We start from the raw sequence: 57671 nt of genomic DNA on the forward strand, positions 1-57671 counted from the left end.
AAGGATCAATTCGAGGCCTTTTGTCCTCTGAGAATTCAATGCGCCTGCCACCAACGGTTATTGCGCCTTCAAACTGGTCCAAACCAGTTCTAGGCAATATTCCGGCCAGGATTGCACCTAACGTAGATTTTCCTGACCCTGAACCACCGCTAATAACTGTGACGGTCCCAGGACTAATGTTCAGCTTGATGTCTTGGAGAACGTCGACCTCAGCATGCGCATACCTGAAGTACTTAAGATCAATGTCGAGGCCTAACCCCGTTTTCAAGTTTCCAATGCTCAATTCACTGGTCATGCGAAATCCATCCAGCTTGGAACAAGCAGCAGAGCTGGCAATAGCAACACGCAAAGCACTGAAACATGGCGGATCCGACGTTGCCCATTGGAGTCTGGGACTTCCCGCAAACGAGTCATCCTCTTGCCGGCAGGGAAGCCCCGGGCGGCCAAATGCGGTGCCCGATTAGCCGTTTCTTCCATAGACGAAAGCACCAGGGGAACGGCCTGCAGACGAACCTTTTGGAACCAACCTCGTAGCCCACTACGGAACTTCACCTGTCGCAGCATCTGCGCTTCGTTGATGACTCGCTGCCGCTCAGCAAGCTGGGGAAGCAGAAAGAGTGTCGCTGCCACCAGATATCCAAGTTGCGCAGGTGCTTTCGATAGGTCAATCGCCGCTACCAATTGATGGCGGTCAATGACCAAGGCGCACAGCAGCCCAACCACGACTAGCACAGCCGTGCGCAGGCCCAGCTCTGCGGCTGTTTGCAAGCCAGCTTGTGTTAGCCCGAAGCTCCCGTTGGAGGCAAGCCCGTGGATCATCAGCTGCGAGGCAAAAGTTGGCAGTACGATCGCGCTCGATAGGCCAACAAGTTTTACGCTCTTGCCAACGATCCAGGCCACAATCAACGCGCAGGCAATCACCGTGCAGCTAAGCCACCAGAGCCCAGCAGCCGTAGTAGTGGTCACCACGGCAGCAGCCACCGCCAGAACTGTGAATGGATGAAGCCGTTGAAACCGGTTCATGCCCTTAGCCTCGTTCTCCGCCCCGCCGTCCAAGTACCCGGTAGCGACGCACGAACTCATAGCTCTGGGACATCCTGTTGGGAAGGGCATAAACGAGCAACGCAGCAATGAGGAAAACGATTGCCTTGTCCCCCGGGTCGGAGAGCAATGCTTGCTTGGTGACCGCTGACAACAATGAGTCGCCCATGGAACGGAATACCGTCACAAGAGCACCGGTGCCCACACCCGAGGTCCCGCCGAAGACAAATGCCGCCACAGGCGCAGAGATCGCCCCTACGAGAACACCGGAGACAAGACCCGCAATAGGAGCCAGATATACACGTCGAACAGCACCGAAACGAGCCGCCGTGCCTGCAAGGAAGCCAATGAGCGCCGCTCCTGCCGCGAACGGAAGTACCGTCGGGGCAAACAGAGACCAGATCAAGGTTCCCAGGACTCCTGTTGCCGCACCGGCGCGACGCCCGGCCAGGAATCCGACCAGCACCGTGCCGATCGAGTCCAGATACAGGGGCACCATCACCGAGCCCACAAACTGCCCCAAGAGGATATTCAACGCGAGCGCCACAGGAATCAAAGTCAATGTCGATACAGGCAAGTCCCGAAGGACAGCCGCCAGGAGCAGCAAGGCAGAAAGCAGGTACGCGGCAAACGTTGCCAGAGCCACGCCCTGGCCCAGCCCACCGGTGAGATCTGTCGGTTGGGTTATCACGAGGACTGTATAGGTCGTAACGAGCAGGAGTGTGCCTGCAATAGCCAAGAGGTTACGACGGAGCTTGCTGCCGGTCGATTCGTCGGCAAGGAGCAAATTGGGTGACATGGTGAAGAAAATCCTCAGATGCAGTGCATGGATCGCGTCCCGCAGATACTGCTGGACGCCCGATTACCGGACCTATGTCACCTTGGCCCGGTTCATGAGTTTAGCCCACGAAGTGTCTTCTCGAAGATTCTCTTTACATTCGGCCGGCCAATGCAGCCAGCTTCTCGCGCAACTCGTCGAACCCCCGTGCCGGATTATTTTCCGTGACCACCTTCGCGTTTGCGGGTTTTCCCCACAGTCCGCGGAAGTCAGCGACCGTTGTTCCAAAAAGTAACGTGGACTCGGTTTCCACATCCACCGTCGCAAGCTTGGTTTGATACTCCAACGTGCCTGCGGCAACACCTGCTGCGAAGTAATCGTGAACGTGGGCGATGTAGCCTTGGTCGTAGTTTCTATGGAACTCAAAATAGAATCGCAAAGCATCGGAGACATACCGGAGCAACGGGTTTTCCGCTTTACTCCGGGTACCCTCTGGATCTGTTTCCCGAACATGTTCTTCGTCAAGCTCGGCGCTCATGGCCAAGTCGTTGACGAATCCCGGTCGCATCTCAAATCGCTCGGTTGTTTCCAATGCACACACAATCGGCAGCTGTTCTTCGGGAAGCCCCGCCTCCGCGGCTGCGGTGTAGGCTGCAAAGACTTCCTTCGCGGCATGCGGGTCCACATGCGTATTCCATTCGGCGGTTGGGGTTGTATTTCCTTGGTAGTAGAACGCCCCACCCATGATCACGACCTTGCGTAGCAACCATGGCAAGCGAGGTTCTCGACGCAGCGCCAAGGCGAAATTGGTCAATGGTGCGCACAACAGCACCGTGAGTTCGCCAGGGTTCGCCCGGGCAGCATCGATCCAGAAGTCCACGGCGTCTCGGTCTTCGCCCTCCCCCACTCCGGCGTCTGGCAACGTCGCATAACCGACGCCCTGGAGCCCATGGGTCTCCTCCGTGGTGACTAGCGGAATTTCCAAAGGCTTCCGCGCTCCGATCAGCACCGGCACTTCCGGTTTGCCACAGAGGGTCAGCAGTGCACGGTTGTTGGCAGCGACTTGGTCAGCGTTCACATTGCCCGGGGTGCTGGTGACCGCAACAATGTCCACGTGGTCACAGGCGCAAAGGTACGCCAGTGCCAACGCATCATCGATTCCTGTGTCATTGTCGATTAACAGGCGGATCTTTTCCAAAGCGTCGCTCCTCATGTTTGTTGGCCTACCCCAGGTCCACTGTGTAATGCACCATTGATGCAGCGGCAATCACAGATCATCCCGTTAACGAAATGCTAGCGTTCTGCGACTCGATAGATACTTCTCGTCAATGAAAAGTTGGGTGGTCATTTCCATACCGTGAAGCAATCCCCTTTGGTTTCTTCATCTTTAGGCCAGAAGGTGGACGCGAGCCAAGAAAGGGCGCGCAGATGCCTGCCGCGGTGGAACAAGTCCACCTACGCACGAATATCAAGCGGACCACGCTCGTTTCCTACGGCGAAGCTACCGGCGAATATATCCGCCAAGTAACTCCAGCGCTGCCGCGTTGGTCCGAGACTTGATACTTGATATCAGCAGTTTGTGTACTCGGGCTTCAATGGCCAGTGCATGCACTCCGGGCATCACGTTGTTTAGGTTTTCGTCGATACCCAGCGGTTCAGGTTCGCCGTAACTACAAACGGCACTTCTCTTCCGCGAGAGTTTCCCCAATGGTTCATTGGCTGGGATGCCCGGCTGAAAGGCAGGTTGTCCGGGATGGAGGATAGTTCGACTTTCAAAGATTCGGAACTTGTACTCACAGGAAGCGATCCGACCATCTTTGAACGCCAAAACTCGCAATCAAATAACTTTTTTTCCTAATATCTCACTTATCGTGAATTCAGCTACCAGAAACACCTTAATTCATGAATCTCGCTTTTCAAGATAATTTTCGAGAAATATCGATTTCCTAATCCATTATGCGGCTGCCAACCCCAACCTAACCCACGTGACAACATCCCGATAACTCACTAATTCCTAATTTGACTTGCGAATATGCACCAAGACTCAACCCGCCTCACCCTGTAGGGCGCCCGACAAAAGCGCCAGCGAGACTGGCAGCCTTGAATTTAGAATTAATCATTTACCCGGGCGCAAGTAGAGGGTAATCTATGTCACACTGAGCCTGCATCCCGCAGCTTCATCCAGTTTTTATGATCATTCTCGATAGCAGAGGAATGTGGGTAGAGTGGATAATTTTAATACGAATAGAGATTTGCCAGTGGAGGATTTGCAGATTGCCGATTGGTCGGATCTCGGCCAACAATTGTGGTCCTACCTGACCGGGCGTGGTGCAGCTGTGAACTACACACTTGTGGACATGATGGTTGAAGTGCCGAGGGACATCGGTCCAGATGCACCCCGGGCTACATGGAAGTTCAACGGCACCCTGAGGGTCACTACGAGCGATGACCACTCACTGGGTTCAGATCAGTACCGCGAGTGAACGGGTAGCCTGATGCGCTTCGACATTGACCTGAATTTCACGGTCGACCAGCCACTCGTGGGCACTGATGACTCGGAACAAGTACATGGAACTATCACGGCCGAAGGCCGGATCATCCATATCAAAGCCGATTCAGACTCAATATTCCGAGTCTCTAGAGGTGCCAGCCGCCCTGCACTAGACCAGCTTGCGCATCGCCTCAAGAGCTCTGGAATCCAGATTGTGATCGATGGGCCGAAGGGGAATATCGTCACGCTCGGTGATATCAAGCCCAATTTGACCGGTCGCATCGCGATGAAATCGAACGCCGTACGGATTGGTTCGTTGAAAAACGTCAAAGGGCTGCTGCAGAAGGATAGAAGGAATGAAAGTCTGGGCATTCCGAGCACCCTGTTTCCGTTGTTCCCCACCTTCCAGAGGAACCAGCGCATGCGGCCTACCACCACGCATTATGCCGATCGTGGCGGCAGGCCGAGGCTCATCTTCGTCAAGGACAGCGAGTCGTGGGATGGGAAGGCGCCAAAAGTGCTTAACCTCGTTGACGACGTCTTGGTTATTGGCAGTGCCCAGGATAGCGGACTGATATTAGAAGGCCTGGAACCTGTCCATGCACGAATCGTCAGGGACGACCTCGACGAATACGTCCTCCAAGCAGTCCATAGGGTTGGGGGAAGCGCAGGGTTGAATGCTGGTCAAGAGTACGTCCTGCGAAGCGGCGCGAGAATCGAGCTTGGAGGCTGGCGGCTGGTTTTCTACCGGGAAGAGTACGCCGATCACGGACGGCCTTATGGCGGGCGCAATGGCGGAGAACTGGCCTATCAGAGGCCTCAAGTGAATCCGCGTACCGGCATTATCGAGCGCGACTCCACCGATTAGTCCGTTTAGTCCGTCGCTGGCTGCCGCAGATTCTGCGTGGTGTACGGGAATCAGAATGGCCCCGGAAGTCAGTCCTCGGCCAACCCGATGGATTTTGAATGCGCGAATGGAAACCGCGGCGGCCTGCACAGGAGCGCCACTGCGGTACTTCAGAGAAGTGATCCATCCATGAAGCGTTGAATGCCTGAACGCCGGGCCCGGAATCCGCAAACGGGAACGGCGGGAATGGCGTTCGACTCTCTCCGCGCTAGCTAGCTATTGGCGGCAACCGAACCACTGGTCAAGGTGTCTTCAATGAACGGTTCCCCACGAATGCCAAGGTACTGGAGTGGAAGTTTCGGAAGGCCAAGTCGGGAGGCAAGCCTTCAGGTAGTCAACGAGTTGATGTCTGGCACGCCTAGCGGAGACTTGGTGTCCCCACGAAGTCCCCTAGCCCCCAGCACTCGATCAAACCTGCAATGCACCCTGATGGGCACAGCACACAGTCATCGGCTCACCCTCGGTATTCAAGCTCCGTGCTTCGATCAACAGGCGCTAAGGTCCTGCACCGGCACCCTGCGTAGGGTGGGCTTTGCCAGCATCGGCTTAGGACAGGCCGACCGCGTTTCCGTTCTCGTCCACGTCCATGTGCATCGCGGCGGGCACCTTAGGCAGGCCGGGCATGGTCATGATCGCACCGGTGATAGCCACGATGAACCCAGCTCCGGTCTTCGGAATGAGGTCGCGCACCAGCAGCGTGAAGCCCTCGGGCGCGCCCAGCAGCGTTGGGTCATCCGAGAAGGAGTACTGCGTCTTGGCCATGCACACAGGCAGGTTGTCCCAGCCGTTGGCATGGATCTGTTCCAGCACCCGCTTCGCAGCGGGAGTGTAGTCCACTTCCGCCCCTCCGTAGATCTCCTTCACCACGGTGAGGATCTTCTCCTCCACCGGCTTCTCCAGCTCATACAGCGGGGCGAAGTCGCTCGGTGCTTCGATGGCGCGCAGCACCGCCGCGGCCAGGTCCCCGGCTCCGGCGCCGCCTTGGCCCCAGACATCCGCCACGGCACATTCAATGTTGTTTTCCGCGGCCCACTCGGTGACCACGGCCAGCTCGTCCACGGTGTCGTCGGTGAACTTGTTGACGGCGATGACCGGATGGATCCCGAACTTCCTGACGTTGGAGGCGTGCCGGGCCAGGTTCACCATGCCGTCGCGCACTGCCTGCACGTTCTCGCCCTTGAGCTGGTCCTTGGCTACTCCCCCGTGCATTTTCAAGGCGCGGATGGTCGCCACGATCACCACGGCGGATGGCTCGCACCCGGCGTAGCGGGCCTTGATGTCCATGAATTTCTCTGCGCCCAGGTCCGCGCCGAACCCTGCTTCGGTGACCACGACGTCCGCCAGCGAGCGGGCGGTGTTGGTGGCGATGGCCGAGTTGCAGCCGTGGGCGATATTGGCGAACGGGCCGCCGTGGATGAACGCCGGGGTGCCGCCGATAGTCTGCACCAGGTTCGGCTTGATGGCGTCCTTGAGCAGCATGGTCATGGCGCCGGCCGCGCCCAGGTCGTCCACGGTCACCGGCTTCTTCTCATAGGTGTACCCGATGGTCATGCGTCCCAGCCGGGTGCGCAGGTCTTCCAGCCCGGTGGCCAGGCAGAATACCGCCATGACCTCCGAGGCCACGGTGATCTCGAATCCTGCCTCGCGCGGAACGCCCTCGGTCGGGCCGCCCAGGCCGATCACGATATTGCGCAGGGCGCGGTCGTTCATGTCGATGACGCGCTTGAAGGTGATCCGCCGCGGGTCGATCCCCAGGGCATTGCCGCGGTGCAGGTGGTTGTCGATCAGTGCCATCAGCAGGTTGTTGGCGCTGGTGATCGCATGGAAGTCGCCGGTGAAGTGCATGTTGATCTCGTCCATCGGCAGCACCTGCGAATACCCGCCGCCGGTGGCCCCGCCCTTCATGCCGAAGATCGGCCCCAGGGAAGGTTCGCGCAGTGCAATGAGCGTCTTGGCTCCGGCGGCGGACAACGCATCACCCAAGCCCACCACGACGGTGGATTTCCCTTCGCCGGCGGGAGTCGGGGAAATTCCGCTGACCAGCACCACCTTGCCGAGCTCGGTGTTGCGGGCAGGAAGATGCGACGGGTCGATCTTGGCCTTGTACTTGCCATAGGACTCGACTGCTTCTTCCGGGATCCCCGCGGCTTCGGCGATCTGCGAAATTGGCTTGAGCACCGCGCGTGAGGCAATCGCGAGATCGCTCATATCGATTTCTGTCGTCCCTGACATCGTGTCCAGCCTGTCTGTCATCCAATATTCCGGCAGCCGGGGAAAGCCAATCCTGCCGGGTTTCCTCGATTATTCTTCAAGCTATCATCCCTACGGCAGTAGGTGCTGTCACGGCGTGATGGCGGGTTTCCGATTGGCGCCTCCATGCGGCGGATGCGGTGGCCTCTGGGCATCGCGGGTAAGCTCATCCACGAATCGTTCAACAATGAAAGGACACCATCATGCGGCTGTCGAACACCACAAGGAAAAAGGCAGGACATCGCGCCGCATGAAACTGTCTATCCTCGACCAAGTTCCACTCACCGAGCATGCGCCCACCCGCTCTGCCGCGCTATCCAGCGGCCTGGCCTTGGCTCACGATGCAGACAGGCTGGGATACCACCGCATCTGGTTTGCCGAACACCACAACTCCCGATCATTTGCCAGTGCCGCGCCGGAAATGATGACTGCGCTGGCCCTTGAACGCACCAGCAGGATCAGGGTCGGCACCGGAGCAATCCTCCTGCCGTACTACCCGGCACAGAAGGTCTCCGAAACGATGGGGCTTCTTTCTGAAGTTCATCCGGGCAGGGTGGATACCGGTCTGGGACGCGCCGCGCTGAATGATCCGAACTACGCCGCGAAAATCGCATCCCTCGTGCAAGAATTCGGCGCGAACCACCCGCAGCCAGAGGGCGAACCGGTGGGCGGCATCTGGGTGCTGGGCGCCGGAGGTTCCTCCGCGCCGCTGCCGGGAACACTGGGCGCCGGGTACGTCCATGGCCACTTCCTGCGTCCTGTCGGAGGGGAAGCGGCAACCAGCGCCTACCGGGAAGCGGCCGCGCAGTCCGGGCATACGCCACACACCGTCTTGGCGGTCCGCTTCGTCACTGCCGGCACCGAGGAGCGAGCCCATGAACTGGCCGACGCCCTGCTGCTCTGGCGTGTACGCAAGGATTTCGGGCACGACGGCCCGATCCCCTCAACGGCAGCTGCCGCGAGCTACCAGTGGAGCGCCCAGGAACGGGCCCGTGCCCAAGAACGCAGCCAGGCACTGATTGTCGGAACCCCTGCCACGGTGCGCGCTCAGCTCCTGGCCTTGGCCGAATCCCACGAGGCCGATGAGCTGATGCTCAATACGCTGGTCAATGATCCCGAGGACCGCCTGAATGCCTACCAGCTGATTGCGGACTGTCTCATCGGCTGACCGGCCCCAGGGCGTCACTCCGCATGGCGGTGCGCACGAGGCACGGGGTGGATTAGGCGCCGCAACGGCGCTTCGAGCGCCCGAGCCGCCCCCCTGCTTTCCCGGTTCCCGGAAAGTGGGCATCCACTGGATGGAAGACATGGCTTCCCGTGACGGGGCCCCGGTGGCAATATGAGCCCCATGACCAAGCTGCAGCCTTTGGCCAACCACTATGGCCACGACGTCGGTAATTTCATTCCGCCCAAGGAAACCGACGTCTTTGAACAGTTTCCCCTGCTGGCCCGGTTGTGGGAGAAAGCCAAAACCTATCTTTCGGTGCGCAGCAATGACGCCCACACACTTTATTCGCTGTCACTCGCCCAGTCGCTGCTCAAGCATCATCCGCAGGCGGATCCGCTGGTGGTGCTGCCGGCAATCCTGCTCCACGACATTGGCTGGTCACAGGTGGATCCGCAGCTGGTCTTGTCCGCCATCGCCCCGGGAGCCGGCAACAAGGAACTGGTGCTGCAGCATGAAAAGTCCGGCGCGGAACTTGCCGCAGAACTGCTGCACGACGAAGGATTCGATGCCGAACGCAGCGAGCGCATCGTGTTCATTATCGACGGGCATGACTCGCGCAAGGAATCAACCAGTCTGGAGGATTCCTTGGTGAAGGATGCCGACAAGCTCTGGAGGCTGACCCCGCACGGTGTGGACACCGTGATGGACTGGTTCGGCCTCACCCGTTCCGAAGCTTTCCAACTGGTCGAGTCCCGGGTGAGCGATCATCTCTTCACGGATGCCGCGCGATTCATGGCCAGCGCCTTCGCGGCAGTGGAAAGCGCCAATCTCTTTGAGCAGAGACTGGCGCTTTCCGACTGACCTTCGGCAGCTATTTGGAAAATGCCGGGGTTGTGGCCGCGCATTCCACGCGTTCGCCGGGAGCCGAGGTTTCAGCAGCGATCTCCTTGACGCCGTCAAGCAGGATGCGGCAGGTGGCCGTGGCCTCTTTTCCCGGCATGGCGGAAATGGCCGCGTCCTTCTGCGCAGTCACGATGCTTTCAAGGCTCCAGACTGCGTTCTCCTTGGCATCAAGCGTCGTTTCCCCGGAGGGCAAGGTCAGTTCCGTACCGGCTTCACCGCGCTTTTCCGATTCAAGGTACTTGATATCGGTGATCCTGCTGGCGTCGCCTCCGGAGACCATAATTTCATAGGTCACCGCCCAGGAGTCCGAGGTCGCCTTGTCGAAATCCTCAACGGCGCCGCACCCGGCGGTTCCCAGGGCCAGCGCCATGGCGGCTCCGCCCAGAGCCAGTTTCTTGGCGAAAGATCCACGGATGGCGGTTGGTGGTACAGGCATTCTTCGTGCTCCTCGGGCGGTGATGTCAGTGCGGTCGATGCGGTGCGGACGTTTCCAGCCTACTGATCGCCCGCGTTCTTTGGTTCGCCCGAACGGGGTAGATCCGGACTGCTCCATCTCCACCCTGAGTCGTAGGCCTCGGTGCGCGGTGCACGGCCATTCCCGCCGGTGGACCGGCCATTGCAGAATCTAGTTCTGGCCGATAATGACCACGTTGCCCTTGAAGCTGAAGGCTCGAAGGGCCTGGATCGCTCCCAGCACCATGAGCGAAATGCCGAGGATGAGCCACAGGATGGAAGCAAAGGTAAACGGTCCGAAGAGCACCAACACACCGGCAATCACGCAAAGCACTGCATAGCCGCCGCTGACCAGCCGGTTTGGCGATCGGCTCAAGGTTGTCAGCGCCACCACCCCTTCGGCCACCCAGACGATGCCGATCATGATGGCGACGAAACTTGCCAGCAGCACCGTGCTGTTGTCCAAATCGGTGAAGGCCAGGATGCCCGCGGCCAGGAACATGGCACCCAATACACAGTTCAGAATGCGTTTCGGGGTGCTCTGGGTCCGCGAAAAAATTCCGATCCCCAGGTAGATTACGCCTGAGACCAGTGCGTAGAGCGCAACAATTGCGGTGATAATCGATGCGGTTTTCATGGGCGCAATCAGGATCAGGAGGCCCAAAACCAAGGCGACAATGCCGCTGATTCCGAAGGCGACCCTCACTCCGTTGCTGAAGGAATTTACCTGCGTAGTGATCTTCTGCTTGTTCATGCCGAATGCTCCAATGCTTGGCGTTTGGCTACTCTACGGTCTTGCGACCAGCTATGAATTCAGACGATGTCCGATAGTTATGGACCGGTCAGCGGCGATGGCGCCGGATGTTGTTTGGAATGGCCATGATTCCCGAACAATCAACCACCTGAATCCAAGAAAAATTCGGACGTGGAATTCAATCGGCTTTCCCGAATTCAGGTTCAACCTTTTCGATGACCATGAAAAACATTACATGACCAGAATTTTCTCCTCAGCCCGCGTTCGAATTTGGCGGATTTGTTAAGCGGCCAGGAAAATGCTTCCTCACACGCGCTTTGTGGATTCGTGTTTCATTTCCCCGGTTCGCGACTCAAGCCATTCCCACCTGCAGGTCTGGAATTCGCGGCTGGCACTGGGCCGCCGCGCCGCCGGTGGTCACGCAGCGCTCCCCGCCGCATTCATTTGATCCGCTGGCAACCAAGAGTGCCATGGCCTGCCCAGCAATCCTGCTGCATGCTGCGCAGACCGAATTCCGGGATGTCGCGTCCGCGACAGGACAGGTATTCTGAGTTGTCGCCGTCGGGTTGACCCGACCCCGATTCACTACCATTGCCTCGGAGGATCCATGGCCGGAGGAAGCTCACAACCAGGACGCAGCGTCACGTCCAAGATCTTGGCGATTCTCTCCGCCTTCGAAACCACACGCAGGTCCTTGAACCTGACCGAAATCTCCAAGTCGGCAGATCTTCCGCTGTCCACCACGCACCGCCTGGTCGGCGAGCTGGTCGACGCAGGGATCCTCAGCCGCACCGGCAACGGCGGCGTCCAGCTGGGCCTGCGGCTGTGGGCCATCGCCCAGAACACCGGCCGGCAACTGCGCGATACCGCGCGCCCTTTCGTCCAGGACCTGTTCTCCCTGACCGGGGAAACCAGCCAGCTGGCCATCCGCGACGGAAACATGGCGCTGTACATCGACCGCGTCTACGGCAGCAAGAGGGTTGCCCGGGTCTCCCGGGTCGGCGGGCGTCTGCCGCTGCACGCCACCGCGGTGGGCAAGGCCATCCTGGCGTTTTCCGAGGACTGGGTCATGGACGCCTACCTCGCCCAGCCGCTGGAACCCATGACCGCGCACACCCGGAGCAACCCCGTGCAGCTGCGCAACGAACTGAACCGCGCCAAGCACAACGGCTACGCGATCACCCGCGAAGAGGTGCGGCTGGGAACCTGTTCAATCGCCGTTCCGGTCTACCACACCGGCCGGTTGGGCTGCTCCATCGGGTTGGTCATTCCCACCTCGCACGCCGCGAACATGGAGCGCCACCTGCCCGTGCTCTATGGAATCTCCAAACGAATTGAGGCCGCCACCTCGCATATTCCGCTGGAGACGCTGCTGGGCATCATTTCCGGGCCTGACATGAACGTGCCCGAAAGCGAGGGCTGAGCAGGCCAAAAAACTAGGCTTCCACTGAGTGGAAGGGATTGCTTCCCTTCCGACTGTGCCATGGACAACACTGGGTGTCGATCAATGTTGCACGGGTCACACCGTGACTCGTCGACTTCCCCAAGGAGCAGATTCCATGACCAGCACCCCAGCCGTCTCCGGCGGATGCCCAATGGGTTTCGGAGCGCAAGCCCCGGCAGACCACCACGGGTACGAGCCGTTCGCAATGGAGAACCCCTTCCCCGCCTACGCACGGATGCGCAGCGAACAGCCGGTGATGTTCGACGAACGCACCGGACTGTATGTCATCACCCGCTATGACGACGTGAAGTCGGTCTTCGAAAACTGGGAGACCTTCTCCTCGGAAAACGCCCAGGCCCCGGTGCGCAAGCGCGGCCCGCAGGCCACGCAGATCATGACCGAGGGCGGATTCACCACCTACTCGGGCCTGTCGGCCCGACGCCCGCCGGAGCACACCCGCATCCGGGCCGTGGCGCAGAAGGCCTTCACCCCGCGCCGTTTCAAGGCCCTGGAGCCGATGATCAGGCAGAACGTCAAGGACTCCATCTCCGCGATGCTCGCCAACGGCACCAACCACTCGGACATCGTGGCGGACCTGGCCTACGCGCTGCCGACCATCACCATCCTCACCCTGATCGGCGAGGACGTGGGCATGGTGGACACCTACAAACGCTGGAGCGACTCCCGCGCTGCCATGACCTGGGGAGACCTCAGCGACGAGGAGCAGATCCCCCACGCGCACAACCTGGTCGAGTACTGGAACCGCTGCCAGGCCCAGGTGGCCCAGGCCCACGCCGCCGGCGGCGACAGCCTCACCGCGGACCTGGTCCAGGCCCAGAAGGACGGCGCTGACATCACCGACCACGAGATCGCTTCGCTGCTCTACTCGCTGCTCTTCGCAGGCCATGAAACCACCACCACGCTGATCTCCAACTGCGTGCGCGTGCTGCTGGAGCACCGCGAAGCCTGGGAAACCGTCGTGGCGGATCCCAAGCAGATCCCCAAGGCCATCGACGAGGTGCTGCGCTACTCGGGCTCCATCGTGGGATGGCGCCGCAAGGCACTGGCGGACACCGAGGTGGGCGGCGTGCAGATCCCGCAGGGTGCGGAACTGCTGCTGCTCATGGGCTCGGCCAACCGCGACGAATCCCGCTTCGAGAACGGCGAGGACTTCGACATCACCCGGCCCAACGCCCGCGACCACCTGTCCTTCGGCTTCGGCATCCACTACTGCCTGGGCAACATGCTGGCCAAGCTCCAGGCCAAGATCGCGCTGGAGGAACTGGCCGCCGCGCTGCCGAACCTTGAACTGGTCGACGGCGGTGCCATCACCTTCCGGAAGAACCTGTCCTTCCGCGTTCCCGACTTCGTCAACGTCGAGCTGAATGCCGACTCCACTTCCCGATCTGAGGCTTAACGATGAGCAACAACGACTTCATTGAATTCTTCGACGGCGGCAAGGAACCCACCTTGGACAGCCTGGGCGGCAAGGGCGCCTCGCTGGTCACCATGACCGCCGCCGGCATGCCGGTCCCTCCCGGATTCGTGGTGAACACCGCCGCCTTCCGCGCCTTCATGGGCACCGGGCTGGAAGACAGCATCAAAGCCCAGCTGGACGGCCTGGACCCGGAGGACATCGCCGCGGTGGACGCCGCCAGCGCCGCCATCCGCGAGCTGATCACTTCCCGCCCGGTTCCCGCCGACCTGCGCGAGGTCACCCGGGCCGCGTACGACGCCTTGCAGGCCCGCTTCGATTCCGAGGCCCCGCTGGCCGTGCGCTCCTCCGCCACCGCCGAGGACCTGCCCGATGCTTCCTTCGCCGGACAGCAGGACACCTACCTGTGGCTGACCGGGTTCGATTCGGTCGGCGAGCACATCCGCGCATGCTGGGCCTCGCTGTACACCAGCCGCGCCATCCTCTACCGGCTGAAGAACAACATCCCGGATGACGGGCTGTGCATGGCCGTGGTAGTGCAGAAGATGGTCAACGCCAAGACCGCCGGCGTGGCCATGACCCTGGATCCCACCAATGGCGACCGCTCCAAGATCACCGTGGACGCCTCCTGGGGCGTGGGCGAGATGGTGGTCTCCGGAACCGTCACGCCGGACAACATCCAGCTGGACAAGGTCACCCTCGCGGTGATCACCGAGCACATCGGCGACAAGCATGCCGAAATGATCCCCGACCCGGCCACCAACACCCTAGTGGAAAAGGATGTCCCGGAAGAGCGCCGTACGGTGCGCTGCCTGAGCAACGACGAGCTGTCCGCCGTGGCCCAGCTGGCCAAGCGGGCGGAGAAGCATTACAAGTCCCCGCAGGACATCGAGTGGGCCATCGACGCCGACCTGCCGGATGGGGAGAACCTGCTGCTGCTCCAGGCCCGCCCGGAAACCGTGCACTCCTCCAAGCCCGCGGCGCCCAAGGCCTCCGCCGGAGGCTACGCCTCCTCGCTGGGATTCGGCGGCGTCTCCTCGATCACCGCCTCCCTGTCGAAGATCGTCAGCTGACCCACGTATCCACGCTGTTTCCACGCTCCACCCCACACCTCGGCCACTCGCAAAGTGCCGAACCTTCTGAGAAAGGGTGCACGACCATGACAATGAAGTCCTTCCCCAAGCCATCCGACCTGCCGGTGCCCGCCGGCGCCGAAGGATGGGAAGAGATCTACCCCTACTACCTGGTGTTCCAGGACGCACTGAAGGAGCAGGAAGACGCCAAGTTCTGGTTCTGCGATTCGCAGCACTGGCCCACCGTCTTCAAGCCCTTCGAAACCATCGGCGGCGAATTCGCCGTGAAGTGCCTGGGCCAGTACAACGCCCGGCACCTGATGATCCCCAACGCCAACGGCATCGACTTCCGCATCCACCTGGGCTACCTGTACATGTCGCCCATCCCGGTCCCGGAAGAGCAGATCGCCGCCCGCGTGCCGGACTTCGAGGCGCGCATCGGCCACTACTTCGCCAACTGGGAGACCAAGCTGGCCAACTGGCATGTGAAGGTCAAGGGCACCATTGCGGAGATGGAGACGCTGTCCTTCGCACCGCTGCCCGAGAAGGTCCCCTTCGAGGACATCGAGAACGGCGTGGGCAAGGACGGCTCGGAAGTCCTGCTGGAAAACTACGACCGGCTGATCCAGCTGGCCTACCAGAACTGGCAGTACCACTTCGAGTTCCTGAACCTGGGCTACATCGCCTACCTGGACTTCTTCAACTTCTGCAAGGAAGTTTTCCCGAACATCCCGGACCAGTCCATCGCCACCATGGTGCAGGGCGTGGACATGGAGCTCTTCCGCCCGGACGACGAGCTCAAGGCGCTGGCGCTGCTGGCCGTGGAACTGGAGCTGGACGAGCACTTCGCCAACACCGACGACCCGGCCGCCACCCTGGCATCCATCGCCGCGGCCGCCGGCGGCGAGCGCTGGATGGCCCAGTGGGAGCAGGCCCAGGACCCGTGGTTCAACTTCACCATCGGCAACGGCTTCTACTCGCATGACAAGTACTGGAACGTGCACCAGGAGATTCCGCTGGGCTTCATCGCGGACTACATCCGCCGGGCCCGCGGCGGGGCGCAGATCCTGCGCCCCACGCAGAAGCTCATCGCGGAGAAGGAACGCATCGTGGAAGAGTACCGCGAGCTGCTGGATCCGGAGGTCGCCGAGGTCTTCGACGCCAAGCGCACGCTGGCGGCCACCGCCTACCCGTACGTGGAGAACCACAACTTCTACATCGAGCACTGGACCATGGGCGTCTTCTGGCGCAAGGTCCGCGAGCTCGGGCGCATGCTCAGCGACGCCGGGCTCTTCGCCGAGGCCGAGGACATGCTCTACCTGAACCGCAACGAGGTCCGCGACGTGCTCTTCGACCTGGTCACCAGCTGGGGCGTCGGCTCCGGCACCCCGATCGGCGCGGTGGTGCTCCCGGAGAAGATCGCCCACCGCAAGGGCATCGTGGACGCGCTGAAAACCGCCCGCCCGGCCCCGGCGCTGAACACCCCGCCCCAGTCGATCACCGAACCATTCACCCGCATGCTCTGGGGCATCACCACCGAACAAGTGCAACAGTGGCTGGGCGCGGACGAGACCCAGGACGGCAGCACGCTCAAGGGCATGGCGGCCTCCCCCGGCCAGGTCGAGGGCCCGGCCCGCGTCATCATGCACGCGGACGAGCTCACCCAGGTGCAGCCCGGCGAAATCCTGGTGGCTCCGGTCACCGCGCCGAGCTGGGGCCCGATCTTCGGCAAGATCAAGGCCACCGTCACGGATATCGGCGGCATGATGTCCCACGCGGCCATCGTCTGCCGCGAATACGACCTGCCGGCGGTCACCGGCACCGGCAGCGCCTCCACCACCATCAAGACCGGAGACCTGCTGCGGGTTGACGGCACCAAGGGCACCGTGGAAATCCTGGGCGCCGAGCCGGCCCTGACCGGGCCGGGAGCCCACAGCCACTCGCACGCCTGATCCCCGGGCGCCGCAGACCGGTTCCGGAGGTTCCCCCAAGCTTCCGGAACCGCAAGGGTGCCGGCCGGTTCCTTTCCCCCGATCCCCGGCCGGCACCCGCAACACCACAGTTCTCCACCACTTGAAAGGCACATTCCATGAACAGCTCTCCTACGGTGCTCATCACCGGCGCCGCCGGCGGCCTGGGACGGGCCTTCGCCCTGGGCTTCGCGGCCCGCGGCTACGCCATCGCCGCCGCTGACATCGACGCGGCCGGCACGCAGGAAACGGTCCGCCTGGTGCGCCAGGCCGGAGCCGAGGCGGCGGCCTTCACGGTGGATGTCACCGACACCGCATCCACCGACGCGCTGGCCAAGGACGCGGCGGAGTTCGCCGGCGGCAGCATCGCGGTGCTGATCAACAACGCCGCCATCTACGCCACCGTCACCCGCACCCCGTTCGAGGAGATCAACCCGGACGAGTGGGACAAGGTCATGAATGTGAATCTCAAGGGCCCGTGGATGGTTTCCCGCGCCCTCTCCCCCTTTCTTGGAGCGGGCTCCCGGGTCATCAACCTGGCCAGCGCCACCGTCTACTCCGGCTCCGAGCAGTGGGCCCACTACGTGGCTTCCAAGGGCGGGGTCATTGCGCTGACCCGCGTCATGGCCAAGGAGCTGGGACGCCGGGAAATCACCGTGAACACCATCGCCCCGGGCTTCACGTTGACCGAGGCCAGCCTGGGGCTCATGGAGAACGCCTCCAGCTACGGGGTGGACCGCGGGGCGCTCAAGCGCGCCAGCCAGCCGGAGGACATCGTGGGCGCCGCGCTGTTCCTGGCCGGCGAGGACTCCTCGTTCATCACCGGTCAGACGCTCGTCGTCGACGGCGGACGCCAGTTCATCTAACCCAGCTTTACGCCTAACCGTTCAGGAGGAACCATCATGGCGACTATCAACTTCACCGACTTCGAAGGCCAGACCCGCACCGTGGACGCCGCCGCCGGCGACTCCGTCATGGAAACGGCGGTCCGCAACGGCGTGGCCGGGATCGTGGGCGAATGCGGCGGCTCCCTGTCCTGCGCCACCTGCCACGTGTTCGTGGCCCCGGAAGACTTCGAGTCGCTGGATCCGATGGGCGAGATGGAAGACGAGATGCTCTACGGCACCGCCGTGGACCGCGAGGAGAATTCCCGCCTTTCCTGCCAAATCAAGATGTGCGAGGGCCAGACCCTCAACGTCGCCACCCCGGAAACCCAGGTCTAGCCATGAACACCGCAACACTCCCCTCCACCGGCGGCGCCCCGGCCCCCGCGGCGGGCACCGCCACCGGGCTGCTGATCATCGGCGCCTCGCAGTCCGGGGTCCAGCTGGCCATCTCGCTGCGCGCCCTGGGCTACACCGGGCACATCACGCTGCTCGGGGACGAGGACCACCGCCCCTACCAGCGCCCGGCGCTGTCCAAGGAATTCCTGCAAGACAAGGTGGGCAGCGAATCGCTGATCTTCCGCTCCAACGACTACTGGATCGAGCACAACGTCACCCTGGTCAAGGGCGAACGCATCGAAGACATCGACTCCAACCCGGACGGCTCCGGTGTGGCCACCGGCCGCAGCGGGGCGCGGTACCCCTACACCCGGCTGGCGCTGACCGTCGGCGCCCGGCCGCGCGTGTTCGAGGTCCCGGGCAGCGAACTGGACGGCGTGGTCTACCTGCGCAACGCCGACGATGCGCTGAAGCTCAAGGAGCTGGCCCCGGCCGCCACCGACGTGGTGGTCATCGGCGGCGGGTTCATCGGATTGGAGGCGGCCAGCTCCCTGCAGGCCATGGGCAAAAAGGTCACCGTCATCGAATACGGCCCGCGCCTGGTGGGCCGCGCCGTCGGCGAGGACACCAGCGCCTACTTCCTTGAGCAGCACCGCGCCCGCGGCCTGGACATCCACCTGAATGCCAGGGTCTCGCGCATCGCAGGAGACGGCGCGGTCCGCGCGGTCCACCTGGAATCCGGGGAAATCATCCCCGCGCAGATCGTGCTGGTGGGCATCGGGGTCATCCCCAACACCCAGCTCGGCGAGCAGCTGGGACTTGAGGTCGACAACGGCATCGTGGTCGACGAGGCGGCCATCGCCTCCGACGGGCACACCCTGGTGGTCGGGGACGTGGCGAACATGCCCAACCCGGTCCCCGGCGCCCCGGACGGCGAGCGCATCCGGCTGGAATCCGTGAACAACGCGGTGGAGCACGCCAAGGTCGCCGCCTACGCCCTGATGGGCCAGCGCGAAGCCTATGCCGGCATCCCGTGGTTCTGGTCCAACCAGGCTGACATGAAGCTGCAGATCGCGGGCCTGTCCATGGGCTTCGATTCAACGGTCAAGCGCGAGGTCCCGGAGAAGGGCAAGTTCACCGTGCTGTACTACCGCGGCGGGCAGGTCATCGCCGCGGACTGCGTGAACGCGCCGCTGGACTTCATGGCAGTGAAGCAGGCCCTGGCCGCCGGGAAGAACATCGACCCGGCCGCGGCCGCCGACCCCGGCACCATGCTCAAGACGCTGATTGCCTGACACTTGTTTTCCCCACAACGCCGATTTCCCACGACTTGATAGGCCTGAGGACACCATGACAACCCTGAACGACGCCCGGCCGCTGCCGGCCACGGGCCCCATCAACACCGGCCCCATTGCCCTGGACAACCACGCGGACGGCCAGCTGGAGGCCCTGTGGGCGGCGGTGGTCCCCGAGACCCGCGCCCGCGGCAACGACATCCACCTGCCCATCTCCCTGTCCTTCGCCCGCCGGCTGTGCGACGCGCACCCGGAAGCGGACCGCACCCTGGTGCTGGTCGCCACGCTGCTGCACGACACCGGCTGGGCGCATGTGGACCAGGAGAAGATCATCTCCGACGGCTTCCGCGGCGAGTGGCGCACCGCGGATATCCGCTACGAGCACGAACGCGAGGGCTGCCTGGTGGCCCGCCGCGTGCTGCCCGCCCTGGGCTACGACGAGCAGTTCATCGACGAGGTCTGCACGATCATCGACGGGCACGACACCCGCCCGAACGCCTACACCCTGGAGGACGCGCTGATGCGCGACGCGGACCGGCTGTGGCGTTTCGACCACGCCGGCATCGCGCTGGCCTCGGGCTGGTTCGGGCAGGATCCGGCCGCCTACACCGACCGGCTGGAAACCGAGATCATTCCCGAGCTGATCACGCAGGCAGCGGTGGACATGGCCACCGCAGACCTGGCCCGCTCCCGGGCCCTGCTGCGCACGGCGGTGCTGCGATGAGCACGCGGGCAGGCGCCGCGGCCCGGCGCGAGGAACTGGTGCTGCCCTACCGCCATGTGGACACGCACTTCATCGGCGGCGGGTGGACGCGATCGCGGGGCACCGGCCGCATCGAGGTCACCGACCCGGCCACCGGCGCCGTGTGGGGTTCGGTCCCCTCCGGCGACGCACAGGACGTGGACGCCGCGGTCCGCGCCGCCCACCACGCGCTGCATTCGGCGCCGTGGAAGGGAACTTCCCCTTCCGAGCGGGCCGAGCTGCTGCTGCGCATCGCCGCGGAAATCGAGCTTCGGGCCGCCGAACTGTCGCTGACCAATACGCTGGAGAACGGCTCGCCGGTCTCCGAAACCGGCGGGGCCGCGGCGAATGCCGCGGGCATCTTCCGGTACTTCGCCTCGCTGACCCCGCTGCTGGAGAGGGAGGACCTCCGTCCGTTCCCCAATGGGGCCGGAGAGTCGCTGGTGCGCCGCGACCCGGTGGGCGTCTGCGCGCTGATCGCCCCGTGGAACTTCCCGATCAACCTGATGGTCATCAAGCTGGCCCCGGCATTGCTGGCGGGCTGCACCGTGGTCATGAAGCCTGCCTCCCCCACCCCGCTGTCCTTCCGCATCATCATGGATGCACTGGACACCGCCGGGGTCCCTGCGGGCGTGGCCAACCTGGTCACCGGTCCGGGGCGGCTGGGCGATGAGCTGGTGCGCCACCCGCTGGTCTCCAAGGTGGCATTCACCGGGTCCACCCCGGTGGGCCGCAAAATCGCCGCGGCCTGCGGCGAGCTGCTGCGCCCGGTCACCCTGGAACTGGGCGGCAAGTCCAGCGCGCTGGTGCTGCCGGATGCGGACCTGGGCCTGCTCGGTTCGAGGCTGATCCGTTCCTGCATGCGCAACACCGGGCAGACCTGCTACATCTCCACCCGCATCCTGGCACCGGCCGAACGCTATGACGAAGTGGTGGACGTGGTGGCCTCCACCATTGCCGAGGCCCCGCAGGGCGACCCGCTGGATCCTGCCACGGTCTTCGGCCCCTCGGCCAACCGCAGCCAGTACCAGACGGTGCTGGGCTACCTGGAAGCCGGCCATGCCGAAGGCGCCCGCGCGGTCACCGGCGGCGCCACGGCGCAGCTGGCCGGAGACCTGGCGGACGGGTTCTTCATCCAGCCCACGGTCTTCGCTGACGTCACCCCGGACATGGCGATCTCGCGCGAGGAAATCTTCGGTCCGGTCATCACGGTGCTGAAGTATTCTTCCGAGGACGAAGCAGTCTCCCTGGCCAACAACACCGAGTTCGGCTTGGGCGGCCTGGTGTTCGGCGCGGACGAGGAACATGCCCTGTCCGTGGCCGAGCGCATGGACACCGGCAGCGTCGGGGTGAACTTCTTCGCCTCCAACCATGCTGCGCCCTTCGGCGGGCGGCACGATTCGGGGCTCGGCACCGAGTACGGGCCGGAAGGCCTGGCCGCGTACCTGAGCTACAAGTCGATCCACCGGCAGGCGCGGTAGATCAGGCTGGTACATACTTGAAGGCGTTCATCCGGAGTTGTGGCCGGATGGACGCCTTCATCATTTTGCAATTGGGCACAGCATTGCTCAAGTGCCTAGGGTCGCTTCTTTTTAGAAGCGTATCTGCCGCGGAAGATCCATAGATTCATGAAGAAGCCTGGCTAACTGGATGCATTCAGGATTCACGCGATAGAAAAACACATGGCGAGGTGTCCAGACAATTTTTGTGTCGCTACGTACATGGAAGCGGCTGGTGTCCAAGAACTGGCTGCAACTTCCCATGTCTCCTTCCACGACGACGCTGACGGCCCTGATATTCAGGACCAGCGAGAACAACTTTCAGAACACCAATGAGCAACGCTGCGGTTCCTTCCCGGTCACTTCACCACGTACCGTTCAAATCATGTCAACGCACCAACGCCGTCCGTTCTGACACTGCAGCGGAGAATGAACAGCACCTAGCGGCAAGTGTCGATCCTGTTTCGGGAACTTCCAGGCCCACCTTGGCACTCAGGACCAGATTCTCGTCGGCGCGCGCCTCGGAAAGACCTCACTTGTCGCCTTCTGCCACGCCGAGGCAGGTGGGTCGGCACAGAGCTTCCGGCATCAGTGCGCGGAGGGATCCATGCTGTTCGACTACTCGCAAGGCTTCGCTTGCGCGCAGATATGTCGCGGAAGCCGCCAAGTCCTTGAGTAGTTCAAGTCAGGCCGACCATCCCCGACTAGATTTTGCGCCTCTTGGTCCTCCCACCGAGGTCAATTCAGAAGACAGAGTATTAGGAAATGTTTATTTCTGATTTCTCCAGAGAGACTAACAACTCATAACCAACTGAAAAAATGACGTCAATTGTCTATCCATAACAGAGCGTGACCTCAGTGGTCGAAGTGAGAAACGCGCCGTGCATTCAGAAGCTTGCGCCTTCTAATGTCAATCCTGATGATTCACACTTCTACAGCTTCTTGAAAGGGCACCATGACGACCGATTTGAACACGAAGGATTTGTTGCCGGGTACCGATTTTGGTTCACTTGCAGCGCGGTTCTCCCCGCTGTTTGAGTCAATTGGCCAGGACGTCCTGGAACGTGAACGCAACCATGTGTTGCCATACGACCAGGTCCGCTCCTTGCAGAAAGCCGGATTCACTTCACTTCGAGTCCCCCGCGAGTTCGGTGGAGGCGGAGTCGCTCTCGATGTGTTCCTCGAGCTTTTCTTGGAGCTGGCATCCTTGGATTCCAACGTGGCACATCTGCTTCGAGGCCACATCGTACAGGTGGAAAGCCTGCTGTTGCAGGAAGACGGGCCGCACCGATCCCGGTGGCTACACCGCATCGCCGACGGAGCTCTCATCGGCAATGCCGCGTCCGAGCGAAACACGCTAACCGAGATCACGACCGCGCTGAGCCGGACCGGAACGGATTTTACGGTGAGCGGGACAAAATACTACACCACCGGCAGCATCTACTCCGACTGGATTTCGTTGAGCGCTGCCCGTGACGGAGAGCGTTATGGAGTACTGGTCCGTGCGGATCATCCCGGGGTATCAATCCAGGATGACTGGGACGGATTCGGCCAGCAACTCACCGGTTCGGGATCATTGACGCTGCATCAGGTGCCGGTAGACCCCTCCGACATCATCGTCGTTGACCCCGCTGACCCGCATCTCGCTTTCCGCACGGCGTTGTTCCAGAGCATTCTTCTGCTGGTGGCCTCGGGAATTGCACAAAACGCTATCAATGACGCCGTCGCGTTCGTCAAGCCTCGCAAACGCACTTTTGCCGTGGCCGGAGAACGCATCCCGGCGAAGGAGGACCTGGTCCAGGTCGTCGTGGGCGAGGCGGCTGCCAAAGCCTACGCAGCGAAGTCCACGGCACTTCGTGTGGCCAGAGACCTGTCCGACTACGCCGCCAGCACCGGCCGGGCCGTCACTGGCGAGCAGCTGGTAGTGGATGCATTCAAGGCCCAGCAGGTGGTCTTGAAGCTGGCGCAGGAAACCGCCAGCGACATCTTTGAAGTCGGGGGAGCTTCAGCAACCAGCACCGATTTGCTGCTCGACCGGCACTGGCGCAATGCACGCACCGTTGCCAGCCATAATCCCGCCAAATATCGTGCCCGGCTGGTCGGCGAGCACCTGCTGACCGGAACCTTTGAACTCTATGCATCCCGCACCTAGCTATTTCCGAAAACACCGTCGACAAGGACACATCATGAGCTCCACTCAATCGCACCGTATTTCCGCCCGCTTCGCCGCCGTCTCGCTCTTGGCCATGGGTGCCCTGCTTTTCACCGCCTGCGGGGGAAAATCCCAGGCGGCGGATGCCGGCCTGCAAAGCGTCAGCATCGGCAGCGGAGAACTCTCACCAGTCAACGACGTGATCAGCGAGGTGGCCAAAGAAAAAGGAATCAAGATTACCTGGCAGCCCTTCTCCGACTGGACGTTGCCGAACCAGGCACTAGTCAATGCGGAGACCGACATCAATGCCTTCCAGCACCTGGCCTTCCTCTCCGCATTCAACTCCGCTCAGGGCACGGACCTCACACCAGTCGGTTCCACACAGGTCACCACGTGGGGACTGTACTCAAAGGAGCATGCCAACGTGAGCTCCCTGCCGGATGGCGCTACCCTCGCCATCCCCAACGATCCATCCAATGGCGCACGCGCGCTGTTCCTCCTTCAGGCCGCCGGCCTCATCGAGCTGGACGAAAACGTCGGCATTTATCCCACCGTGGATGACATCACCCACAACCAGAAGAACATTGTTTTCAGCCCGATCGTGGCCCAACAGCTGGTGAACGTCTACCCAGACGTTGACGGCATCGTGGTGGGCGCTGCCACCATCGACAAGGCCCTCTCAATCACCAAGGACCAGGCGCTGGCTCTGGACGACCCGAACTCGGACACATCGCTTCCATATGTGAATGTGGTGGCGGTTCGCGGCGAAGACAGGGATTCGGAAACCTACGCGAAGATCGCCGACTTGTGGCAGGACCAGCGGGTCAAGGACGCGATCGCCGAGGAAACCAAAGGCAACAGCATCACCGTGGACATCGACGTGGAAAAACTCAGGACTACGCTAGCCGAGCTGGAGGAACTGGCAGATGACATCGAGCAGTGATATTTTGACTCCCCCGCGCGTTGAGAACGCGGACGCCACGCAGGCCATCCGTTTCGAACAGGTCAGCAAGACTTTCGCCGGCCGGGACGGTGCCGTTCATGCCCTCATGGATGTAAATCTCAGCATCGAGAAGGGCGATATCTTCGGCGTTGTGGGGTATTCCGGAGCCGGCAAATCGACCCTCCTGCGCACCATCAACGGTCTGGAGCTGCCAACCAGCGGCAAGATCATTGTCAATGGGCAAGACATTGCCGCGTTGGGAGGCAAGGAGCTAAGCCGAATCCGGCAACGAATCGGAATGATCTTCCAGCAGTTCAACTTGTTGCTCTCCCGCAACGTGTTCCACAACGTGGCCTACCCCCTGAGACTGGCTGGAGCTTCCAAAGCCGAAACCAAGCAGCGAGTCACAGAGTTGCTCGAATTCGTGGGCCTCGCAGACAAGGCCAAGTCCTATCCGGAACAGCTTTCGGGCGGTCAGAAACAGCGGGTGGGCATCGCCCGGGCTCTGGCGAATCACCCGCAGGTCCTCATCTGCGATGAAGCCACCAGCGCCTTGGACCCGCAGACCACCGGCGAAGTACTCGCCTTGCTCCAGCGGGTCAACCAGAAATACGGCATCACGATCTTGCTGATCACCCACGAAATGGATGTCATCCGCAAGATCTGCAACAAGGTCGCGGTCATGGAAAACGGCCGGGTGGTCGAGCATGGAAGCGTCTACTCGGTGTTCTCCGATCCCCAGCAAGGGGTCTCACAGCGTTTTGTCTCGTCCGTGCTGGACCACCATCCGGGTGATGAAGCGATCGAGCACATCCGCAAGGTGCACCGCGGCCAGCTCGTGCAGCTCGAGGTCCACGACCGCGAGTCGTCAGATCCGTTCCTCTCCCGCATTGCCCGCACTCGCAATGTAGATTTCAACATCGTCTATGGCGGCATCAATGAACTGCAGTCCCGACTCTTCGGTTCCCTGACCGTGGAACTGCTCGGAAGCCGCCAAGACATCGACCTGGCACTCCACGATCTGCAGCAGATCACCACAGCACGAAAGGTGGCATGACGTGGGTACTACAGATTGGTCGAGCCTCTGGCCAAAGATTGGAGCCGCTTCGCTCCAAACCCTGCAGATGGTCACCGTCACCATGATTCTGGCGACCGTCTTTGGCCTGCTCATCGGGCTGGTGCTCTACAGCACCCGTCCGGGGCATATCCTGGCCAACCGATTCGTATTCGCCGCCTTGAACAGCCTGATCAACATCATCCGCCCCATCCCGTTCATCATCTTCATCGTGGCTATAGGCCCACTCACCCGCGCAGTCATCGGCACCACGATCGGCACCGAAGCCGCGATCTTCGCGCTGACGATCGTCGCGTCGTTGAGTATTGTCAGGATCGTCGAGAACAACCTGGTGGCAGTTGATCCGGGGGTGATCGAAGCCGGACGAGCGATGGGGGCTCGGCCATTGCGCATTCTGTTCACCATCGTCGTTCCGGAAGGACTGGGCGCCTTGATCCTGGGACTGACCTACATCGTGGTGGCGCTGATCGATGCCACCGCGGTGGCGGGAATCGTGGGCGGAGGCGGCCTAGGCGATCTAGCCATGGTCTACGGCTACCAACGCTTTGATTCCACGGTCATGTTCGTGATCATCATCTTCCTGATTGTCCTGGTGCAGCTGGCCCAATGGGGCGGCAATGCACTCTCACGCAAGATCCTTCGAAGGGGATAATTTCCATGAGCGCACTCCGCGCAACACTGCCGCAGGTCCAGCTTGGACATGGTCTGGTCGTCTCGTCCCAGGGCTTCGGGGCCATGGGGCTGAGCCACTCCTACGGCACTGCCGACGAAAAGCAATCCCTGCAGACCGTGAACCACGCCATCGACGCGGGCATCACCCTGCTTGATACGGCCAACGTCTACGGCGACGGGCACAACGAGCGGCTGCTCGCCAAGGTCCTCAAGCACCGCCGCGACGAAGTGGTCCTGGCGACCAAAACCGGCATCCTTCCGCACGCGGCACCCGGTGCGCCCAAGGCCCAGGGCGACCCGGCTCATATCCACCGCAGCATCGACGAAAGCCTGTCCCGGCTGGGCGTCGACGAAGTGGACTTGTACTACTATCATCGAGTCGATCCACGGGTTCCCATCGAAGAAACGGTCGGTGCCTTCTCCGAGCTGGTCCAGGCCGGGAAGATCAAGCATATCGGCCTGTCAGAAGTAACCAGCCAGGAACTGCAGCGCGCCCATCTGGTCCATCCGATCACTGCGGTGCAAAGCGAGTACTCCCTGTTCAGCCGAGACGTGGAAGACCAGTTGCTCCCCGCCGCCCGCCGCTTGGGTGTCGGATTCGTGGCCTACGCGCCGCTGGGACGCGGATTCATCAGCGGGCAAGTCCAGGATCCCCGGCAACTTGCCGAGGCCGATGCCCGACGCAATTTCCCGCGTTTTTCCCCTGGACATCTGGAAAAGAACCTCGACTTGCTGGCCACGATTACCGCGGTCGCGGCGTCCGAACGGCTCACCAATGCGCAGGTGGCGCTCGCCTGGCTGGCGTCACGAGGCCTGGAACTCGGCTTGGGCATCGTACCGATCCCCGGCACCCGCAGTGCCGCGAGAATCGATGAGAACCTTGCGGCGCTGGGCAATTCCCTGTCCAACGATTCCCTGGCCACCCTCGATACGCTGGCCGTCCGGGTCCACGGGGAACGTGCCGACGACGTCCATTTCATCGCCAAGGGCCGCGAAGCGCAGCAACTCGCGGAGGCCGGGTCATGAGTGCCGGAAAGAAACAACTGGTCGTCAACCTCTTCGAGATGGCCTGCGTCAGCCATATTACTCACGGATTATGGGTGTTGGAGGGCAACAACCGCCACCGCACCGCAGAGCTGGAGTACTGGCTGGAACTGGCGCAGGTCGCTGAAGAAGCCGGGTTCGATGCGATCTTCCTGGCCGATGTCATCGGGGCCTACGACGACTTCCGCGGCGGTCCGGAAACAGCCATTAGGGAAGGATTGCAGATCCCTAACCTGGACCCGCTCAGCGTCATCCCAGCCATGGCCGCAGTGACACAGCATGTCGGTTTCGGCGCCACCTACTCCACCACGTACGAGCCGCCATTCGCTTTCGCCCGACGCGCTTCCACCTTGGACCACCTGACCAGCGGCCGCTTCGGATGGAATATCGTGACTTCCTATCTGTCCAACGCAGCCCGGAATTTCGGGTTGGACGAACAGATAGAACACGATACCCGATACCAAATGGCCGATGAGTACCTGCAGGTGTTGTACAAGCTGTGGGAAGGGTCCTGGGATGACGAGGCCGTTCTCAACGACCGGGCCAGGCGCATCTATTCGGATCCGGACAAGGTTCGGTACATCAACCATGTGGGAGAGCACTATTCGGTGGCTGGCCCCCATCTGGTTGCCCCGTCGCGGCAGCGCACCCCGGTGCTGTTCCAAGCCACCGGTTCACCGGCAGGTATCAAATTCGCGGGATCCCATGCTGAGGTGGTGTTCACCGGCGGGCGCAGTGCTGCAGATTTTCGGACCAATTCCGGACGGATCAAGGCGGCCGCAGCACAGCAGGGCCGCGGCCCCGAAACGGTGAAGTGCATTGTGCAGGCCGGCGTGATCGTGGGGCGGACCGAAGCAGAAGCGCAGCGCAAATGGGATGAATACCGTTCGCTGACTTCCATAGACGGCATTCTGGCCCACGGCGGATTTGCCATCGATCCCACCGCCTACCCTGCGGCCACGCCGGTCCACCAAATCCTGGCTAGTGAGGGAAAGCTGGATTCCCCCTTGGCTTCCAGTCTCGCCCCGGGGACCACCGCCGGGCAGCTGGTCGAACAGCTGCGCGCAGGACGGAATGAACGGTATTTCGTGGTCGGTACCCCGAAGGTGGTCTGCGACGAGATCGAGCGCTGGCTGGATGAGGACGGGATCGACGGCATCAATCTCCGCCAGTACCACTCATTCGATACGGCCAGGGACTTCGGTGAACTGGTGATTCCCGAATTGCGGCGGCGTGGCCGGCTCGACGAGGGGTACACCCCGGGGCACACCCTGCGCGAGCGCATTTTCGGATCCGGAAACGCCCGCCTTCCCCTGACCCATCCCGGCGCCCGATACCGGCAGGGAGCTTATCTCGATGGCCAGCCGGCCGGTCATGGTTTACTGGCGTAGCTGAACGGAAACATCCGCATCATCCCTGTGCATTGGCCGAAGGAACTGAGGAAACTTGTCCACCCCGTCTGCCTGCCCAGGACCGGATCGCGCGGAAAGCACCTACGGCTCATCGTCCGTGCAACATCTGGACCGTTGCCTGCGGCGCCGCCGGCCGAGTCAGCTCGATCAACGGATGGGAATCGTGTCTTGCCTCGCCAACAGATTCGTCCGAAAAACAGCCCGGCGATTGGCCAGTCCACCGGGGCTTGGAATTCCGCCGAGGAGTGCAACGATGCCGACACAGGACTGGTTTGTCCGAAACTGGAACCTGAGGAACCCGGGCGGTCAGCGGGAAAGTCGACGTCTGTGCATTCCCGCATGTCTTGTGCCTTTCCGCCTGCGCGGCTGGCCACTGACAAGTTGCGCTCCGTGGCAGGCGCGTTCAGGATCGACGTGATACAGCAGGAGGGGACCGATTCATGGTGAATCGGTCCCCTCCATATTCTCCGAAGGCCCGTGGTGCCTAGGAACCGGCCACCCGAGTTTCTTTGCGGACCTGCCCCACGAGCTCGGCCAGCATGTCCTCCAGGGTCACGATGCCGGTGACTTTGCCGGAGGCGGTGTCCTTCACCAGCGCAAGGTGGGCGCCGCTGCTCTGCATCTGCTGCAGGGCCGTGCGCACCGACTGCTGGGCGGTGAACTCCGGCAAGGCACGCACCGCATCCTGCTCCAGCACCTTGGAGCGTTCGGCGGCGCCGCGTCCCAGCACGTCCTTAATATGCACGTAGCCCACCGGGTTTCCGTCCTGAATCAGCGGGAAGCGGGAGAAGCCCTGCGCCGCGGCCTGTTCCACCTGGGCTACTGTGCTGCTGCGCGGCAGGGTGCGGACCTTGTCGAAGTCTATGGCCACCGAGTCGATGCTGTGCGCATCGAAGTTCAGCGCACCCATCAGCAGCTGCTCGTCATGGTCATCCAGCAGCCCGCCGGAGCGCGACTCCGCCACCATGTCCGCCACCTCGTCACGGGTGAATGCGCTGGCCACCTCGTTCTTCGGGGTTACGCCCAGCAGGCGCAGGAACAGGTTGCCCAGCGCGTTCATGGTCCACAACACCGGGCGCAGGATCTTCACCAGCACCACCATGCTCGGGCCTAGGATCAGCGCCATGCGCTCCGGTCCGGCCAGGGCCATGTTCTTCGGCACCATTTCAGCCAGCACCACGTGCAGGTAGGTCACCAGGATCAGGGCGATGGCATAGGACAGCGGATCGATCCACGACACCGGGATGCCCATGGCCTCGAACGGCCCGGCCACCGCGTACTTCACCAGGGGCTTGGTCACGTAGCCCAGCGCCAGGGAGCAGACGGTGATGCCCAGCTGCGCGCCGGCCATCACCAGGGAGACATTCTCGATGGCCCACAGCGTCATCTTGGCACTGCGGCTGCCCGCCTGCGCCTTGGGTTCGATGATGCTCCGGCGGGCGGAGATCAGCGCGAACTCGGCGCCGACAAAGTAGAAGTTGGCCGCCAGCAACAGCACGGTCACGATGATTCCGGTCAACTCGCTCATCGCTCCTGCTCCTGTTCGTCCAGCTCCACCGCGGTCAGTTCCACCGCGGCGATCCTCGAACCATCCATTTCAACCACCGTGAAGCTCAGTTCCTTTTCGGGCTGCCCCGGAAGGCCCGGGACCACCAGCGTCGCCTGGTCGCCGACTTCGCCGAGCTTGCCCAGCTGCAAAGTCACGAGGCCTGCCAGGGTTTCGTAGTCCGCGTCGCGCGGGATCTGGCAGCCGACTAGTTCGTTGGCTTCATCGGGGCGCAGGGCGGCATCCAGGATCCACGAGTTCTCGCCCAGCACAGTGACGGTGCCGTCTTCCGGGTCGTGCTCGTCGCGCACTTCGCCGACGATTTCCTCCACGAGGTCCTCAAGGGTCAGCAGTCCGGCGATATCGCCGGTCTCGTCGATCAGCACGGCCATCTGCAAATCCTGGCGGCGCAGCTGGTCCATGAGCTCGTCCAGTTCCACGGTGTCGGGAACCAGCGTGGCGTCCTCGGCCAGGGTGCCCACCGCGGCGGTCTTACGCTGCTCGTAGGGCACAGCCAGCAGGGTGCGGATGCGCACCAGGCCGTCGACCTGGCGGCCGTCGTCGCTGAGGATCGGGAATCGCGAGTGGCCGGTCTCGGCCGCGAGCTGGAGCACTTCCTGCACGGTCTGCTCGGCGGCGATGCTGACCATGCGCGAGCGCGGGGTCATGGCGTCGTGGCCGCGCCGGTTGCCGAAGGCCACGGTGCGGCGCATCAGCTCGGCGGTCTGCGAGGGCAGCACGCCTTTGCGGGCCGAGTGGCCCACCAGCGCCACCAGTTCCTCGGAAGAGCGGGTCGAGGCCAGTTCTTCCTGTGGCTCGATGCCGAAGCGGCGCACGATCCAGTTGGCGTTGCCGTTGAAGAACAGCAGCAACGGCTTGGTTACGGTGCTGAATCCTCGTTGGAAGCCCACCACGGCCTTGGCGGTGGCGAAGGGCTTGGCGATGGCCAGGTTCTTGGGCACCAGCTCGCCGAAAACCATGGTCAGGATGGTGGCCAGGACCAGGGCGATGGCCACGGACACCGAGCGCGCCAGCGTCGGATCCAGGCCCGCATCCTGCAGCGGGCCGACCACCAGGGCCGCGATGGCAGGCTCGGCCAGGAAGCCGATGCCCAGGTTAGTCAGGGTGATGCCCAGCTGCGCGCCGGACAGCTGCGTGGACAGGGTGCTCATGCCCTTCAGCACGCCGGCGGCCCTGCGGTCTCCGGCATCCGCGGCCTGCTTGACCTGGGTGCGGTTGACCGTGATCAGGGAGAATTCGGCCGCCACGAACAGTCCGCATCCCAGTATCAGGATGACGGCCAGCAGCAATGATATCCACTCCATTATTTACACCCCCTGCCGCAATGCGTCTGTACGGCATCCTTGCCGGGCAGAGGGTTAGGCCTGTGACATCTACTGTCGCCTGAAGCGTCCATCATTCCCTTCCGATCGGAACGTCTTCCTCCGATCCAAATATTTGAATATTAATTATGCTGGATGCCGTAAGCCGGAAAGGCCAGATTTGCAAGAGTTTGCCAGATCCCCTGCCGGCTCACAGCCAGCTCAAATCTGCGCTCTGCGCCGACTGGCCGTGACCTGGCAGAGTTTGCCCGATGGGTCCTGACTGGGGTTCAGGCCCGGTCCGCCGTCCCCGCCGCGGACCTCCCGCTGGCCAGGGCGCCCTGGATCGACGGCTGGGTGGTGTCCCCGGCCAGGGTGACCCCGGGCAGATTGGTTTGCAGCAGCTCTCGGCCCGGTGCCAGGGCCGGCAGGGCCTCCGGGATGTCGTGGCGCACCAGCAGCCGCCACTGGGGGCGCTTCTCGCCGAGCATTTCAGCCGCCTGCTCCAGCGCCGTGCTCTCGTCCAGCCCGTGTTCCCCGACGGCGGTGGCCTGCACCAGGTGCCAGCCGGCCGGAGCGTAGGACGGCGCGATATTGGAGATCACCGCCGCATGGGTGAGCAGCGCGCCGTCCCGCACGTCCAGATGCAGGAAGGGCAGCGTCGAGGGGCGGCGCGGCGCCGCAAACCACCAGGTGGTCAGCGAATTCATGGGCGGTTCAGGCTGCCCGGACAGCCGAGCGCTGTGCTGCGGCCCGGCGGCGATGATGACGTGCTCCGCTGCCAGTTCGCGTCCGGAGGCGCAAAGCACCCGCACCCGGCCGGGTCCGTCCACGGCAACGGACTCTACGGGAGTCGACAGCTGGATGTGCTCGTGCAGCGGTTCGGCCAGCTGGTGCGCAAGGGCCGCCATGCCCTGGGCTGGCAGTGAGGGCCTTCCGACGGCGAAATACCACGACAAGAGGCGGGCCAGCGTGGCTGGCGCCCGCAGCTGGGGATCGGCCACGACCCCGGAGAAGAACTTCTCGATCACCTCCCGGAAGGGGGCGGAGAACCCTGCCTGGTCGATGGATTGGCGCAGCGTGAGCGACGGGTTGCCGGCGATGCGGATCCACCGCAGGACCGCCGGGATATCCCGCGCTCCCACGGTTCCGCCGAGCAGCTGCGCGGCATGGGACGGGTGGCGGAAGGGATCGGCCAGCACTTCCAGCGAGGACTCCCCGCGCAGCGCCACCCCCTTGCCGAAGGGCTGCAGGTCCAGGTGGCGCAGCGACACGGCGCGCTTGGCGTCCGGATAGCTCGGGTTCAGCAGCTGGAACCCGCGGTCGCAACGGAATCCGTCAATGATCTCGGTGGCCACCCGGCCGCCAACCCGGTCTGCGGCTTCCAGCACGGTGACGTCGTGCCCTTGCCCGAGGGCCACCCCGGCTGCCCGCAACCCCGCAAGTCCTGCCCCGACAACTACCAGCTTCACGAGCTTCTCCCTTGTTATACGGTCCCTGGGACCAGCAGGTACGGGGCGCCAGCGGCCCCGCGGTTGCTCCAAGGGTAGCCACGGGGTTTTGCGCAGTCACCTCCTGCGCCACTCAACCCAGCCCGCGCCAAGAAACCTCAGGACAAAGGGAAACGCCCCGGCACTGTCAGGTGCCGGGGCGCAGTTCAGCTGGCCGTGCCTAGAGTTCGACGACCTCGAATTCCATCAGGTCCGCGCCGCTGGCGACCGGCTTCTTGCCGTCGTTGTGCGCATGGGCGGCGCCCGAACGCTTGTCGCGCCAGTTCTCGAAGTCTTCGCGGGTGGCCCACTGGGTGTAGACGAAGTAGCGGTCCTCGCCGTTCACCGGTCGAAGCAGCTGGAATCCTTCGAAGCCCGGTTCCTGGTCAACGGAATGCTTGCGGGCGGCGAAGCGCTTTTCCAGTTCCGGCCCGGCTTCGCCCGGAATCGACAGGGCATTAATGACAACAATCGACATGTCTCACCTTTCGTGACCCGGCAGAATCCGGGGATGAATGCTACATTTCCCAGCCTACGCCCGCGAACTCTTTTCCCGCCGCGCATGACGCAGCAACTGGCCTGCTCGCTCCGGCCTCACAGCTTCGCCACCGCCTCGAAGAGCAGTGTCCCGTAGGCGGCGCTGCCTTGGGGGCCGGGGTGGATTGCGTCCCGGGCAATATCGCCAACCCCCGGCGCGGCTCCGGCCCAGTCAACCAGGTGGGTTCTGGCGTCGGACTCGGCAACGGCGCGGAATTTTTTGTTGACGCTGCCGATCCACGGCCGCGGAGCATACGCCGTGACCAGCAGCAGTTCCCGCTTCGGCCCGAGGATTCGCCGGACTTCGTCCATGGTCCCCGCGGGCAGGTCCCCGTTGGTTCCGAGGCCCAGCACGACCACTGTGCGCAGCCTGCCAGCGTTCTCCAGCTCCCGCAACCGTGCCGGAGCGTCCCAGATCTGCGCGCCGACCGAAGCCTCGATGGAAATTCCCGGCAGCTTCTTCAACAGCTGCTGCGACGAGGCGAGCATGACCGAGTCCCCCAAGGCAGTGACATCGTTCCCGGTGAAGGTCTGTGGATCGCGATCGGAATTTCGGGCTTCCTGCTGCGGCGCAGTAGCGGCTGCCTCCGCTGGCCCGGCACCGCTCGCTTCAGGCGCCGGCGGGAGTTCCTGCTGTTCCGCCAAAACGTCCTGCGCCTGGGCCAGCTGCTGCTCCAACTCGCTGTGCGCCGGCGAGGCAAGGAGCACGGACACCGCGCACGCCGGAACCAGCACCAAGGCCAACAGCGGAAGCACCGCGGAAAAGCTTCCCGTCGCGCCATTCCACACCCGTTTGACCCGATCGGCGACGCGGTGGTGCCAGTCGGCAATGGCGGCTCTGAAACCGTGACGCAGAATCGGCTCCTCGACAAACCGCCAAGAGAATTCGGCAGCCAAAATCACCAGCGGAATGGTGCACAGCACCGCAGCGGTCGCCGCCTGGGGCGGGAATACCGTTGTGGCAAGCAACAGCAGCGGCCAGTGCCACAGGTACAGCCCGTAGCTCCGGCTGCCCCACCAGCGCAGGAATTTCAGGCTCAGCAGCGAGTGGACCAGGGTCCCGGGCATGTTCAGCGTGAGAACCAGCAGCGTTCCAAGTAGGCAGAAAAGCGCCATCCCTCCCCGGTAGGCCATGGCAGAAGTATCCGGAAGCAGGCGGAATCCGGCCAGCATGGCCACCAGCACCAGGACCTGGGACAGCTGGATCAATGTCCACTTCCGGCGTGGAACAGCGACAGCTGCGGACCCGCTGCGCTCGCCGAGGACGGCGCCCGCGGCTCCAAGCAGCAGGCCGAAGCCGTGCGTCCAGGTTCCGAAATACAGCACGCTTGAGTCCTTGGAGGGGTCGAACCCCCAGGCCATGCTCGCCGCGGAGGCCGCGGCCAGGACCAGGATTCCCCCGGCCAGGGCCCGGCGGCTGCGCAGCAGCCAAGCCAGCAGGGCCAGCACCAGCGGCCACAGCAGGTAGAACTGCTCCTCGACGGCAAGGGACCAGAAATGCTGGAAATACAACGGTTCCATCGAGGCGAAATAACTGCTGCCCTGGGCGATCTGCATCCAGTTGCTGGTGTAGGTCACGGCGCCCACCCACTGCCAGCGCAGCCCGGCCGGAAGCTGCCCCGCAGCCAGCAGGGCCAAGGCCGTGGAAACCACCAGCACCAGCATCATGGCCGGGAGCAGGCGCCGGGCCCGGCGGCTGAAAAAGCTGCGCAGGTCGGGGAATCGACCGCTTCGCGCACCCCGGCGCAGGCCGCTGGTGATGAGGTACCCGCTCAAGACGAAAAACAGGTCCACCCCGAGGAATCCCCCGGGCAAAACCCCGGGCCAGAAATGGTAAGCGAGCACGGCAAGCACCGCAATGCCGCGCAGGCCGTCCAGGGCAAGGTTGCGGGCCGGCGCCTGTGCGACGGGGTCGATTGCGCCCGCTGTTGAAGCTGCGAGGGAGACTGGTTGATTCACGGTTGCCATGTTTCCAACCCGCAACGACGGGCGGCTCCCGACCGCCTATCGGCATTCCATCGATTTTGTTACACAATCGACAGATTGAACGACGGCAGTTTCAGGCGTCGCGGCTGAAAGGTACGGGCATAATTGGCAATGCCGGTCCGCACGCAGCGGACTTCCAGCAGACCATCGAAAGGGATCCTCGTGGCCTTAAGGCGTGCACTCGGCATGCTCTGCGCACTGCTGCTGTGTCTTGGCGCCAGCGCGTGCAGCACGAACGAGCCGCTGCGGATCGAATCCCCGGCGGCCCCGACCACGCCTGCCGCGCAGTCCTCCATCCCCAGCACCAGTGAGTGGCAGGCCTGGGAACAGCCCTTCTCCCCCGCGCAAGTGCGGGAGGTCCTGCTGGCCACGGACCTGAGCGCCGTGGGCACCCAGGAGAACTCCGAAGCGGACATCCGCGAATACCTGACCGAGTGCGACAAATGCCTGATCGCTCTGCCCGGCTACGAAACGGCGGGCGAAAAGTTCCAGATCTATTCCGTGGGCACCGCCGGGGACTCCTACAGCTTCGCCTCCTTCGCCATCCGCGACGACCGGGGAAAACCGCAGGTCGCGCTCGCAGTCGGCGGCTCCGACGTGTACCTGAGCGCGGGCAAGGAAGGGAGCCTTGTCGCGCAGGAAGCGGTCTACAAACCCGACGACCCCATGTGCTGCCCCTCGGGCTGGTCGGTACGCATGTTCCGCTACCAGGACGGGCACTTTGTCCAGGGCGACTCCTTCTCCAGCCCCTTCGATCCGACCCAGGAGCAGGGGGCCGAGCAGTGAGGGCCCCGGGGATCCGCATCCTGATGATCGAGGACGACGCTGTCATCCGTGAGGCCACGGGCATCGGCCTTGAACGGCTGGGCTACCACGTCCTCGGCGCCGAGGACGGCCTGGAAGGACTGGAGCTCTTCCGGCGGCTGCAGCAGGAGGACCCGGTGGATGCTGTCCTCCTGGACGTGATGCTGCCGACGATGAATGGTACCCAGGTCTGCCGCCAGCTGCGCGGCTTCAGCGACGTACCGGTCATCATGCTCTCGGCGCGCGGCGACGGCCTGGACATGGTCACCGGGCTGGATGCCGGAGCGGATGACTATCTGGCCAAGCCCTTCGACCTGCAGGTGCTCGATGCCCGCCTGCGGGCGGTGCTGCGGCGCACCGCGATGCGGCCGTTTGACGACGGCCCTCGCGAAGACCCCGTGCGGGGACCGGAGCGGCTGGACATTGATCCGCACCGGCTCGTGGTGGCGCTGGACGAGCGTGAGATCCACCTGACTCCGACCGAGATGAAGATCTTGCTGATGCTCAGCGAGGACCCGGGGGTGGTCGTGTCACGCAGCGACATCCTCTCCGACGTCTGGGGTTACACCTGGGATGCCGACCACCGTGTCATCGACGTCCATGTGCAGCGGCTGCGCCGGAAGATCGGCGCGTCCCGCATCGAGACCGTTCGCGGTTTCGGCTACCGCCTGCAGGATGACCCGTCATGAGCCTGCGCTGGAAAATCACCGGGATGACCATCCTGTCGGTCCTGCTGACCCTGGTCGTCTCGGCTCTGCTGGTGCGCCAGATGATCACGATCACCGAGGAACAGCGATTGCGCGACGAAGCCACCAGTTCGCTGAAGCAGGCGGTGCGGATCCTGGACGAGACCGGCATCAGCATCCTGGGCGCCACGGTCAACGACCCGCAGCTGCCGGCCGAAGCCCGGGACGCCGCCGTGGCCGGCCACTACATCACGTACCGCGCGAAGCTGGAGGGCCAGGACGTCGTCTATGCGGCCGCACCGGTCAACCTGGGCACCCAGCCGGCGGTCCTGTCCCTGTCGGTGTCCTGGGCCAACAGCCAGCAGATGCGGCACAGCGTTGACACCGCCCTGATCTGGGCCGGCATCGCGACGCTGGTGCTGGTGTCGGCATTCGGCACGCTCATTGTTTCGCGTCTGGTGCTCAGGCTGTCCAAGGGTTCCCAGGCGGCGCGCGCCATCGCCTCCGGGCAGCGCCGGGTGCTGGTGGAAGACGCGATCGGCAAACCCTTCGGCGGCAAGGACGAGGTTGACCAGTTCGCCGAGGCCGTGGACGCCATGGCCCAGAAGCTGAATGCAAAAATCGCCGCCGAGCAGCGTTTCTCCGCCGATCTTGCCCATGAGCTGCGCACCCCGCTGACCGGGCTGGTCACCGCCGCCAGCCTGCTTCCCGAGTCGCGCCCCACGCAGCTTGTCCAGGACCGGGTCGCCAAGCTGCGCAGCCTCGTCGAGGACCTGCTGGAGGTCTCGCGGTTGGAGTCCCAGGTGGAATCGGCCCGGCTCTCCGAGCTGGAACTGGATTCCTGCGTCGCCGAAATCATCGGGCGGATCCGTGAACGGCGCCCCGAGCAGTGCGCAAACCTCGAGCTGCGGCTGCAGGCCGGCGGCAGCACGGTGCTGGTTGAGTCCAAGCGTCTTGAGCGCATCCTGGAAAACCTGATCAGCAACGCCTCGATCCATGGCACCGGGGCCATCGTCATCGGCACCCGCGGCAGGTCCATCAGCGTCCTCGACCACGGCACAGGTTTTCCGCAGGGCATCCTCGAAACCGGTCCGGAGCGTTTCGCATCCAAGGGCGGCGGCATCGGTTTGGGATTGACCATCGCCAGCGGACAGGCGCAGGCCATGGGCGCTGCGATGAAACTGTCCAACCACGGCGGCGCCCTGGTGGAGCTGGAGCTTCAGGCTCCCGCGTCAATGCCGGGGCCTTCACGCCCCGTGCGCGACGACTAGCGACCCGCCAGGCAACGACGGCATTCCCCGGAAGGTTCCGGGGAATGCCGTCGCCGATGTCGAATACGCCAGTGTCCAGCTAGCAGCGGCCGCACATCGCAACCGAAATGCCGCTGGCTCGATTGACAGCGGCATTTTTGGCATGCCACGGCGCTGGCTTGTCGGGTGGGCGTCCCGTCTCCAGCCAGGTACTAGTAGGCGCGGTCGAGCAGGCTGCGCACATCTCCCTGGAACCCGAGCTCTTTTCATATTTACTCCAAGAGCGCATATGCTTTTCCCGATCTCCACGGTGACCTGCGTGGCGGCCAGCTTCTACGCACTGCTCGCCAACTGCTTCTTCAGCCGGGCAGTTTCTGCTTGCTTCATGGTTAGCTTGCCCTTCTTGGGACCGGTCTTGCCGCTGTTGCTGACGGTGTTGTTGGTGCCAGGGAATCCAGCGTCGCGCAACCGGCGGCACACGACAATCTGCGGGGACTAGAAAACTTGGGCGCAGAACGACGGCTTGCACCGCTACATATTGCGTGCTGACCCCGCTGGGTCGCACCAATGAATTCCCTCCGCTCTACCGGAGCCTCTCGAAACGACTGGCGCGACCCTTCAAATCCTTATAACAATCAGATTACGAGGGGTTACATCTCCTTTAAGCTCCGCAATTCCTGAGAAGATTTGCCCTTTGCAGGATCAGTAGGGTTCACTCCCCCAACGATAGGCACAGTCTAAACTTAAAAGCCGGATTGACTAGATATTATATGGAGACATCTTTTTGCCTCCCCCGGTCTTTGAATGATCCGCGAAGAAGTTTTGACACCATGCTTTAACAGTTTGACATGTGCTTTTATTCATCGTTAGTGAAGCAACTATCCCTGTTACTTCTAATCTCCTAGGGTATAAATGACACCATATGCAGGCAGGATGAAAGGTAGCCGGCGTACATAGTGACTTGTTCCAAGCTGATGGGGATCACTCGGAAGACTCAAGAGCACAGTGGAGGTAGTACAAATGCCAGGACGTATCGCACGAACCAAGACCGCGGAACGCGTGAGCGAAATCCTCGGTTCTCGCGAGGGGCGCCGTCACCTAGCAGACCACGGCTGGGTACAGGGAATGCCGATCGTCATGGCTGTCCCCACGGAACCGATCAACGACGTCATGGGCCTGGTCTCCATGCACGGTCGCCCGGCACTAGTAGCCATGCTTGATAACCAGCTCGACGTGCTGAAATTCTTGTATATTTCCACCCCCAACTCCGCCCTGCGCGCAGTTGAGGTCGAGAGAGACTCGACTCAGATCCAAGACCTTTTCGACCGTGCCGAAAAGAACGGATTAGTCACCTTCCGAGCTAAATATTGGGACGCTAGCTCAGTGACCCACCCGGTTCCTGTGTTCGGCCCGTCCAGCGAGAGCATAACTTACGCCCATCGCTTCGGCGCGTAGCCTCGACCTGAGCGGTAAAGCAGCATGCGGCAGCTATGAGCACCCAAGGCATCAAGGCCAGTTATCGGTCATGCCTACAGTAACGGCCGGGCCGTTCTAGAAATCCCGGCCACTCGCTCTGTTTCCCCGTGATCCGCAAAGCAGTCCGGCAGCAAAGTTTCATTGGAACCGACCCAGAAGGGCCAACTCTCTCGGCCGTGCTTTAGCCCGCGTACCATCCTTGACCCCTGTTTGGCGGCAACCTCCGAATACCCTTCGTTGCCGTGCATTGCTGCCATTCTTGCTGGGCAGTCCAAGGATTCCCACCCAATGCCATGAGATGCACCGGGTTGGGCAACCATTGCACCTCGGCAACCCGTTGAGCCCAGAACGCGTCGCCACGGTGCCCGACCCCACTTCTCAATGCAGAAATCAGGGCTTGGACACGGACTCGAAGGGCTTCTAAAGCAATGGTGAGCCCGATGCACGGATAGCACGTACGCAAAGATGGATGCCCTTATGAGGGGTGCTGGTTATAAGTTCCCAGAATATTCGCCAGGTCTCCAACTTGTCGCCCCTACCCGCCGGTGACGGGGCCAGGGCAAGGGGTACAGATTTGCCCACCGTCACCCCAAGTACCTGCAGGCCGGTATCGATTGAGGGAATGAGTAAGCATAGCCCCTGCCTTCCTGCATTTCCCGAGGAAGACAGAAGCAGCAATTACCTAGGATGCCCTCGTGCAGCCCAGGTATTGCTTCTCATGCTTGGGAACCAGGCATCGAATCCTGATCCCGTGCCGGAGCAGAGTCCTTGCACTCCTCCGCTTCCGTGGAGCAAACTTCGTCCCCCTCGAACTCCTCAGTGCTGTGTTCATGCATCGACTTACGAAGCCCCTCGACCTCGTGGGCCCTGCCTGCCCAATATGCGGGGTCTAAACCGAAACCATTTTCCGCCTCCTCAGCCATCCTCTTGAAACCATCACGGTGGTCTTCCAATGCGTTATTGAGGTCTTCGAACTCGTCGTGGCTGACACTGACATTAAGATGCTTCCGAGGCATTCGAATCACCCTAACTTGCTTGAGAGGCTAACTACTTTCACAATGCTTCCAACTTACGCCCCCGCGCTGTGCGCGCCACCAGCCACAAGGTTTTCATCAGGAACTGAATACAAAACCCTCAGCTCTCGTCTGGGAATACTCTGGTACACAAGCTACAGAAATTCTCGCCGAGACCATGCCAAGCAAAACACTAGGGATTGAGCCAGCGAACGCGGCCATTAGGCCCGAGGAATCCTATGCGTTATCCGGCTGGATAGAAGGAATAGCGCCTTCTGCTAGCCCGGACGATTGAGTACCTTTTGGGGCGGGGGGTTCTGTCGGGCGATCAGCGATCTCGACACTGCGGATCATAGCTTCCAGAAATTTGGCCGCGGCAATACGCTCGCGTTCAGATAGCATGTTCACGGCGTCCATCATGCGCTCATGCATCTCATGCAGGGTTCCGCGCACCTCGGTGTCACTATATTGGGTCGGAATAATGCCAACGGACCGACGATCAGAAGGATGCACAATACGTTCCGCGTACCCATCCCTACATAACCTGTCGATCAGCACAGAGATTGACGCGTGTGAAATCCCCAGCTCCTCGGCGAAATCGCGTTGCCGGGGAATCACCCCTTTGCGATGCTCGGCGAGCAGGAAGCGCAATGCGGACATATCGGTCTCATTCATCCCCATTGAGTTGCGGGTTTGGGCCCTCATCTTTCGTTCTGCTTCGCGGAATCTGCGCATAAGATTCAACAGGTCCACAGCTCCTGGAACTGAGGTTCCCTTGTCGTACCAATACCCACTTGCCCTATAACTGCTCATGAGAACTCCTCCCGCTGGAGACAAACACGAGGCTCGTGATTCCCGGCTTCCCTTCGCCCTCTCGAATGAGGCTCAGCTTGCCTACCAGAAAAAATATAATGTAACGTAGCTAATAGTTAGCTTATCTACATATATTCTACTACGAAACAGCTACACAACCGGAGTGAAAGATGAAAGAGTCCTTAGCAGTTCCTGTAGAAACAGCCACGCACCAAGCGAAAGCGTGGAGGGCAAGGATGCAGAAAATCGCATCTTTTGGATCCCAGCAATGCCAGCGCAAAGACTCGGTGCATTCAGCAATTTGCACTATCACGGGATCTCCAGATGAGCTGGTCGTCAATGTGGCCTGCACTGCGAAAAGCGAAGAGCACGTTTCCGAGCTGATGCAGTACGTCAATGATGCTCTCCTGCCGCAGATGGAGAAGTTCCTTGGCATCCAATTCGAGGTGCGGAACTTGCAATTTGCCGTCGCTGGCCACGAGAGCTTGGCCGCAGCCCCCTCGCCGCTTGATGAGGTTGCACACCCGACAAATTGGCTGGATCATCCCTTCTCCACCCCCACGCTAACCCCCACTAGCGGCTTAGAAATCGCAACTGGCGAGTCCCCGACGGATTTAAACATGGCCTAAAACCCAGAACAGTCCGCCGTCCGACCAGAAGCGGCGGCACAAGGGAGGACCAGCCCCGAAGCTTAGTTAGCAAAGTTTTCCTATCACTACGTCATTATTTTCGTGAGCAGTGCAAGAAAGGGAAGTATCTTCAATGCCAGGTCGAATCGCCAGAACCAAGACCGCAGTCAGAGTCGCCGATTTTCTCGCCACCCGTGAGGGTAGAGCCCATCTATCAAAATATGGATGGGCTCCCGGAATGCCGATCGTCATGACCCAACCAGCCGAATCACTCACTGATGCGATGGGGATGGTTTCAATCCATGGACGCGCAGCACTGGTGGCAATGCTCGATTCGCAGACGGACGAGTTGCAGATGCTGCATGTCACCACCCCGCAACCTGCCCTCAAGATAGCGAAAGTATCCGTGGATGGACGCACCATGGGAGATTTTTTCGAAGACCTTTCATCCACGGGCATCACGGAATTCCGCGTTAAATTCTGGAAACACACGGCTGTCGCCCACCGCATCCCGTCCTGCACAATAATGCAATCTCAGAACACCACAGTTGCACGCTATCCTCTATCAACCCACCAACGTTGATCGACACCAGCCTGCGCAGTCAATAGCAGGTAATCACCTCATTAACCCGTTCTGGCTCATGACCTGTCCAGCCAACGGTCTCATTCATACCTTTGGTGAGCCAGAACCCGGTTATGCGCGGCTGAATTAGCGCACCGTTGCCGCATGCCGCTCTGTCCCGGGCTTGTGCGGACAAGATGAAGGCAGGTTCATCGACCCGGCCAGGCACCACCGATTGAGTCAATTTTTATGAATTCTTCGACCAGTTCGGTGGCGCCCGGCACGGGGTGCCAGCCGACAGCCACCGGCGGAGCAAGTGGTGGAAATTCAGTCCATGCGTTGGCGCCGCGGGCGAGCGGCAAGCTTCTCCCGCAACCCGTCATTTTCGGCTTCCAGTTCCAAGATAATGCCAATACCAGCCAAATTCACGCCCCGCTCGATGAGGTCAGAAATTTGCCTCAGCCGGGCTAGATCATCCGCACGGTACCTGCGAGTACCGCCGCTGGTCCGCGCGGGGGTGATCAAACCACGCAACTCGTAAAGCCTGACGGTTTGGACGCTTACCCCCACACTCTGCGCGGCGGTAGCAATGGAATGCGTTTTGATGGCAGCTTCTGGTTGTGCAGGATTTTTTGTCATTTTTTACCTTGAGTAGCTTGCATCTTCTCGGATCTCCATGCTATAAAATCTACATCGTTAGGTATAGATCTAACGGAAAGTGAATTGCACCATCATAGAGTGTCACACCAGAAAGGAATGAGTTCAGATGATGCAGACCGAGGTACTTCGCGATTTTGACCGCTTGGTACAGCGTGCTTTCAACACCCAGCTCAGCTCCGAGCCCGTCCACCGGATGCCGATGGAGGCATGGCGGGACGAGACCGGCTTCCATGCTGAGTTTGATCTTCCAGGGATCGAAGCCGACAAGATCGACATGGCCGTGGAAAAGAACATCCTGACCATTCGGGCGGAACGCGCCAAGCCCGAAGGCCGCCAGCATGTTACCGGTTCGGAAAGACTGTGGGGCCACTTCACCCGTGAGCTGGTGCTCGGGGAGCATCTGGATACCGAGAGCATCCAAGCCTCGTATGCCGATGGTGTGCTGAGATTGGATATCGCCGTGGCCGAAAGTGCCAAACCACGCCGGATTCAGGTGGCTGTCAACCGCGGCGGGAAAGACCCCAAGGAATTAACCAGCTAGTCAAGGATGCCCCTGCGGGGAATGCGCGGAGATGATGTGTCATGTCTGCCCTCATTGATCCGGTGTTCCAACCGTTGGTCATTGATGACGAGTTGCTTCTGGCCATATACGAGCTCGAGTTATCCACGGCACCACGTCAGGACCAGCCGCCGCGAGCGCATCTACGCACCGCGCTCGACGGTGTTCCGCGGCCCAGTCAGCGGTGTCCGGAAGGACAGAACGATAGCCGAGTAAGTGAAGGGTCGGTACGCAGCCTCGAACCTGCAAGGGTTTACTCCCGCTCGCCTCCGATAAACCGTGAGCCTTGATGGAGAACCTCAACAGAGTGGCTAACCGGGTGCGCCCGAACCGAAGACCGGGCGCACCCTCGGAAAGGATCTACTGAAGAAAGAAATTCCACGCAGCAGTTGATGGGGTGCGTCCGAACCGAAGATCGGATGCACCCCTGAGGGATCGGCAGAAGGGAGTTGGTACCATGCGTAAGTCATTGCTGAGCATTCAATTGGATGATGAGCAGGTCGATGAGCTCGTTGCTGCGCTCTGTGCGTACCGGGATCACTTCATTGAACTCATTGAGCTAAACGCTGAAGTAGTGGGCCCGCACGCCCGTGAGAACGATAAACAATGGCAGAGCAAGGTCCACCAGGTGCAAGAAATGATCGATCAGATTAATGAGTCGCTGTATGGGGCACCCGGTCGGGGCCCCCTCGGGTAACTGCCGCGATGCTTCCCCGTTCTCCGTCGTTTAACAAGGCGTTCGCTGCTTTCTCTATATAGACCGTCACTGCTGGCTATCGCCTCTTGGCCAATAGAGAAGTGGAAAGCGGGAAGGTCGAGGACGAGCTCTCCAAAACATTGAAACTAGGCTCTCGGTGTAGGCCCAGCCGCGAATCAAGTGAGATTTCCCATCGCTCATGGGAGACGTCGTACTGCCATGGCTCACCTTGTAGAGCGCACGCGCCCGCTCTTTGGAAGTCGTGCCCCATGTTCGAAAGCTGTGAATTATAGATCGTTCGCGCTACGGAGGATATTGGCGTTCTACGATGCGAAGTGCTTCAGATATCGGAGTAGTCGAAGGCTCGGCACTGGCGTTTTAGGGCAATGCGAGGTTACTGGGTCTCATCGACTCCGTCTAACCAAGAGGAAGAACGATGCTTCACCAAGAATTGCGTTCGCATACGGCTGAGGAACTTGGGAATCTTTTAACTTCATCGCATGCCCAGGCTCATTTACGGCGAAATGGCTGGGGTCCGGGAATGCCTGTAGTCATTGCTGCCCCATATGAAACGCTTGACACCGTCATGGGGCTAGTTTCCATCTATGATTCCGCGGTTCTCATTGGATGCTACGACCCGTATTTCGATGAACTGACGCTATGGCATGTTTCTGGCACGGGCACCGGGGATCACAACGCACGAGAAGGACAGTGCGTGGACCTTAAGCGGAATGAAGCTTTCACGTTCCGCGAGATGTGCCAGAAGGCCATGCATTGCTCCTCAGTGCGTTTCTCGCCTAAGGGCTGGGATCACGCGGTACGCATTCGGGAAATACCGTTGTTTGCACGCAGTGATCGTTTGACATGCAGCGAAGGAAAAGCTCTCCAGTTTGCCTAAAAGAGCTCCCTCTGATGCCAAAGGCATCATGCTTCAGGTGCTGCTTGGGCCGGCTGGTCGTTTGCTGGTATTCAAACGCACACATTGTTCGCTTGCGGCTTCAAGGCAACACCAATCCTCGAACGAAATGTGCTAGCTAGAGCTACAGCATCGATGCTGCGGCATGAAAGAGATCGGCCACAGGAGGTTCACCCAGCTAACCACTATCCCATGCGATGAGACCTACCACCTGCTTAATGGTGCGCACCGCCAATGGGAACCGAGAGCGTGGGAGGAAGATGCCTGTGAGCCTCAACTGGCTGGGCTGCTACGCGCAGAAGCTTCGAAGCGCCACATCGCCAGACCAGTTTCCCAACGGTCCTATCACACCAGTTCCAGGTGGTCGCCGTTACGTTCTTCGAGCCCTCGATGCCATCATTCAGGGCTTCGATCCCTTTTCTTTTCTGCCTATTTTTCGCATCACGTCGAGTCATTTCACAACGCACTCAGGCCAGCTGCCTGCACGCTCTCGGACTCCACGGTGTTCAGAATGCCCGGATGCAGCGGGGTCTCCTTTGAAGCATGAAATCCCGCCGAATCTGGAAAAGGTTGAATGACGGACTGTTCCGCCGCATCCTCCCATGCCGACCTCTGCCCCTTGCCCTTCCTATACGGCAAGGCAAACCGGCGCCGCGTCCCCGCCCATTGGCTGACGGAGACGCGGCGGCGGAATTCTCCGTAGCTACTACGCCAGCGTGAAGCGCAACGGCACCTTGCCCCAGCCGCGCAGCACGTTGTTGTGGGAGTACTCCACCGGACCGGCCAGCTCCACCGTGGCCACGCGCCGCAGCATGACTTCCAGCAGGCAGGCGGACTGCAGTCGGGCGGCATGCTGTCCCACGCACTGGTGCATGCCCATGCCGAAGGCCAGGTGGCCCGACGCGTCCCGGTTCAGGTCGAACTTCGTCGGGTTCTCCCAGCGTCGCGGATCATGGTTGGCGGATTGGAAGGACAGCAGCACGCGGCTGCCCTTCGGGATGATGAAGCCCTCGATCTCCACGTCGGTGGAGGCCACGCGGAAGATCTGCTGCACCGGCGAGACCACGCGCAGCGACTCGTCGAAGGCCACGCGCGCCAAGCCCGGGTTGGCTTTCAGCGATTCGTACTGCTCGGGGTTGGTGGCCAGCGCGTGCATCGCCCGGAGATGCCGTACACCGTGGTGTCCATGCCCGCTGAAAGCAGCGATCGGGTGAGCAGCGGGGCATGCTCGTGCAGGATGTCGCCGCGGTCGGCGGCGGCCCAGATGTCCGCGCCGAAGCCTTCGGGGGCCAGCGCGTCGCGCTGGCACTTCCCGGTGGCCCATTCGTTCAGCTCCTTGGCCTGGCCTGCGCCCTTCTCGAACAGCTCGTTGCGCGGGCCCAGGCTGTTGAAGATGTGGTCCGCATACGGCACCAGCTTTTCGCGTCCGGCAGGGTCGATGCCGGAGGCGTCCGGGAAGAAGTTCACCGGGAACACCGCGCCGATCTGCTGCACGCCGTCCACCAGCACCTCGCCGCCGGAGGGGACCCCGTCCAGCAGTTCGTCGAAGAGCGCTTCGGCGCGCAACATGCAGTTGTCCTTCATGGAGCGCAGCACACGGGCGGAGAGGATTTCCTGCAGCACCTCGCGCGGGGTGTCGTGCTCCGGCGGATCCATCTGCAGCAGGCCGCGGGCACGGTTCGGCGGCAGCAGCCCGACGCCCTCGCCACTGGTCAGTTCCTGCCAGTTGGAGACGGCTTGGGACATGTGTTCGTAGCGGCCGATGGCGTAGGCGCCGTACTTGCTCAGGTAGGCCACTGGGCCTGCCTCGCGCAGGGCCTCTTGGAAGGGCAGCGGGTTCTCCAGCGATTCCGGGGAGAACGGGTCTTGATCCAGCACCGGGATCTTGCCGCCGGCCACCGGGCACTTGGTCATTGCAGTCATGAGGGTGTTCTCCTAGAGGTCAAGGACCAGGCGGTCTGAAATTGCGCGGAATACGCAAACGAACATCCGGTCGTTCTTGGCGCGTTCGGCGTCGTTGAGCAGGGAGTCGCGGTGCTCCGGGGTGCCGCGCAGCACGCCGACCTCGCAGGTGCCGCAGACGCCCTCGTTGCAGGAGGAAAGCACCGGCACGCCGGCGTCGTTCAGCGCGCCGAGCACTGTCTGCTGCGTGCCGACGGTGACGACTTTGTTGGAAATCGCCAGCTTCAGCTCGAATGGTTCGGTGCGCACCGGCTCCGGCAGCTGCGCAGGGACGAAGCGCTCGAAACGCACGGTGCCCGCAGGCCAGGCCTCGGCCGCGCCGGCCACCGCGTTCAACAGCGGCTCCGGGCCGCAGCAGTACACGCGGCCATGCTCCGCTGGTTCGGCCAGGAAGGTGAGGTTCAGGTGCCCCATTTCGTCCTGCGGCCAGATGGTCACCTTGTCGCCGTAGGCTTCCGGCTCGGGCAGAAAGGCCATGGAAGCGCGGGAGCGTCCGCCGTAGTGCAGGTGCCAATCGATGCCCAGCTGCGCCGCCGCGGCGATCATGGTCATGATCGGGGTGATGCCGATGCCGCCGGCAATGAATTCGTAGCGCTTGGCCTGGGCCAGGGAGAAGTTGTTGCGCGGGGTGCCCACGGTGAGCATCTGGCCTTCGACCAGCTCGTCGTGGATGTAGTGCGAACCGCCCTTGGAATTGGGCTCGCGCAGCACCGCCACCTCATAGGAGGAGGCCTCCCAGCGGTCGCCGGGGTGGCGATCTTGATGGTCTGGATCTCGATGTGGGCTCCCTGCGTGTCGGTGGGCAGCACCAGTTCGATATGCGCGCCGGGGGTCCAGTCCGGAACCCGGAAGCCGTGACGCCTGCCGGCACCTTGGCTTCGCGGGCAGCACGCTGGCGCTTGAGCTCGTTGCGGGCCAGGGCGTTCTTGTGCACCCCGTCCGGTCCGTCGGCAAAGCGCAGGGTGCGCGACTAGGCGAAGCCCTCGGCCAGGAAGAAGTCCTGGGACAGTCCGCCGGCGCCATAGGTCTGGATGGCATTGTCGAAGATCCACTCCACGGCCGCCGGGGTGGCGATCTTGATGGTCTGGATCTCGGTGTGGGCTCCCTTGTCGCCCACGGTGTCCATCAGCCAAGCGGTCTTCAGCACCATCAGGCGCAGCATCTCCCCGCGCCATCAAGCGTCCCTCCGTGGTGCAGGACTATGTGGGTCCGACCCGCTTCTTCCTCTCCGAGGGAGCCGGGTTCGTCTCTGGGCAGACCCTGGTGGTCGACGGCGGTTCCATCCGCCGCTGATGCACCGCGCCGCGGGCGGCGGGTGCCGAGGATTCCTCGGCGCCCGCCGCCCGCCGTTAACACCTCATATGAGTGTGATATGACCGTGATAGCTATCGGGGCATCACTGTTAGCGTCCCGCTCATGGCAAAGTCAATAGCATGGCCCTTGATGAACCACAGCGAACAAATACGTCGGAGCAATCCGCTCCCGCGCCGGCAGGCAACGACGCCTCGCCGAAACCTTCCGTCATGACCCGGATCGGCGGCTTCCTGCCGGGTATCATCCTCTGCCTGGCCATGGGCGGCGTCGCCTTGGCCGCGGCACGGCTGCTGCCGGGCATGAGCCCGCTGCTGATCGCGATCCTGCTTGGCGCCCTGTGGCGCAACCTGGCGCCCGTCCCGGCGGTTTTCGGCCCCGGCGTGGCGTTCTCCGCGAAGAAGTTGCTGCGCACCGGCATCGTGCTGCTGGGCTTCCAGCTCTCGCTCGGCGCGATCCTGGCCCTGGGCCCGGGTGTGCTGGCCATCGTGGTGCTCTGCGTAGGCGTCACCTTCCTGGCCACCGTGTGGATCGGCGGACGCCTGGGCATCGAGCTGCCGCAGCGCCTGCTGATCGCCGCTGGGTTCTCCATCTGCGGCGCGGCCGCCGTGGCCGGCGCCGAAGGCGCCACCCGCGCCAAGCAGGACCAGGTGGCCACCGCCATCGGCCTGGTGGTGCTCTTCGGCACCCTGATGATTCCGCTGACCCCTGCGCTGGGCGCGCTGCTGGGCCTGAGCGAGACGAACATCGGCGTGCTGATCGGCGCCTCGACCCACGAGGTGGCCCAAGTGGTCGCCGCCGGCGGCGCCGTGGGTGCCACCGCACTCAGCGTCGCGGTCACCGTGAAGCTGGCCCGCGTGGTGATGCTCGCCCCGATCATGGCCGGACTGTCGCTCTACATGAGCCGCAAGCACAACGTCGAGGGCGGCAAGAAGCCGCCTCTGATTCCGCTGTTCGTGGCGCTGTTCCTGGTCGCCATGCTGATCCGAACCATGGGACTGCTGCCCGAGGCGTTCCTGCAGTTGGCCTCCACCGCCCAGACCATCCTGCTGGCCGCCGCCATGTTCGCCCTGGGCCTAGGCGTGCACCTGAAATCCATCGTGAAGTCCGGCGGGCGCTCGTTGCTGCTGGGGCTGCTGTCCACGCTGATCATCCTGGTTATCGCCGTGGCCGGCGCACTGCTCTACAGCCCGATGCCGTAGGCCAGCTGCCTCACGAAGGGGGAGAATCAGCGAATTCCGGCGGCCAGCAGATCTCGTCGCGTTCAAGCAATAGCTCCTCGCCCGGCTGTGTGGTCTGCTCCGGCGTCCAGTCGCGGCCGATCTCTGCCTGGGTGCGCGTCCAGTATTCCCGGTGCACCCGACGCCAGTACTCCAGCGACAGGTCTCCCTCGCCTTCGGCGGCGGCGAAGTCGGCGGGCACGTCGAAGAAGCTGGAGCGCTGCACCGAAACCACGCGCTGGATGATCCGGGGCTCTCCCCTGCCGTCGCAGACGATCCAATGGTCCCCTTCGCGGGGCTCACGTTCACCGTAGTGGGCGTACTCGTTCGCCAGCGAGGATGTCGCGCGCTTGGAGCCGTGCATGACCTCATGCAGCAGCTCATCGGCCAGCGCGGCGTTGTCCCCGTAGCATTCGACTACATGGTGCGGCGCGGCGCCGGGCTCAATGGAAGACGCGGCGAGGTACTCGCGCCACATGGCTTCGGCGGCTTCCAGGTTCAGTTCGGGCAAATCGCTCATACGCAGATCCTACTTGCGGCGTCCCATGTTGAACTCCTTGCGGAAGTCCGGCTGTGACGGCATGGTGAATCGGGCTTTCTGGTTGTCCCGGTCTATGAGCACGCGTACCTTAAGCACCGCGTCTCCAGTGCAGGACAACGATATGCGGCCGAATCCCCTACCGGATTGCTCGCAGTTCTTGCTTGCATTCGCCCAGCTGATCTCGGCGCGTTCGAATTCAAGCTCCAGCACGTACTGTTGCTCCGGGTTGCTTGGAATGACCGTGAACTCATAGATAGGCAGAACCCTTCCGCTGACCCGCTGCATGGAAATCTGCACTGGTTCAGCTGATTCCTCATCATCCGGTACTTCTGGTTCTTCCGATGGGTCGGATGTCGGCTCGTCGGTAGGCTCCGCCGACGGTATCTCAGTGGCTTCAGGAGAGGGTTCCGAAGTCGGCTCCACCGTGGGCTCCACAGTCGGTTCTACCGTCGGTTCCACAGTCGGTTCTACCTTCGGTTCCACAGTCGGCTCCACCGTGGGCTCAACCGTCGGTTCCACAGTCGGCTCCACCGTGGGCTCAACCGTCGGTTCCACAGTCGGCTCCACCGTGGGCTCAACCGTCGGTTCCACAGTCGGCTCCACCGTGGGCTCAACCGTCGGTTCCACAGTCGGCTCCACCGTGGGCTCAACCGTCGGTTCCACAGTCGGCTCCACCGTGGGCTCAACCGTCGGTTCCACAGTCGGCTCCACAGTCGGTTCTACCGTGGGCTCAACCGTCGGTTCCACAGTCGGCTCCACCGTGGGCTCAACCGTCGGTTCCACAGTCGGCTCCACCGTGGGCTCAACCGTCGGTTCCACAGTCGGCTCCACCGTGGGCTCAACCGTCGGTTCCACAGTGGGCGAGGAGGAAGGTTCGGTCGTCCAATCACCCACAGGCTGTGTTCCATCGGTTGTTGGCTGGGCGCTCGGTAACAGCATAGTAAAGGGTGCAGCTGTTGATGCCGCTTCCGATGGCACATTCAAGGACGCTGCAACGAGCAAGGGGACTTCCCTATGCTCGATGTCCAACACAAATTTGGAAAAAGACGGACGATCTCCAAACGCGTTCCGGGCATGACCCCCGCTGGGTGCAGTGAATGCTTGAGCACTCGGGATCGGACTTTGCGCCACGTCGTTAGCGGCCAGTGTAGCGTCTCGATCAGTATCGGAGACCCTGAGTGGTAGAAACCCGGCGGCCGATGCGGCGACTGCGACCGTTGCCAATCCGGCTCCAACGCTCACTCCAATAGCAGCGATACCGCCCCCGGTAATACCCGTTCCCAAACCCGTCGCTGCTGTCGCAGAGACCGCCGGCGTGGCTCCTGATCCAGCTGAAAGGGCAGCAACTGACCCTGCGGAAACGACAGTGCCGGACAATACGCCACCAGCAGCAGACAGTCCTAGGGCAGTCGTACCTCCAACAATCAACGGAAGAACGTACGCCCGCAGCTTTATTCCGATCTGGTTCAATTCACCATAAACTGCAGAACAGCCACTACAGCCAGCAAGGTGCGCCTTGGCAGCACGGTGATGGCGGTTGCTGGCGTTTCCTCGGATGATTGCCGGCAGTAGCTTTCGTACTTCCACACAACCGGAAGCCAGCTCAACTTGCTGGTTAAGATGTGCGGCTAAATAAGCCTCGCGCAAACCTTCACGTGCACGCACCGCAAGCGCGGAGACAGCGTTGGGCGTGAGCCCCAAGAGCGGCGCGATGTCCCTGGGACGCATGTCTTCGACTTCCATATGCCAAAGAACTGCCCGCCAACGTTCAGGCAATGATTTGAAGGCGCTTATTACAAAAGTTGCTTCAGCACGCTGCAGCACCTCATCGGCATACCGATCCCCCGGCTCAAACTCGCGAACATCATCGGTCACCACGTGTTTGGATGCAATTGCGTTCCGGGCAAAAGCCTCGCGAGAAACGACGGTGAGAAGATAGGCACGGAAGAACTCATCGGGCCCTGCACCACAGCGAAGGCACTCGAAGACCCTGAGGAATGACTCTGAAACAACATCTTCGGCCTCGGTAGGCGTATCGATATGGCGGTAGGCAACAGCCAAAGCCAACTGTTTATGGCGTCGGTACAGCTGTGCTTCCGACTCCCGATTTCCATTTCGAACACCAAGAATCAAGTCTGCATCGCTGACCTCGCCGAAGCGTTTGCCTGAATCGATCGTCATTGCGCCCCATTCGCCTCGTTTAACTCAATGCGACTTGCCGTCTGCTGGATTCCCTTCCGCGAACTTGGCTACCCTGCTTATCCCCAAACAAGTAGCGAAACCCAGCTTTGATGACTATACCGAGAAACCGACAAACGTACGAAACGTCCGTTTGAAAAGCGATTCGGTATTCAACATGAGCTACATAGAAATATGGCACCTCCGCCGGCCGTACGCATTGCATCCCCCATGTATCAATGCAAGTCGTTCGGCCGCCGCGGCGCTTCTAACCATTGCGAGTGGTTCGTGTAGGCGATGAAACGAGAACTGCTTGTTCAACCGCCTGTATTGGTTAAGAGTGCGACCGATCTAATTCATGACGCGATTACGCAAAATTTCTAGAAAGATTTTTCTGGACGAAAAGCAAAGAGCGCCGGATGAGCAGTCCCCACGAATGGTTTCTGCGCATCCGGCGCTCGATCAGCCGTTAGCCGTGATTAGCTGTGGCGACCACGGCTGCGGCGAGTGATCAGCACACCCGCTGCGGCCAGCAACAGACCGGCAATCAGGACAGCCAGCGCAGTGAAGCCCGTGCTTGCCAGATTGTCCTTTCCTTCGGCAGTTGGATCTTCAGAAGCATTCGGCTCCTGTGGATCCTCCGCCGAACCACTCGAATCGCCAGAGCCAGATGGCTCAGACGGAAGCGGCTCAGTCGGCTCAGACGGAAGCGGTGGCTCGATCGGAGTCCATGGCAACGGCTTCTGGAAACCGAAGTCCAAGGTTGGATCACGGTCCCCGTCCTTAGCTAGGCCCTCCGACTTAGCTTCCCAAGTCGACGAATCCTTATCACGATCGCCACGGTTCTCCGGAGTCGGCACGTAATCCTTCAGCGCGTCCTTCGAAGCTTCCTTATCGATCTTGACGGTGTACGACTCGCCATCCTTCAGAACCGGAAGGTTCTCGAAGGTGTACTTGCCGTTTTCATCGGTAGTGATTGGGCCGACAGGGTTGCCGTTCACATCAGTGACAGGCTCGCCATCCGGACCGACGATGATCAGCACGACACCCTTGATACCGTTTTCATCGTCATCCTGAATGCCATCCGCATCCTCGTCGAACCATACGTAGTCGCCCACGGAAACCTTCGGCTTCACGAAGCCGAAGTCCAGAGTGTCGTCGCGCTGGTTGTTCTCGGTCAGTCCTTCAGACTTGGCTTCCCAAGTTGAAGAGTCTTCGCTGCGGTCTCCCTCGTTTTCAAGGGTCGGAATGTACGGAGCCAGCGGCTCCTGCGAAGCCTCACGATCGATCTTGACGGTGTACGACTCGCCGTCCTTCAGAACCGGAAGGTTCTCGAAGTTGTACTTGCCGTTTTCATCGGTAGCAACAGGGCCAACCGGTTCACCATAGATATCGGTGACTGGCTTGCCGTCCGGACCAACAATGGTCAGAACGACATCCTTGATGCCGAGCTCGCCGTCATCCTGCTTGCCATCCCGGTTGGCATCAGCCCAGACGTAGTCGCCAACCGAAACCTTCGGAACAATGAAGCCGAAGTCCAGGGTGAGATCTTCGTCCTTATCCTTGGTCAGACCCTCGGTCGTAGCTTCCCACACCGACGAGTCATTCTCGCGGTTGTCATCGGTCACGATCGTTGGCACGTATGGAGCCAGAGGTTCCTTGGATGCTTCTCGATCGATCTTGACGGTGTACGACTCGTCATCCTTGAGGACCGGCAGGTTCTCGAAGATGTACTTGCCGTTCTCATCGGACGTCACCGGGCCAACAGGGTTGCCGAAGACATCGGTCACGGGCTTGCCATCCGGACCCACAATGACCAGAACGACATCCTTGATGCCCTTCTCGCCCTCGTCCTGGATACCGTCGCGGTTCTCGTCGACCCACACGTAGTCGCCCACGGTGACCTTTGGCAGCACGAAACCGAAGTCCAGCGTGAGGTCTTCGTTTCCGTCCGTGGTCAGGCCCTCGGACTTAGCTTCCCAAGTCGAGGAATCCTGATCACGGTCGCCATCGGTTTCGATGGTTGGGATGTACGGAGCCAGTGCTTCCTTCGAGGCGTCCTGGTCGATAGTGACCGCGTACGACTCGTTTTCGCCCAGAACCGGGAGGTTCTGGAACAGGTACTTGCCGTGCTCATCGGTGGTCACCGGGCCAACCGGATTGCCGAAGACATCGATCAAAGGATTGCCATCCGGACCGGCAATGGTCAGAACAACATCCTCGAGGCCATTCTCGTCAGCATCCTGGATACCGTCACGGTCCTCGTCAACCCAGACGTAGTCACCCAGAGCCGGATCAAGCAACCATCAATGCCGAAGTATCAAACGAAGTACCGTTGAAGTTGCAGAATACGGCAATCACAATCGCAACGTACGAGTCATTGCCGGGCCCTTCACCCTGCTTTGGTGACGGGTGGCTATGGCAGCTTTGGGCGAGCGCCTGTGGCTTGAAGTCTTGTTGTGCCCGTCCCCGTTGACACACTGATACCCCGGACTCAACATTTCGATTCCGGGGCACCAGCCATTATAAACTTTTGGGTCAAGACTCGATGAAGAAATATCCGCCGTTTAGGCCATCCACGATGACCCGGTAGTTTCTTCCCTGGATCCGGACGTCCAGAATCCAGTTGGGTTTCCAGACTTTTTCTACGGAAGCAGTTTCCTTCACGCCGCCTTTCCACGCGAGACGGGCCTTTCTCAGCGCAGCCGTGGACAAGAGTGCCTTCGCACGCTGGCGTGCTGTTTCAAACGAAATACTATTCCAGCTTGGGTCGGAGACCGCTTCCACGTCGTCGACTTCAAGGACTGGATCGCTCTCCCAGCGATCGCTGATAAACGCCTTGCCGGAATAGTAGTCCACCAAGGCGCGGGCAGTTTCCCCACGACCTGCGAGCGCAGGTACGTGGAACTCAAACCCGGCGAAGGGGTGACGTCTCAGGCTGGCCGAAACAACCTCAAGGTCCGGTGCCTTGGCCTGAAGAACTTTCGCAGCGTGCTCAGCGTCGACAATGGTCTTCAGCAGAATTTCATTCATGACGCCCAGCCATTTCAGCCTGCCCTGCAAGCAGCTGGTCCTGACCCAGCAGAAGCTTCGCCGGGATAGGGCCGACCTTGGCGGTCTCGTCCAGGGCGCGGACAATACGCTCCGGAACTGGATGGGATTTTTGCGATGCCAACGAGCCGATGATCATGGCTGCGGTCGATGCAACGATACCCGTCACCATCGGGTCGATGCCCGTAGTGTCCGGCAGACCGGAAACCTGCCAGAAGACGGAAACCAAGGTACCGGCAATCATCGACGAAATCGCGCCAACAGTATTGGCCTTCTTCCACCAGACCGCGCAAACATAGGACGGCACAAACGCGCTGCCAAGAACGGTGGTGGAGAAGATCACGACGGCGGCAACAGCTGGCGGATCGAAAGCTGCAATTCCGTAGCCCACCAAGGCCAAGGCCAACACCGTAATGCGGGAAACCCACACCATCTGGCCATCGCTCATCTTCTTGTTGATGAACCTGGCGTAGATATCCTGGCTGGCAATAGTTCCAGCCTGCAGGAGGAGCGCGTCCGCGGTAGACATGATCGCTGCCATGATCGCGGCCATCACGATGCCCACGGCAAAGGTCGGCAGTACTGCATCTGCCACCGCAAAAATCGCGGTTTCCGGGTTCGCCAGATTAGGCAGCAGGATCAATGCGAACATGCCCACCAGATACGGCCCCGGGATGAACAGAAGGTTGAAGATCACCGAGTAGACACCGGCAGTTCGGGCCACCGAGGGCTTCTTCATCGCCATGTGGCTGACGACTACGTGCGGCCACCCCATGTAGCCGATGGAGAACACGAGCAGTGCGCCGAGGATGACACCCCACTGGCCCTCGAAACCGAGATCGGCTCCCCACATGGTAAGCATGTTCGGGTTGATTTCACCGATGGCATTGTTTCCTGCGGTAAAGCCGCCGATGGCGATCAGGGTCGCAATGAGGATCCAAACCATGCCGATCACCATGATGATTGCCTGCACGAAGTCGGTGTAAGCCACAGCCAGGTATCCGCCCATGAAGGTGTACAGCACGATGACGCCGATGGCGATGGCCAGGGCCACCGGGAAGGAAACGCCGGAGACCATCTCAAGTCCTCGCCCGCCGGCGATGAACTGAGCCAGCACGTAGAAGAACATGCAGAACAGCGCCACTGGTGCCGCGATGAGGCGGATCCACTTTGACGGGTAGCGGTGCTCCAGGTATTCGATCGAGGTGATGGAACCCAGGATCTGCGAGAGCTTGCGCATCCTTCGGCCCAGAACGGACAGGTTCAGGATGCCGCCACCAAGGTCGCCCAAGGCGTACCACATGCCGAAGTAGCCTTGGGTGTAGCCGAGCGATCCGGCGCCCATGAACATGTAGCCGGACATCGAGGAGCTCTGCAGGCGCAATGCGGTCACTCCGGGCCCGAGGCTGCGGCCTCCCAGAAGGAATCCTTCAGAATCCGCATTGCCTCGCTTCATTGCCCAGAACCCGATCCCTGCCATGGCGAGGAAGTAGATGATCAGGAAAACAATTTCAATGCTCACAGTTCATCCTTCGCATCTTCTCGTTTCCAACCACGGCTTAACCACATGAATCCGGCTGTATATAGGACCCATGCGGCAGGAACCGCAAGGATCACAAAGGTCGTGAATGCTGGTAACCCGAACATGACGACGTACCTCCTTGTACTTCAAACACTCTGTATCATGTGAAGCAGATCACTGATGAATCTAGTGATAGCAAGCTTTCCATAGAGCAGG

At 61.7% G+C, this 57671-nt stretch carries 51 protein-coding genes (1 of these 51 running past the window's edge); 28 read left to right on the forward strand and 23 right to left on the reverse strand.

Annotated elements, in window-relative coordinates; all coding sequences use genetic code 11:
• From JQN66_RS15730 to JQN66_RS15745, 4 genes are all read right to left on the reverse strand, one after another.
• Positions 1–295 carry the 5' portion of an ABC transporter ATP-binding protein gene (locus tag JQN66_RS15730; RefSeq protein WP_204675859.1) on the reverse strand. Its footprint begins 1178 nt before the window's first position, so only the first 295 of its 1473 coding nucleotides appear in the window; its start codon is at positions 293–295; the stop codon falls past the left edge of the window.
• Positions 292–1023 (reverse strand): energy-coupling factor transporter transmembrane component T family protein, encoded by a 732-nt coding sequence (locus JQN66_RS15735; RefSeq protein WP_204675860.1) that lies wholly within the window; start codon positions 1021–1023, stop codon positions 292–294. The genes JQN66_RS15730 and JQN66_RS15735 overlap by 4 nt, the downstream gene beginning before the upstream one ends.
• A 4-nt stretch (positions 1024–1027) precedes the next feature.
• Complete coding sequence (locus JQN66_RS15740) at positions 1028–1840, reverse strand: ECF transporter S component (RefSeq protein WP_204675861.1); 813 nt, start codon at positions 1838–1840, stop codon at positions 1028–1030.
• 133 nt (positions 1841–1973) lie between these two features.
• Positions 1974–3032, reverse strand: a complete 1059-nt coding sequence (locus JQN66_RS15745; protein ID WP_204675862.1) for a nucleoside hydrolase — start codon at positions 3030–3032, stop codon at positions 1974–1976.
• A 1012-nt stretch (positions 3033–4044) separates the two neighbouring features.
• On the opposite strand from JQN66_RS15745, the gene JQN66_RS15750 reads away from it, so the two are divergent.
• Positions 4045–4302: a hypothetical protein gene (locus JQN66_RS15750; RefSeq protein ID WP_204675863.1), complete on the forward strand. Its 258-nt coding sequence runs from the start codon at positions 4045–4047 to the stop codon at positions 4300–4302.
• Between the two features lie 12 nt (positions 4303–4314).
• Complete coding sequence (locus JQN66_RS18515; RefSeq protein ID WP_239464055.1) at positions 4315–5178, forward strand: FHA domain-containing protein; 864 nt, start codon at positions 4315–4317, stop codon at positions 5176–5178.
• A 585-nt stretch (positions 5179–5763) separates the two neighbouring features.
• On the opposite strand, the gene JQN66_RS15760 is transcribed toward JQN66_RS18515, so the two are convergent.
• Positions 5764–7449 (reverse strand): formate--tetrahydrofolate ligase, encoded by a 1686-nt coding sequence (locus tag JQN66_RS15760; RefSeq protein WP_204675864.1) that lies wholly within the window; start codon positions 7447–7449, stop codon positions 5764–5766.
• Positions 7450–7717: 268 nt separating this feature from the next.
• Between JQN66_RS15760 and JQN66_RS15765 the strand changes: the two genes are divergently transcribed.
• Complete coding sequence (locus JQN66_RS15765; protein ID WP_204675865.1) at positions 7718–8635, forward strand: LLM class flavin-dependent oxidoreductase; 918 nt, start codon at positions 7718–7720, stop codon at positions 8633–8635.
• 180 nt (positions 8636–8815) lie between these two features.
• Positions 8816–9496: an HD domain-containing protein gene (locus tag JQN66_RS15770; RefSeq protein WP_204675866.1), complete on the forward strand. Its 681-nt coding sequence runs from the start codon at positions 8816–8818 to the stop codon at positions 9494–9496.
• Between the two features lie 10 nt (positions 9497–9506).
• Here the strand turns inward: JQN66_RS15770 and JQN66_RS15775 are convergent, their stop codons facing one another.
• Together JQN66_RS15775 and JQN66_RS15780 are read right to left on the reverse strand one after the other, a co-directional pair.
• Positions 9507–9974: a hypothetical protein gene (locus JQN66_RS15775; RefSeq protein ID WP_204675867.1), complete on the reverse strand. Its 468-nt coding sequence runs from the start codon at positions 9972–9974 to the stop codon at positions 9507–9509.
• A gap of 189 nt (positions 9975–10163) precedes the next feature.
• Positions 10164–10745, reverse strand: coding sequence for an HdeD family acid-resistance protein (locus JQN66_RS15780; RefSeq protein WP_052772528.1), 582 nt, complete (start codon positions 10743–10745; stop codon positions 10164–10166).
• 607 nt (positions 10746–11352) lie between these two features.
• On the opposite strand from JQN66_RS15780, the gene JQN66_RS15785 reads away from it, so the two are divergent.
• The 15 genes from JQN66_RS15785 (at position 11353) to JQN66_RS15855 (ending at position 28703) form a co-directional block, all read left to right on the forward strand.
• Positions 11353–12168, forward strand: a complete 816-nt coding sequence (locus JQN66_RS15785) for an IclR family transcriptional regulator (RefSeq protein WP_204675868.1) — start codon at positions 11353–11355, stop codon at positions 12166–12168.
• Between the two features lie 136 nt (positions 12169–12304).
• Positions 12305–13606 carry a cytochrome P450 gene (locus JQN66_RS15790; RefSeq protein ID WP_204675869.1) on the forward strand — a complete coding sequence of 434 codons (1302 nt, stop codon included), beginning with the start codon at positions 12305–12307 and terminating at the stop codon, positions 13604–13606.
• Between the two features lie 2 nt (positions 13607–13608).
• Positions 13609–14697 (forward strand): PEP/pyruvate-binding domain-containing protein, encoded by a 1089-nt coding sequence (locus JQN66_RS15795; RefSeq protein WP_204675870.1) that lies wholly within the window; start codon positions 13609–13611, stop codon positions 14695–14697.
• Positions 14698–14783: 86 nt separating this feature from the next.
• Positions 14784–16649 carry a PEP-utilizing enzyme gene (locus JQN66_RS15800; protein WP_204675871.1) on the forward strand — a complete coding sequence of 622 codons (1866 nt, stop codon included), beginning with the start codon at positions 14784–14786 and terminating at the stop codon, positions 16647–16649.
• Between the two features lie 137 nt (positions 16650–16786).
• Positions 16787–17533, forward strand: a complete 747-nt coding sequence (locus tag JQN66_RS15805; protein WP_204675872.1) for an SDR family NAD(P)-dependent oxidoreductase — start codon at positions 16787–16789, stop codon at positions 17531–17533.
• Positions 17534–17569: 36 nt separating this feature from the next.
• On the forward strand, positions 17570–17890 hold the full coding sequence (locus tag JQN66_RS15810) for a 2Fe-2S iron-sulfur cluster-binding protein (RefSeq protein ID WP_047120330.1): 321 nt from the start codon (positions 17570–17572) through the stop codon (positions 17888–17890).
• 2 nt (positions 17891–17892) lie between these two features.
• Positions 17893–19185 carry an NAD(P)/FAD-dependent oxidoreductase gene (locus tag JQN66_RS15815; RefSeq protein WP_204675873.1) on the forward strand — a complete coding sequence of 431 codons (1293 nt, stop codon included), beginning with the start codon at positions 17893–17895 and terminating at the stop codon, positions 19183–19185.
• A 55-nt stretch (positions 19186–19240) separates the two neighbouring features.
• Positions 19241–19909 (forward strand): HD domain-containing protein, encoded by a 669-nt coding sequence (locus JQN66_RS15820; RefSeq protein WP_204675874.1) that lies wholly within the window; start codon positions 19241–19243, stop codon positions 19907–19909.
• A complete protein-coding gene (locus JQN66_RS15825) occupies positions 19906–21408 on the forward strand; it encodes an aldehyde dehydrogenase family protein (RefSeq protein WP_204675875.1) in 1503 nt (500 codons plus the stop codon). Before JQN66_RS15820 ends, JQN66_RS15825 begins: the two co-directional genes overlap by 4 nt.
• Positions 21409–22381: 973 nt before the next feature.
• Positions 22382–23578 (forward strand): acyl-CoA dehydrogenase family protein, encoded by a 1197-nt coding sequence (locus JQN66_RS15830; RefSeq protein WP_204675876.1) that lies wholly within the window; start codon positions 22382–22384, stop codon positions 23576–23578.
• Positions 23579–23612: 34 nt separating this feature from the next.
• Entirely contained in the window at positions 23613–24521 is a 909-nt protein-coding gene (locus JQN66_RS15835) for a MetQ/NlpA family ABC transporter substrate-binding protein (protein ID WP_204675877.1), read from the forward strand.
• Positions 24505–25578 (forward strand): methionine ABC transporter ATP-binding protein, encoded by a 1074-nt coding sequence (locus JQN66_RS15840; RefSeq protein WP_204675878.1) that lies wholly within the window; start codon positions 24505–24507, stop codon positions 25576–25578. Before JQN66_RS15835 ends, JQN66_RS15840 begins: the two co-directional genes overlap by 17 nt.
• 1 nt (position 25579) lies before the next feature.
• Positions 25580–26248, forward strand: coding sequence for a methionine ABC transporter permease (locus JQN66_RS15845; protein ID WP_239464056.1), 669 nt, complete (start codon positions 25580–25582; stop codon positions 26246–26248).
• 5 nt (positions 26249–26253) lie between these two features.
• On the forward strand, positions 26254–27294 hold the full coding sequence (locus tag JQN66_RS15850; RefSeq protein ID WP_204675879.1) for an aldo/keto reductase: 1041 nt from the start codon (positions 26254–26256) through the stop codon (positions 27292–27294).
• The gene (locus JQN66_RS15855; protein ID WP_204675880.1) at positions 27291–28703 is read left to right on the forward strand and encodes an NtaA/DmoA family FMN-dependent monooxygenase; all 1413 of its coding nucleotides are present in this window, start codon (positions 27291–27293) and stop codon (positions 28701–28703) included. Before JQN66_RS15850 ends, JQN66_RS15855 begins: the two co-directional genes overlap by 4 nt.
• Positions 28704–29208: 505 nt before the next feature.
• Here JQN66_RS15855 and JQN66_RS15860 read toward each other — a convergent pair.
• The 5 genes from JQN66_RS15860 to JQN66_RS15880 all read right to left on the reverse strand — a co-directional run bounded on the left by JQN66_RS15860 (position 29209) and on the right by JQN66_RS15880 (position 35587).
• Positions 29209–30252: a hemolysin family protein gene (locus tag JQN66_RS15860; protein ID WP_204675881.1), complete on the reverse strand. Its 1044-nt coding sequence runs from the start codon at positions 30250–30252 to the stop codon at positions 29209–29211.
• Entirely contained in the window at positions 30249–31595 is a 1347-nt protein-coding gene (locus JQN66_RS15865) for a hemolysin family protein (RefSeq protein ID WP_204675882.1), read from the reverse strand. Before JQN66_RS15865 ends, JQN66_RS15860 begins: the two co-directional genes overlap by 4 nt.
• 287 nt (positions 31596–31882) lie before the next feature.
• The gene (locus tag JQN66_RS18625) at positions 31883–33064 is read right to left on the reverse strand and encodes an NAD(P)/FAD-dependent oxidoreductase (protein WP_275439040.1); all 1182 of its coding nucleotides are present in this window, start codon (positions 33062–33064) and stop codon (positions 31883–31885) included.
• A gap of 199 nt (positions 33065–33263) precedes the next feature.
• Complete coding sequence (locus tag JQN66_RS15875; protein WP_204675883.1) at positions 33264–33560, reverse strand: antibiotic biosynthesis monooxygenase family protein; 297 nt, start codon at positions 33558–33560, stop codon at positions 33264–33266.
• A 116-nt stretch (positions 33561–33676) separates the two neighbouring features.
• The gene (locus JQN66_RS15880) at positions 33677–35587 is read right to left on the reverse strand and encodes an acyltransferase family protein (protein ID WP_204675884.1); all 1911 of its coding nucleotides are present in this window, start codon (positions 35585–35587) and stop codon (positions 33677–33679) included.
• 204 nt (positions 35588–35791) lie between these two features.
• Between JQN66_RS15880 and JQN66_RS15885 the strand changes: the two genes are divergently transcribed.
• The 4 genes from JQN66_RS15885 (at position 35792) to JQN66_RS15900 (ending at position 39800) form a co-directional block, all read left to right on the forward strand.
• Complete coding sequence (locus JQN66_RS15885) at positions 35792–36391, forward strand: hypothetical protein (protein ID WP_188950156.1); 600 nt, start codon at positions 35792–35794, stop codon at positions 36389–36391.
• A gap of 23 nt (positions 36392–36414) precedes the next feature.
• Entirely contained in the window at positions 36415–37098 is a 684-nt protein-coding gene (locus tag JQN66_RS15890) for a response regulator transcription factor (protein WP_204675885.1), read from the forward strand.
• Positions 37095–38366, forward strand: coding sequence for a histidine kinase dimerization/phospho-acceptor domain-containing protein (locus JQN66_RS15895; protein WP_204675886.1), 1272 nt, complete (start codon positions 37095–37097; stop codon positions 38364–38366). Before JQN66_RS15890 ends, JQN66_RS15895 begins: the two co-directional genes overlap by 4 nt.
• 1038 nt (positions 38367–39404) lie before the next feature.
• Positions 39405–39800 carry a hypothetical protein gene (locus tag JQN66_RS15900; RefSeq protein ID WP_239464057.1) on the forward strand — a complete coding sequence of 132 codons (396 nt, stop codon included), beginning with the start codon at positions 39405–39407 and terminating at the stop codon, positions 39798–39800.
• A 1271-nt stretch (positions 39801–41071) separates the two neighbouring features.
• Here the strand turns inward: JQN66_RS15900 and JQN66_RS15905 are convergent.
• The gene (locus JQN66_RS15905) at positions 41072–41587 is read right to left on the reverse strand and encodes a MarR family winged helix-turn-helix transcriptional regulator (protein ID WP_239464058.1); all 516 of its coding nucleotides are present in this window, start codon (positions 41585–41587) and stop codon (positions 41072–41074) included.
• Positions 41588–41883: 296 nt separating this feature from the next.
• Between JQN66_RS15905 and JQN66_RS15910 the strand changes: the two genes are divergently transcribed.
• On the forward strand, positions 41884–42276 hold the full coding sequence (locus JQN66_RS15910; RefSeq protein WP_204675889.1) for a hypothetical protein: 393 nt from the start codon (positions 41884–41886) through the stop codon (positions 42274–42276).
• A 238-nt stretch (positions 42277–42514) separates the two neighbouring features.
• Entirely contained in the window at positions 42515–42859 is a 345-nt protein-coding gene (locus JQN66_RS15915) for a hypothetical protein (protein ID WP_239464059.1), read from the forward strand.
• A gap of 306 nt (positions 42860–43165) precedes the next feature.
• On the opposite strand, the gene JQN66_RS15920 is transcribed toward JQN66_RS15915, so the two are convergent.
• Positions 43166–43477 carry a MerR family transcriptional regulator gene (locus tag JQN66_RS15920; protein WP_204675891.1) on the reverse strand — a complete coding sequence of 104 codons (312 nt, stop codon included), beginning with the start codon at positions 43475–43477 and terminating at the stop codon, positions 43166–43168.
• 127 nt (positions 43478–43604) lie between these two features.
• On the opposite strand from JQN66_RS15920, the gene JQN66_RS15925 reads away from it, so the two are divergent.
• Together JQN66_RS15925 and JQN66_RS15930 are read left to right on the forward strand one after the other, a co-directional pair.
• A complete protein-coding gene (locus tag JQN66_RS15925) occupies positions 43605–44039 on the forward strand; it encodes an Hsp20/alpha crystallin family protein (protein WP_188948144.1) in 435 nt (144 codons plus the stop codon).
• Between the two features lie 475 nt (positions 44040–44514).
• Positions 44515–44754, forward strand: a complete 240-nt coding sequence (locus tag JQN66_RS15930; RefSeq protein WP_204675892.1) for a hypothetical protein — start codon at positions 44515–44517, stop codon at positions 44752–44754.
• Between the two features lie 1622 nt (positions 44755–46376).
• Here JQN66_RS15930 and JQN66_RS15935 read toward each other — a convergent pair.
• The 4 genes from JQN66_RS15935 to JQN66_RS18530 all read right to left on the reverse strand — a co-directional run bounded on the left by JQN66_RS15935 (position 46377) and on the right by JQN66_RS18530 (position 48794).
• Entirely contained in the window at positions 46377–46826 is a 450-nt protein-coding gene (locus JQN66_RS15935; RefSeq protein WP_204675893.1) for a cytochrome P450, read from the reverse strand.
• Entirely contained in the window at positions 46784–47593 is an 810-nt protein-coding gene (locus tag JQN66_RS15940; protein ID WP_204675894.1) for a cytochrome P450 family protein, read from the reverse strand. Before JQN66_RS15940 ends, JQN66_RS15935 begins: the two co-directional genes overlap by 43 nt.
• Positions 47594–47605: 12 nt before the next feature.
• Entirely contained in the window at positions 47606–48343 is a 738-nt protein-coding gene (locus JQN66_RS15945) for a PDR/VanB family oxidoreductase (RefSeq protein WP_204675895.1), read from the reverse strand.
• A 259-nt stretch (positions 48344–48602) separates the two neighbouring features.
• Entirely contained in the window at positions 48603–48794 is a 192-nt protein-coding gene (locus JQN66_RS18530; RefSeq protein ID WP_239464060.1) for an acyl-CoA dehydrogenase family protein, read from the reverse strand.
• Positions 48795–49065: 271 nt separating this feature from the next.
• Here JQN66_RS18530 and JQN66_RS15955 point away from each other — a divergent pair, with 271 nt between their 5' ends.
• A complete protein-coding gene (locus JQN66_RS15955; protein ID WP_239464061.1) occupies positions 49066–50145 on the forward strand; it encodes a YeiH family protein in 1080 nt (359 codons plus the stop codon).
• A gap of 10 nt (positions 50146–50155) precedes the next feature.
• Here JQN66_RS15955 and JQN66_RS15960 read toward each other — a convergent pair whose 3' ends face one another.
• The 5 genes from JQN66_RS15960 to JQN66_RS15980 all read right to left on the reverse strand — a co-directional run bounded on the left by JQN66_RS15960 (position 50156) and on the right by JQN66_RS15980 (position 57455).
• On the reverse strand, positions 50156–50683 hold the full coding sequence (locus tag JQN66_RS15960; RefSeq protein WP_204675896.1) for an ASCH domain-containing protein: 528 nt from the start codon (positions 50681–50683) through the stop codon (positions 50156–50158).
• Between the two features lie 9 nt (positions 50684–50692).
• Positions 50693–52885 carry a sigma-70 family RNA polymerase sigma factor gene (locus JQN66_RS15965; protein ID WP_204675897.1) on the reverse strand — a complete coding sequence of 731 codons (2193 nt, stop codon included), beginning with the start codon at positions 52883–52885 and terminating at the stop codon, positions 50693–50695.
• A 476-nt stretch (positions 52886–53361) separates the two neighbouring features.
• Complete coding sequence (locus tag JQN66_RS15970; protein ID WP_204675898.1) at positions 53362–55185, reverse strand: SdrD B-like domain-containing protein; 1824 nt, start codon at positions 55183–55185, stop codon at positions 53362–53364.
• 235 nt (positions 55186–55420) lie between these two features.
• Positions 55421–55915 (reverse strand): hypothetical protein, encoded by a 495-nt coding sequence (locus JQN66_RS15975; RefSeq protein WP_188948139.1) that lies wholly within the window; start codon positions 55913–55915, stop codon positions 55421–55423.
• Complete coding sequence (locus JQN66_RS15980; RefSeq protein WP_188948138.1) at positions 55908–57455, reverse strand: sodium/proline symporter; 1548 nt, start codon at positions 57453–57455, stop codon at positions 55908–55910. The genes JQN66_RS15975 and JQN66_RS15980 overlap by 8 nt, the downstream gene beginning before the upstream one ends.
• Between the last annotated feature and the right edge of the window lie 216 nt (positions 57456–57671).

The organism is Glutamicibacter protophormiae, from assembly GCF_016894325.1.
Classification (GTDB): Bacteria; Actinomycetota; Actinomycetes; order Actinomycetales; family Micrococcaceae; genus Glutamicibacter; species Glutamicibacter protophormiae.

Bases quoted from the DNA above. Each gene is read 5' to 3' on its own strand.
- JQN66_RS15915 (WP_239464059.1), top strand. From the start codon at position 42,515: ATGCCGATCGTCATGACCCAACCAGCCGAATCACTCACTGATGCGATG.
- JQN66_RS15805 (WP_204675872.1), top strand. From the start codon at position 16,787: ATGAACAGCTCTCCTACGGTGCTCATCACCGGCGCCGCCGGCGGCCTG.
- JQN66_RS15815 (WP_204675873.1), top strand. From the start codon at position 17,893: ATGAACACCGCAACACTCCCCTCCACCGGCGGCGCCCCGGCCCCCGCG.
- JQN66_RS15850 (WP_204675879.1), top strand. From the start codon at position 26,254: ATGAGCGCACTCCGCGCAACACTGCCGCAGGTCCAGCTTGGACATGGT.
- JQN66_RS15875 (WP_204675883.1), bottom strand. From the start codon at position 33,560: ATGTCGATTGTTGTCATTAATGCCCTGTCGATTCCGGGCGAAGCCGGG.
- JQN66_RS15865 (WP_204675882.1), bottom strand. From the start codon at position 31,595: ATGGAGTGGATATCATTGCTGCTGGCCGTCATCCTGATACTGGGATGC.
- JQN66_RS15855 (WP_204675880.1), top strand. From the start codon at position 27,291: ATGAGTGCCGGAAAGAAACAACTGGTCGTCAACCTCTTCGAGATGGCC.
- JQN66_RS15935 (WP_204675893.1), bottom strand. From the start codon at position 46,826: ATGCACGCGCTGGCCACCAACCCCGAGCAGTACGAATCGCTGAAAGCC.
- JQN66_RS15940 (WP_204675894.1), bottom strand. From the start codon at position 47,593: ATGACTGCAATGACCAAGTGCCCGGTGGCCGGCGGCAAGATCCCGGTG.
- JQN66_RS15910 (WP_204675889.1), top strand. From the start codon at position 41,884: ATGCAGAAAATCGCATCTTTTGGATCCCAGCAATGCCAGCGCAAAGAC.
- JQN66_RS15765 (WP_204675865.1), top strand. From the start codon at position 7,718: ATGAAACTGTCTATCCTCGACCAAGTTCCACTCACCGAGCATGCGCCC.
- JQN66_RS15780 (WP_052772528.1), bottom strand. From the start codon at position 10,745: ATGAACAAGCAGAAGATCACTACGCAGGTAAATTCCTTCAGCAACGGA.
- JQN66_RS15745 (WP_204675862.1), bottom strand. From the start codon at position 3,032: ATGAGGAGCGACGCTTTGGAAAAGATCCGCCTGTTAATCGACAATGAC.
- JQN66_RS15835 (WP_204675877.1), top strand. From the start codon at position 23,613: ATGAGCTCCACTCAATCGCACCGTATTTCCGCCCGCTTCGCCGCCGTC.
- JQN66_RS15885 (WP_188950156.1), top strand. From the start codon at position 35,792: ATGCTCTGCGCACTGCTGCTGTGTCTTGGCGCCAGCGCGTGCAGCACG.
- JQN66_RS15795 (WP_204675870.1), top strand. From the start codon at position 13,609: ATGAGCAACAACGACTTCATTGAATTCTTCGACGGCGGCAAGGAACCC.
- JQN66_RS15740 (WP_204675861.1), bottom strand. From the start codon at position 1,840: ATGTCACCCAATTTGCTCCTTGCCGACGAATCGACCGGCAGCAAGCTC.
- JQN66_RS15975 (WP_188948139.1), bottom strand. From the start codon at position 55,915: ATGAATGAAATTCTGCTGAAGACCATTGTCGACGCTGAGCACGCTGCG.
- JQN66_RS18515 (WP_239464055.1), top strand. From the start codon at position 4,315: ATGCGCTTCGACATTGACCTGAATTTCACGGTCGACCAGCCACTCGTG.
- JQN66_RS15925 (WP_188948144.1), top strand. From the start codon at position 43,605: ATGATGCAGACCGAGGTACTTCGCGATTTTGACCGCTTGGTACAGCGT.
- JQN66_RS15955 (WP_239464061.1), top strand. From the start codon at position 49,066: ATGGCCCTTGATGAACCACAGCGAACAAATACGTCGGAGCAATCCGCT.
- JQN66_RS15830 (WP_204675876.1), top strand. From the start codon at position 22,382: ATGACGACCGATTTGAACACGAAGGATTTGTTGCCGGGTACCGATTTT.
- JQN66_RS15735 (WP_204675860.1), bottom strand. From the start codon at position 1,023: ATGAACCGGTTTCAACGGCTTCATCCATTCACAGTTCTGGCGGTGGCT.
- JQN66_RS15840 (WP_204675878.1), top strand. From the start codon at position 24,505: ATGACATCGAGCAGTGATATTTTGACTCCCCCGCGCGTTGAGAACGCG.
- JQN66_RS15770 (WP_204675866.1), top strand. From the start codon at position 8,816: ATGACCAAGCTGCAGCCTTTGGCCAACCACTATGGCCACGACGTCGGT.
- JQN66_RS15860 (WP_204675881.1), bottom strand. From the start codon at position 30,252: ATGAGCGAGTTGACCGGAATCATCGTGACCGTGCTGTTGCTGGCGGCC.
- JQN66_RS15800 (WP_204675871.1), top strand. From the start codon at position 14,784: ATGACAATGAAGTCCTTCCCCAAGCCATCCGACCTGCCGGTGCCCGCC.
- JQN66_RS15820 (WP_204675874.1), top strand. From the start codon at position 19,241: ATGACAACCCTGAACGACGCCCGGCCGCTGCCGGCCACGGGCCCCATC.
- JQN66_RS15880 (WP_204675884.1), bottom strand. From the start codon at position 35,587: ATGGCAACCGTGAATCAACCAGTCTCCCTCGCAGCTTCAACAGCGGGC.
- JQN66_RS15790 (WP_204675869.1), top strand. From the start codon at position 12,305: ATGACCAGCACCCCAGCCGTCTCCGGCGGATGCCCAATGGGTTTCGGA.
- JQN66_RS15930 (WP_204675892.1), top strand. From the start codon at position 44,515: ATGCGTAAGTCATTGCTGAGCATTCAATTGGATGATGAGCAGGTCGAT.
- JQN66_RS15920 (WP_204675891.1), bottom strand. From the start codon at position 43,477: ATGACAAAAAATCCTGCACAACCAGAAGCTGCCATCAAAACGCATTCC.
- JQN66_RS15760 (WP_204675864.1), bottom strand. From the start codon at position 7,449: ATGTCAGGGACGACAGAAATCGATATGAGCGATCTCGCGATTGCCTCA.
- JQN66_RS15965 (WP_204675897.1), bottom strand. From the start codon at position 52,885: ATGACGATCGATTCAGGCAAACGCTTCGGCGAGGTCAGCGATGCAGAC.
- JQN66_RS18530 (WP_239464060.1), bottom strand. From the start codon at position 48,794: ATGCTGCGCCTGATGGTGCTGAAGACCGCTTGGCTGATGGACACCGTG.
- JQN66_RS15890 (WP_204675885.1), top strand. From the start codon at position 36,415: ATGATCGAGGACGACGCTGTCATCCGTGAGGCCACGGGCATCGGCCTT.
- JQN66_RS15895 (WP_204675886.1), top strand. From the start codon at position 37,095: ATGAGCCTGCGCTGGAAAATCACCGGGATGACCATCCTGTCGGTCCTG.
- JQN66_RS15810 (WP_047120330.1), top strand. From the start codon at position 17,570: ATGGCGACTATCAACTTCACCGACTTCGAAGGCCAGACCCGCACCGTG.
- JQN66_RS15825 (WP_204675875.1), top strand. From the start codon at position 19,906: ATGAGCACGCGGGCAGGCGCCGCGGCCCGGCGCGAGGAACTGGTGCTG.
- JQN66_RS15785 (WP_204675868.1), top strand. From the start codon at position 11,353: ATGGCCGGAGGAAGCTCACAACCAGGACGCAGCGTCACGTCCAAGATC.
- JQN66_RS15960 (WP_204675896.1), bottom strand. From the start codon at position 50,683: ATGAGCGATTTGCCCGAACTGAACCTGGAAGCCGCCGAAGCCATGTGG.
- JQN66_RS15775 (WP_204675867.1), bottom strand. From the start codon at position 9,974: ATGCCTGTACCACCAACCGCCATCCGTGGATCTTTCGCCAAGAAACTG.